Source organism: Streptomyces sp. Je 1-4 4N24 (assembly GCF_026239515.1).
Taxonomy (GTDB): Bacteria; Actinomycetota; Actinomycetes; order Streptomycetales; family Streptomycetaceae; genus Streptomyces; species Streptomyces nigrescens.
Genome location: NZ_CP110836.1, coordinates 8,218,663 through 8,273,928, shown reverse-complemented (window position 1 = coordinate 8,273,928; position 55,266 = coordinate 8,218,663). Strand labels below are relative to the sequence as shown.

Annotated in this window: 54 protein-coding genes and 1 riboswitch (2 of these 55 cut by a window edge); of the genes, 29 read left to right on the top strand and 25 right to left on the bottom strand. The window is 71.5% G+C overall.

The annotated features are described in order from the left end of the window. Together SLV14N_RS35890 and SLV14N_RS35885 are read left to right on the top strand one after the other, a co-directional pair. On the top strand, positions 1-363 hold the final stretch of the coding sequence (locus SLV14N_RS35890; protein ID WP_263272600.1) for a PHP domain-containing protein. The gene continues 669 nt to the left of window position 1, outside the view; only the last 363 of its 1,032 coding nucleotides appear in the window; its start codon lies beyond the left edge, outside the window; the stop codon is at positions 361-363. 61 nt (positions 364-424) lie between these two features. After that, positions 425-1,093 (top strand): formylglycine-generating enzyme family protein, encoded by a 669-nt coding sequence (locus tag SLV14N_RS35885; protein WP_263272599.1) that lies wholly within the window; start codon positions 425-427, stop codon positions 1,091-1,093. Positions 1,094-1,123: 30 nt separating this feature from the next. Here the strand turns inward: SLV14N_RS35885 and SLV14N_RS35880 are convergent, their stop codons facing one another. From SLV14N_RS35880 to tdh, 4 genes are all read right to left on the bottom strand, one after another. Continuing rightward, on the bottom strand, positions 1,124-2,482 hold the full coding sequence (locus SLV14N_RS35880) for a chloride channel protein (protein ID WP_263272598.1): 1,359 nt from the start codon (positions 2,480-2,482) through the stop codon (positions 1,124-1,126). 196 nt (positions 2,483-2,678) lie between these two features. Then, positions 2,679-3,587 carry a LysR family transcriptional regulator gene (locus SLV14N_RS35875; RefSeq protein ID WP_208686830.1) on the bottom strand — a complete coding sequence of 303 codons (909 nt, stop codon included), beginning with the start codon at positions 3,585-3,587 and terminating at the stop codon, positions 2,679-2,681. Positions 3,588-3,622: 35 nt separating this feature from the next. Beyond that, on the bottom strand, positions 3,623-4,816 hold the full coding sequence (locus SLV14N_RS35870) for a glycine C-acetyltransferase (protein ID WP_263272597.1): 1,194 nt from the start codon (positions 4,814-4,816) through the stop codon (positions 3,623-3,625). 66 nt (positions 4,817-4,882) lie between these two features. Beyond that, complete coding sequence (tdh, locus tag SLV14N_RS35865) at positions 4,883-5,911, bottom strand: L-threonine 3-dehydrogenase (RefSeq protein ID WP_093640127.1); 1,029 nt, start codon at positions 5,909-5,911, stop codon at positions 4,883-4,885. A 353-nt stretch (positions 5,912-6,264) separates the two neighbouring features. Here tdh and SLV14N_RS35860 point away from each other — a divergent pair, with 353 nt between their 5' ends. After that, complete coding sequence (locus SLV14N_RS35860; RefSeq protein ID WP_263272596.1) at positions 6,265-7,905, top strand: S1 family peptidase; 1,641 nt, start codon at positions 6,265-6,267, stop codon at positions 7,903-7,905. A gap of 422 nt (positions 7,906-8,327) precedes the next feature. Here the strand turns inward: SLV14N_RS35860 and SLV14N_RS35855 are convergent, their stop codons facing one another. Next, on the bottom strand, positions 8,328-9,107 hold the full coding sequence (locus SLV14N_RS35855) for a VOC family protein (protein ID WP_208686825.1): 780 nt from the start codon (positions 9,105-9,107) through the stop codon (positions 8,328-8,330). 151 nt (positions 9,108-9,258) lie between these two features. Here SLV14N_RS35855 and SLV14N_RS35850 point away from each other — a divergent pair, with 151 nt between their 5' ends. Together SLV14N_RS35850 and SLV14N_RS35845 are read left to right on the top strand one after the other, a co-directional pair. Next, the gene (locus SLV14N_RS35850; RefSeq protein WP_263272595.1) at positions 9,259-11,670 is read left to right on the top strand and encodes a SpoIIE family protein phosphatase; all 2,412 of its coding nucleotides are present in this window, start codon (positions 9,259-9,261) and stop codon (positions 11,668-11,670) included. 124 nt (positions 11,671-11,794) lie between these two features. Next, positions 11,795-11,986, top strand: coding sequence for a hypothetical protein (locus tag SLV14N_RS35845; RefSeq protein WP_078885747.1), 192 nt, complete (start codon positions 11,795-11,797; stop codon positions 11,984-11,986). A 275-nt stretch (positions 11,987-12,261) separates the two neighbouring features. Here SLV14N_RS35845 and SLV14N_RS35840 read toward each other — a convergent pair whose 3' ends face one another. After that, entirely contained in the window at positions 12,262-12,390 is a 129-nt protein-coding gene (locus SLV14N_RS35840; RefSeq protein ID WP_263272594.1) for a hypothetical protein, read from the bottom strand. Between the two features lie 5 nt (positions 12,391-12,395). Between SLV14N_RS35840 and SLV14N_RS35835 the strand changes: the two genes are divergently transcribed. The 3 genes from SLV14N_RS35835 to SLV14N_RS35825 all read left to right on the top strand — a co-directional run bounded on the left by SLV14N_RS35835 (position 12,396) and on the right by SLV14N_RS35825 (position 15,172). After that, positions 12,396-12,980 (top strand): DinB family protein, encoded by a 585-nt coding sequence (locus SLV14N_RS35835; protein ID WP_263272593.1) that lies wholly within the window; start codon positions 12,396-12,398, stop codon positions 12,978-12,980. Between the two features lie 489 nt (positions 12,981-13,469). After that, positions 13,470-13,976: a DinB family protein gene (locus SLV14N_RS35830; RefSeq protein WP_208686819.1), complete on the top strand. Its 507-nt coding sequence runs from the start codon at positions 13,470-13,472 to the stop codon at positions 13,974-13,976. Positions 13,977-14,086: 110 nt separating this feature from the next. Next, positions 14,087-15,172, top strand: a complete 1,086-nt coding sequence (locus SLV14N_RS35825) for a protein kinase family protein (protein ID WP_208686817.1) — start codon at positions 14,087-14,089, stop codon at positions 15,170-15,172. A gap of 12 nt (positions 15,173-15,184) precedes the next feature. Here SLV14N_RS35825 and SLV14N_RS35820 read toward each other — a convergent pair whose 3' ends face one another. The 3 genes from SLV14N_RS35820 to SLV14N_RS35810 form a co-directional block, all read right to left on the bottom strand. Beyond that, positions 15,185-16,069, bottom strand: coding sequence for a GNAT family N-acetyltransferase (locus SLV14N_RS35820; protein ID WP_208686815.1), 885 nt, complete (start codon positions 16,067-16,069; stop codon positions 15,185-15,187). Positions 16,070-16,236: 167 nt separating this feature from the next. Beyond that, entirely contained in the window at positions 16,237-17,688 is a 1,452-nt protein-coding gene (locus SLV14N_RS35815) for an amino acid permease (RefSeq protein WP_208688267.1), read from the bottom strand. Positions 17,689-17,897: 209 nt separating this feature from the next. Beyond that, entirely contained in the window at positions 17,898-18,854 is a 957-nt protein-coding gene (locus SLV14N_RS35810) for a hypothetical protein (RefSeq protein ID WP_208686813.1), read from the bottom strand. Positions 18,855-19,813: 959 nt separating this feature from the next. Between SLV14N_RS35810 and SLV14N_RS35805 the strand changes: the two genes are divergently transcribed. Continuing rightward, positions 19,814-20,341 carry a winged helix-turn-helix domain-containing protein gene (locus SLV14N_RS35805; RefSeq protein WP_259670627.1) on the top strand — a complete coding sequence of 176 codons (528 nt, stop codon included), beginning with the start codon at positions 19,814-19,816 and terminating at the stop codon, positions 20,339-20,341. 91 nt (positions 20,342-20,432) lie between these two features. Here SLV14N_RS35805 and SLV14N_RS35800 read toward each other — a convergent pair whose 3' ends face one another. Further along, the gene (locus SLV14N_RS35800) at positions 20,433-22,142 is read right to left on the bottom strand and encodes a hydrogenase maturation protein (RefSeq protein WP_208686811.1); all 1,710 of its coding nucleotides are present in this window, start codon (positions 22,140-22,142) and stop codon (positions 20,433-20,435) included. Between the two features lie 358 nt (positions 22,143-22,500). On the opposite strand from SLV14N_RS35800, the gene SLV14N_RS35795 reads away from it, so the two are divergent. From SLV14N_RS35795 to SLV14N_RS35765, 7 genes are all read left to right on the top strand, one after another. Continuing rightward, on the top strand, positions 22,501-22,656 hold the full coding sequence (locus SLV14N_RS35795) for a hypothetical protein (RefSeq protein WP_208686809.1): 156 nt from the start codon (positions 22,501-22,503) through the stop codon (positions 22,654-22,656). 131 nt (positions 22,657-22,787) lie between these two features. Then, positions 22,788-24,026, top strand: coding sequence for a hypothetical protein (locus SLV14N_RS35790; protein ID WP_263272592.1), 1,239 nt, complete (start codon positions 22,788-22,790; stop codon positions 24,024-24,026). Positions 24,027-24,077: 51 nt separating this feature from the next. Further along, entirely contained in the window at positions 24,078-24,593 is a 516-nt protein-coding gene (locus SLV14N_RS35785) for a hypothetical protein (protein WP_208686805.1), read from the top strand. A 31-nt stretch (positions 24,594-24,624) separates the two neighbouring features. After that, entirely contained in the window at positions 24,625-25,935 is a 1,311-nt protein-coding gene (locus tag SLV14N_RS35780) for an MFS transporter (RefSeq protein ID WP_208686803.1), read from the top strand. 145 nt (positions 25,936-26,080) lie between these two features. Beyond that, complete coding sequence (locus SLV14N_RS35775; RefSeq protein ID WP_208686801.1) at positions 26,081-26,494, top strand: hypothetical protein; 414 nt, start codon at positions 26,081-26,083, stop codon at positions 26,492-26,494. 92 nt (positions 26,495-26,586) lie between these two features. Continuing rightward, on the top strand, positions 26,587-27,189 hold the full coding sequence (locus SLV14N_RS35770) for a carbonic anhydrase (protein ID WP_208686799.1): 603 nt from the start codon (positions 26,587-26,589) through the stop codon (positions 27,187-27,189). Positions 27,190-27,206: 17 nt separating this feature from the next. After that, positions 27,207-28,661, top strand: a complete 1,455-nt coding sequence (locus tag SLV14N_RS35765; RefSeq protein WP_208686797.1) for a SulP family inorganic anion transporter — start codon at positions 27,207-27,209, stop codon at positions 28,659-28,661. A 154-nt stretch (positions 28,662-28,815) separates the two neighbouring features. Here the strand turns inward: SLV14N_RS35765 and SLV14N_RS35760 are convergent, their stop codons facing one another. Then, positions 28,816-30,285 (bottom strand): APC family permease, encoded by a 1,470-nt coding sequence (locus SLV14N_RS35760; protein ID WP_208686795.1) that lies wholly within the window; start codon positions 30,283-30,285, stop codon positions 28,816-28,818. A gap of 197 nt (positions 30,286-30,482) precedes the next feature. On the opposite strand from SLV14N_RS35760, the gene SLV14N_RS35755 reads away from it, so the two are divergent. Then, a complete protein-coding gene (locus SLV14N_RS35755) occupies positions 30,483-30,944 on the top strand; it encodes a nitroreductase family deazaflavin-dependent oxidoreductase (protein WP_208686793.1) in 462 nt (153 codons plus the stop codon). A gap of 3 nt (positions 30,945-30,947) precedes the next feature. Here the strand turns inward: SLV14N_RS35755 and SLV14N_RS35750 are convergent, their stop codons facing one another. The 3 genes from SLV14N_RS35750 to SLV14N_RS35740 all read right to left on the bottom strand — a co-directional run bounded on the left by SLV14N_RS35750 (position 30,948) and on the right by SLV14N_RS35740 (position 34,362). Then, complete coding sequence (locus SLV14N_RS35750) at positions 30,948-32,924, bottom strand: ABC transporter permease (protein ID WP_208686791.1); 1,977 nt, start codon at positions 32,922-32,924, stop codon at positions 30,948-30,950. 91 nt (positions 32,925-33,015) lie between these two features. Beyond that, positions 33,016-33,819, bottom strand: a complete 804-nt coding sequence (gene modA / locus SLV14N_RS35745) for a molybdate ABC transporter substrate-binding protein (protein ID WP_208686789.1) — start codon at positions 33,817-33,819, stop codon at positions 33,016-33,018. 147 nt (positions 33,820-33,966) lie between these two features. Then, complete coding sequence (locus tag SLV14N_RS35740) at positions 33,967-34,362, bottom strand: molybdopterin-binding protein (RefSeq protein WP_208686787.1); 396 nt, start codon at positions 34,360-34,362, stop codon at positions 33,967-33,969. 295 nt (positions 34,363-34,657) lie between these two features. On the opposite strand from SLV14N_RS35740, the gene SLV14N_RS35735 reads away from it, so the two are divergent. The 6 genes from SLV14N_RS35735 to SLV14N_RS35710 all read left to right on the top strand — a co-directional run bounded on the left by SLV14N_RS35735 (position 34,658) and on the right by SLV14N_RS35710 (position 39,503). Beyond that, positions 34,658-35,077: a molybdopterin-binding protein gene (locus tag SLV14N_RS35735; protein WP_018091709.1), complete on the top strand. Its 420-nt coding sequence runs from the start codon at positions 34,658-34,660 to the stop codon at positions 35,075-35,077. A 581-nt stretch (positions 35,078-35,658) separates the two neighbouring features. After that, positions 35,659-35,844 carry a hypothetical protein gene (locus tag SLV14N_RS35730; RefSeq protein WP_018091704.1) on the top strand — a complete coding sequence of 62 codons (186 nt, stop codon included), beginning with the start codon at positions 35,659-35,661 and terminating at the stop codon, positions 35,842-35,844. A gap of 17 nt (positions 35,845-35,861) precedes the next feature. After that, positions 35,862-36,563 carry a hypothetical protein gene (locus tag SLV14N_RS35725; protein WP_259670624.1) on the top strand — a complete coding sequence of 234 codons (702 nt, stop codon included), beginning with the start codon at positions 35,862-35,864 and terminating at the stop codon, positions 36,561-36,563. Then, a complete protein-coding gene (locus tag SLV14N_RS35720) occupies positions 36,560-37,546 on the top strand; it encodes a hypothetical protein (RefSeq protein ID WP_208686783.1) in 987 nt (328 codons plus the stop codon). Before SLV14N_RS35725 ends, SLV14N_RS35720 begins: the two co-directional genes overlap by 4 nt. Then, positions 37,543-38,466: a hypothetical protein gene (locus SLV14N_RS35715; protein ID WP_208686781.1), complete on the top strand. Its 924-nt coding sequence runs from the start codon at positions 37,543-37,545 to the stop codon at positions 38,464-38,466. Before SLV14N_RS35720 ends, SLV14N_RS35715 begins: the two co-directional genes overlap by 4 nt. Further along, positions 38,463-39,503, top strand: coding sequence for a serine hydrolase (locus tag SLV14N_RS35710; protein WP_208686779.1), 1,041 nt, complete (start codon positions 38,463-38,465; stop codon positions 39,501-39,503). The genes SLV14N_RS35715 and SLV14N_RS35710 overlap by 4 nt, the downstream gene beginning before the upstream one ends. An 18-nt stretch (positions 39,504-39,521) precedes the next feature. On the opposite strand, the gene SLV14N_RS35705 is transcribed toward SLV14N_RS35710, so the two are convergent. From SLV14N_RS35705 to SLV14N_RS35695, 3 genes are all read right to left on the bottom strand, one after another. Beyond that, entirely contained in the window at positions 39,522-41,555 is a 2,034-nt protein-coding gene (locus SLV14N_RS35705) for an NB-ARC domain-containing protein (RefSeq protein WP_263272591.1), read from the bottom strand. Positions 41,556-41,654: 99 nt separating this feature from the next. Further along, entirely contained in the window at positions 41,655-43,481 is a 1,827-nt protein-coding gene (locus SLV14N_RS35700) for an alkyl/aryl-sulfatase (protein ID WP_263272590.1), read from the bottom strand. A gap of 130 nt (positions 43,482-43,611) precedes the next feature. After that, positions 43,612-44,652, bottom strand: coding sequence for a methyltransferase (locus tag SLV14N_RS35695; RefSeq protein WP_263272589.1), 1,041 nt, complete (start codon positions 44,650-44,652; stop codon positions 43,612-43,614). A gap of 337 nt (positions 44,653-44,989) precedes the next feature. Between SLV14N_RS35695 and SLV14N_RS35690 the strand changes: the two genes are divergently transcribed. Continuing rightward, positions 44,990-45,112 (top strand): hypothetical protein, encoded by a 123-nt coding sequence (locus SLV14N_RS35690; protein WP_259670623.1) that lies wholly within the window; start codon positions 44,990-44,992, stop codon positions 45,110-45,112. A 136-nt stretch (positions 45,113-45,248) separates the two neighbouring features. Here the strand turns inward: SLV14N_RS35690 and SLV14N_RS35685 are convergent, their stop codons facing one another. Next, the gene (locus SLV14N_RS35685; RefSeq protein WP_208686772.1) at positions 45,249-45,689 is read right to left on the bottom strand and encodes an SPW repeat protein; all 441 of its coding nucleotides are present in this window, start codon (positions 45,687-45,689) and stop codon (positions 45,249-45,251) included. Between the two features lie 135 nt (positions 45,690-45,824). Then, entirely contained in the window at positions 45,825-46,397 is a 573-nt protein-coding gene (locus SLV14N_RS35680; protein WP_263272588.1) for a histidine phosphatase family protein, read from the bottom strand. A gap of 157 nt (positions 46,398-46,554) precedes the next feature. Continuing rightward, positions 46,555-46,640: riboswitch (cobalamin riboswitch) on the top strand. Positions 46,641-46,704: 64 nt separating this feature from the next. Here SLV14N_RS35680 and SLV14N_RS35675 point away from each other — a divergent pair. Both SLV14N_RS35675 and SLV14N_RS35670 read left to right on the top strand, forming a co-directional pair. Then, positions 46,705-46,923: a CbtB-domain containing protein gene (locus tag SLV14N_RS35675; RefSeq protein WP_127149507.1), complete on the top strand. Its 219-nt coding sequence runs from the start codon at positions 46,705-46,707 to the stop codon at positions 46,921-46,923. Positions 46,924-46,938: 15 nt separating this feature from the next. Beyond that, entirely contained in the window at positions 46,939-47,688 is a 750-nt protein-coding gene (locus tag SLV14N_RS35670) for a CbtA family protein (RefSeq protein ID WP_208686768.1), read from the top strand. A gap of 110 nt (positions 47,689-47,798) precedes the next feature. Here the strand turns inward: SLV14N_RS35670 and ribA are convergent, their stop codons facing one another. Continuing rightward, positions 47,799-48,479, bottom strand: coding sequence for a GTP cyclohydrolase II (gene ribA / locus SLV14N_RS35665; protein WP_208688264.1), 681 nt, complete (start codon positions 48,477-48,479; stop codon positions 47,799-47,801). 123 nt (positions 48,480-48,602) lie between these two features. Here ribA and SLV14N_RS35660 point away from each other — a divergent pair, with 123 nt between their 5' ends. Continuing rightward, positions 48,603-49,358, top strand: a complete 756-nt coding sequence (locus SLV14N_RS35660; protein WP_263272587.1) for a creatininase family protein — start codon at positions 48,603-48,605, stop codon at positions 49,356-49,358. Beyond that, on the top strand, positions 49,351-50,235 hold the full coding sequence (locus SLV14N_RS35655; protein WP_263272586.1) for a RibD family protein: 885 nt from the start codon (positions 49,351-49,353) through the stop codon (positions 50,233-50,235). The genes SLV14N_RS35660 and SLV14N_RS35655 overlap by 8 nt, the downstream gene beginning before the upstream one ends. Before the next feature lie 17 nt (positions 50,236-50,252). On the opposite strand, the gene SLV14N_RS35650 is transcribed toward SLV14N_RS35655, so the two are convergent. The 5 genes from SLV14N_RS35650 to SLV14N_RS35630 form a co-directional block, all read right to left on the bottom strand. Then, positions 50,253-51,392: a lysylphosphatidylglycerol synthase transmembrane domain-containing protein gene (locus tag SLV14N_RS35650; RefSeq protein WP_263272585.1), complete on the bottom strand. Its 1,140-nt coding sequence runs from the start codon at positions 51,390-51,392 to the stop codon at positions 50,253-50,255. After that, a complete protein-coding gene (locus tag SLV14N_RS35645; RefSeq protein ID WP_263272584.1) occupies positions 51,392-52,267 on the bottom strand; it encodes a class I SAM-dependent methyltransferase in 876 nt (291 codons plus the stop codon). Before SLV14N_RS35645 ends, SLV14N_RS35650 begins: the two co-directional genes overlap by 1 nt. After that, positions 52,264-53,382, bottom strand: coding sequence for a glycosyltransferase family 4 protein (locus SLV14N_RS35640; protein WP_263272583.1), 1,119 nt, complete (start codon positions 53,380-53,382; stop codon positions 52,264-52,266). The genes SLV14N_RS35645 and SLV14N_RS35640 overlap by 4 nt, the downstream gene beginning before the upstream one ends. Continuing rightward, positions 53,379-53,777 carry a 6-carboxytetrahydropterin synthase gene (locus SLV14N_RS35635; RefSeq protein ID WP_018091685.1) on the bottom strand — a complete coding sequence of 133 codons (399 nt, stop codon included), beginning with the start codon at positions 53,775-53,777 and terminating at the stop codon, positions 53,379-53,381. Before SLV14N_RS35635 ends, SLV14N_RS35640 begins: the two co-directional genes overlap by 4 nt. Positions 53,778-53,874: 97 nt before the next feature. Further along, on the bottom strand, positions 53,875-54,861 hold the full coding sequence (locus SLV14N_RS35630; protein WP_263272582.1) for a zinc-binding alcohol dehydrogenase: 987 nt from the start codon (positions 54,859-54,861) through the stop codon (positions 53,875-53,877). A gap of 166 nt (positions 54,862-55,027) precedes the next feature. Here SLV14N_RS35630 and SLV14N_RS35625 point away from each other — a divergent pair, with 166 nt between their 5' ends. Further along, positions 55,028-55,266 carry the 5' portion of a CDP-alcohol phosphatidyltransferase family protein gene (locus tag SLV14N_RS35625; RefSeq protein ID WP_208686755.1) on the top strand. 505 nt of this gene lie beyond the right edge of the window, so the window shows 239 of its 744 coding nt (coding positions 1-239); the start codon lies at positions 55,028-55,030; the stop codon falls past the right edge of the window.

Below are 55,266 nucleotides of genomic sequence, written 5' to 3'. Positions count from 1 at the left end.
AATCCGCTGGTGGACGTGCTCGGCCACTGCACCGGGCGGCAGATCACCGGTAAACCGCGCCCGGAGTCGCAGTTCGACGCCGGAGAGGTGTTCGGGGCCTGCGCCGAGCACCACACCGCGGTGGAGATCAACTGCCGGCCCGACCGCTTCGATCCCCCGCGCCGGCTGCTCCGCCAGGCGCTGGAGACCGGGACCCTCTTCTCCATCGACAGCGACGCCCATGCACCGGGCCAACTGGACTGGCAGATCTACGGCTGTGCCCGTGCCGAGGAGTGCGGCGTACCGCCGGAGCGGGTCATCAACACCTGGACGGAGCGGCAGTTGGCCACCTGGACCCGGACGGGCCGGACCCCGCACCGCTGACCGCCCCCGGCGCCGTCCTCCCGCGCTCCGCGAAGAGCGGCGTTGCTACCCTCGCCTCCTCATGGACATGCGCACAGAAGACGAGTGGGTCGCCGTCCCGCCGGGGCGGGTGACGCTGTCGGACCGGCGGACGCAGCGCAGTTGGGCGGTGGAGCTCGCGCCCTACCGGCTCGCGCCGTTCCCGCTCACCCAGGCGCGGTACGCCCAGGTCACCGGCGAGCGGCCGAGCAGCGCGCAGGGCGACCGGCTCCCCGTCGAGGGGGTCTCGTGGTGGGACGCGGTCCGGTTCTGCAACGCCCTGTCCGCACAGGAGGGGTTGGCGCCCGCGTACCGCCTGCACCCCGATGTCGAGCGGATCGAGTGGGTCACCACCGCCGACGGGTACCGGCTGCCGACCGAGGCCGAGTGGGAGCACGCCTGCCGTGCCGGTACGACGGAGGCGCGGTACGGGCGGCTCGACGAGATCGCCTGGTATCGCGGCAACTCGCGCGAGCGGATGCACGAGGTGGGCGGCCGACAGCCCAACGTGTGGGGCCTGCACGACATGCTGGGCAATGTGTGGGAGTGGTGCTGGGACCTCTACGACGCCGAGGTCTACGGCAGCTACCGGGTGCTGCGCGGCGGCGGCTGGTTCGACGAACGCTGGAGCTGCCGGGCCTCGGTGCGGCGCCGCAGCCACCCGACCTTCCGGATCGACGATGTGGGGTTCCGCCTCGCGCGTTCCCTCTGACGGGCCGGTGGCGGGGCTCCCTCCGCGTGGTCAGGCGGCACGGGGAGCGGCTGCCGGCGCGTCCGGTGCGGTGGCCGGGGTGAGGCGCAGCACCACGACGTAGGCGACGACCACGGCGACGATCACGAGCGGCATCACCGTCAGACCGCTCTTCCCCAGCAGCAGCGTGGCGAGCAGCACCGAGGTCATCGGGAGCCGGAGCATGGCCACGCACATCGCGCCGACGCCCATCGCGAAGGCCGCGGTGAGCGACAGACCCGGCAGGTGGGACAGCACGACACCGCCCGCCGCACCGAGGAACAGCGCGGGGAAGATGGGGCCGCCCCGGAAGGCGCTGAGCGAGGCGCAGTACGCCAGGCCCTTGCACAGGATGAGCAGCAGCAGCGCGCCCACGGTGTAGCCGGCGCTGTCCCGGAACAGCGACCCCAGCGCCGACTGGCCCGAATAGAGCATCTCGGAGGAGGGCTTGCCGGTGGCCGCGGCGAACGCCACCGCCAGTGCGCCCACCACGAGGCCCATCAGCACCGTGGCCGGTACCCGGTGCCGGACGACATGTCCCTTGAGGAACCGCGCGAAGCGCCGTACCCCGGTCCCGGCGAACCCGGCGGCCAGTCCGATCACCAGCGCCCAGCCGAACTCCGGACCCGTCGGTTCGGCGGCCCTGGGGATGTCGTGCAGCGCGAGCGAGTACGTACCGAGCCCGGTCCAGTCCCCCAGCCCGGTGAAGATCAGCGCCCCCAGGCCGGACGCGAGCAGACCGGGCACCAGCACGATCCCCAGCATCGGACCGCCCAGCCCCGACACCTCCATCAGCAGGAACGCGCCCAGCAGCGGGGATCCGAGCAGGGCGCTGATCGCCGCGAAGCTGCCGGCCGCGCCCACCGTCGCCACCGCCTGGTCCGGCATGCCCCGGCCCATCAGCCGTACGGCGCCCGCGGCCAGACCGCCGCCGAGGGCGATGAGCGGTGCCTCGGGGCCGAGCACCACACCGAAGCTGAGGGAGGCCAGGGCGGCGAGGAAGACGCCGGGGAGCGCGGAGGGCGGGGGCGCCCCGCTGAGCGCCAGCCCGTCGGCCGGCTCATGGCCCCCGCCGCCGGGCAGATACCGGACGGTCAGCCCGACGAGGAGACCGGCCACCACCAGCATCGGGACCGGCCACCAGATCGGCGTCCCGGCGAAGCCCAGCGCCCGTGGCAGGTCCTGGTAGATCAGCGGTTCCAGCTCGTGGACCAGCGCGAGAAAGCCGAACGCGACGGCGCAGACCGGGAAGCCGATCACCGCCGCCACCAGCAGGAGCTTCAGATATCCGCGGGTGCGCACCAGCGCGTAGGGGTCCTGGGGCACGGTGGTCGGCGCTCCGCCCACCGGGCCGGCCGGGCCGACCGACATGCGCCTCGCCTCCTCGGAACCGGGGATGCCCCGGCGCCCGCCCGGGCCGCCGCCGTGATGAGCCTGCCATGGCCGGACCGGGCCGGCACCTCGGACGCGGCCGGACAGGGAGTGGTGGCGGCGCGGTGTGTCCGGCCCGCCATCGCCGTGGTGCGTGCGGCCGCCGTCGCCGTGGTGCGCGCGCCGGCTGCCGTCCTCAGCCCTGAGAGGCCGCCGCCTCCCGGAGCGCGGCGAGCACCGGGCGGAAGAGCGGGTGCTCCTCGGCGCCACGGCGTACCGCGGCGAAGACCCGGCGGGTGGGGGCCACATCGTCGACGGGGCGGACCACCACCCCGGTGAGGTCCACGTCGCGCAGCGCCGAGCGGGGGACGAGCGCCACGCCCGCCGCGGCCGAGGCGAGCGCGACGACGGCGCGGAAGTCGTCCGAAGAGTGCTCCAGACGCGGCTGGAAGCCGGCGTATTCGCAGGCCAGGACCACCACGTCATGGCAGGGGTTGCCGGGGTAGGGGCCGATCCAGGGATCGCCGGCGAGATCGGCCAGTGCCACCTGGGCGGCCTCGGCGAGGCGGTGGCCGGGCGGCAGGACCGCGTCGAACGGCTCGGCGTAGAGCGGGACCCGGGTCAGCCGTGGGTCGTCGGCGCCCGGTGCGCCGCGGTACTCGACGGCCACCGCCACATCGACCTGCCGGTCGAGGACCATGAGCAGGCTGGCGTCGCCCTCGGCGTCCTGGACGTGGACCCGGATACCGGGGGCGGTGCGGGCGAGTGCGGTGAGGGCGGGCGCGACCACCAGGCCGATGCCGGTCGCGAAGGCCGCGACGGTGACCGTGCCCGCCTCGCCCGAGCCGTAGGCGGCGAGCTCGGACTCGGCGCGCTCCAGCTGTTCCAGGACGGCGTTGGCGTGGGTGAGCAGGATGTCGCCCGCGGCGGTCAGCCGTACGCCGCGGGCGCTGCGGTCCACCAGACGGTGGCCGGTCTCCTGTTCCAGGGCGGCCAGCTGCTGGGAGACCGCCGAGGGCGTGAGATAGAGCGCGGCGGCCGCGGCGGTGACCGTGCGGTGGTCGGCCACCGCACGGAGGATGTGCAGCCGTCGTGCTTCGATCATGCTTCCAGTTTCGCAGCAGCGGCCCGCGGGCGGTGTCAGCCCCCGAGCGCGGCCCTCGCACCGATGAACGCGTCGACCGCGCGGTTGACGTCCTCGGTGGAGTGGGCGGCGGACAGCTGTACCCGGATCCGCGCCTGGCCCTGCGGGACCACCGGGTAGGAGAAGCCGATGACGTACACGCCGCGCTCCAGGAGCAGCTCCGCCATCCGGGCCGCCTCGGCCGCGTCACCGATCATGACAGGGGCGATGGCGTGGTCGCCGGGGAGGATGTCGAAGCCCTCCTCGGTCATCCGCGAGCGGAACAGCGCGGTGTTGGCGTGCAGCCGCTCGCGCAGGTCACCGGCCGACTCCAGCAGGTCGAGCACCTTGAGGGAGGCGGCCGCGATCACCGGGGCGAGCGAGTTGGAGAAGAGGTACGGGCGCGAGCGCTGGCGCAGGAGGGCGACGATCTCGGCGCGGGCCGCGACATAGCCGCCGGAGGCGCCGCCGAGGGCCTTGCCGAGGGTGCCGGTGATGATGTCGACGCGGTCCATCACCCCGTGCAGCTCGGGGGTGCCGCGGCCGCCGGGGCCGACGAAGCCGACCGCGTGCGAGTCGTCGACCATCACCATGGCGCCGTACTGGTCGGCCAGGTCGCAGATCTCACGCAGCGGCGCCACATAGCCGTCCATGGAGAACACACCGTCGGTGACGATGAGCTTGCGGCCTGCGCTCCCCGCCTCCTTCAACTGGCGTTCCAGATCGGCCAGATCGCGGTTGGCGTAGCGGAAGCGGCGGGCCTTGCACAGGCGGATGCCGTCGATGATGGAGGCGTGGTTGAGGGCGTCGGAGATCACCGCGTCGTCCGGGCCGAGCAGGGTCTCGAAGACACCGCCGTTGGCGTCGAAGCAGGAGGAGTAGAGGATGGTGTCCTCCTGGCCCAGGAAGCCGGAGATCCGCTGCTCCAGCTCCTTGTGGACCTCCTGGGTGCCGCAGATGAAGCGGACCGAGGCGAGGCCGTAGCCCCAGCGGTCGAGCGCTTCGTGGGCGGCCGCGATGACCTCGGGGTGGTCGGCGAGGCCGAGGTAGTTGTTGGCGCAGAAGTTGAGGACCTCGCCGGGGTTGCCGCCGGCGGTGACCGCGACGGTGGCGGACTGCGGGGTGCCGATGACGCGCTCGGGCTTGTGCAGACCGGCGGCGCGGATCTCATCGAGGGTGCTGCGCAGTTCGTTGCGTACGGAATCGAGCATGAGGGCTCCTTAAGGTACGTGGGGCGGGTGAGACGGTCGTGCCCGAGAGGCGAACCGAGCCAGAAATCAAACAGTCCAGTCGAGAATGATCTTGCCGCTGCGGCCGCTGGCGGCGTCGTCGAAGGCGGCATCGAAGTCCTGGTACGCATAGCGGCCGGTGATCACGGGCGAGAGGTCGAGGCCGCCTTCGAGCAGCACGGACATCGCGTACCAGGTTTCGAACATCTCCCGGCCGTAGATTCCCTTGATCGTGATCATGGAGGTGACGATCCGGGACCAGTCGACGGGGAACTGCTGGGACGGCAGGCCGAGCATCGCGATCCGGCCACCGTGCGTCATGTTGGTGATCATGTCGCACATCGCCTCGGGCCGGCCGGACATCTCCAGCCCGATGTCAAAGCCCTCGCGCAGGCCGAGCTCGCGCTGGCCGTCGGCGATGGTCGCCTCGGCGACATTGAGGGCGAGGCTGACGCCGACCTTGCGGGCCAGGGCGAGGCGCTCCTCGCTGACGTCCGTGATCATGACATTGCGGGCCCCGGCGTGCCGGGCGACGGCCGCCGCCATGATGCCGATCGGCCCCGCGCCGGTGATCAGCACATCCTCGCCGACCAGCGGGAACGACAGCGCGGTGTGCACGGCGTTGCCGAACGGGTCGAAGACGGCGGCGATATCGAGGTCCACGGGGACGCGGTGCACCCAGACATTGGTGGCGGGCAGCGCGACGTACTCGGCGAAGGCACCGTCCCGGCCGACGCCGAGACCGACGGTGGCGCGGCACAGATGGCGACGGCCGGCCAGACAGTTGCGGCACTTGCCGCAGACCAGATGGCCCTCGCCGCTGACCAGGTCGCCGGCCTTGATCTCGGCCACATCGCGGCCGGTTTCCACCACCTCGCCGACGAATTCATGGCCGATCGTCAGCGGGGCGGTCACGGCGTTCTGCGCCCAGCCGTCCCACGCCCGGATGTGCAGATCCGTGCCGCAGATGCCGGTGCGCAGCACCTTGATCAGCACATCCCCCGGGCCGATGGCCGGCTCCGGTACGTCCATGAGCCAGAGACCCGGCTCCGTCTTCTGCTTGACCAGTGCCTTCACCGCAGCGGCTCCCGTACGTCAGTGACCTGCCGGGGGCCCGCCTCGGCCGCCCGATCTTCGTCAGGAAATCTTCCGTACCTCGGCCGCGCGGTCCATCGAGGATTTCTTAAGCGCGGCCACAGCTGCCCTTTACGCCTGCTCCGCGCAGGGGCGACCACGGGCCCGGGAGTGTAAGCGTTCGCCACCGCAAGCGTCGGAATTCATCACAGCTTGAGTGGCCGTGAGACCGGAGTGCACGGCGCTACGTAGGACTGGGTGAGCACCACACACGGGTGCTGACGCGACGCACCGCGGTCGCCCGTGTGCCCCGTTCCTGTGCGTCCCTGGAGGTCAGTGAATTGAGCCACCGACATGTGAACAAGCGCCTGCGGACCGGCGCCATCGCCACCGCAGGTGTGGCAGCCGTCGCGGCCGCAGCGATCCTGCTCCCCAACGCCAACGCGAGCACGGACCAGCCGGCGGCCCCGAAGACACTCAGCGCCCACTCGGCCACTCAGCTGGCGACATCCCTGAAGGCGGACCTCGGGGACCAGAGCGCGGGCTGGTACCTGGACAGCTCGAACGGCCACCTGGTCATGAACGTCCTGTCGGAGGACGACGCCGCGAGCGTCAAGGCCAAGGGCGCCGTCGCCAAGGTCGTGCAGAACAGCATGACCGCGCTGAAGTCCGGTGCGCAGACCCTGCGCGACAACGCCTCGGTGCCCGGCACGGCCTGGTCGATCGACCCGAAGACCAACAAGATCGTGGTGGTCGCCGACAGAACCGTCACCGGCGCAAAGATGGCCACCCTCACCAAGACCACGAACGGTATGGGCGAGGGCATGGTGACCGTCAAGCGGTCCCAGGGTGAGTTCAAGCGGTACGACGGCGGGGACGCGGGAAGCGCGGCGGGAGGCGCGGCCGGCAGCGCCGCGGGGGGTGCCGGGGACGCCGCGGGCGGTGCCGGAGATGCCGCAGGTGGCGCGGGAGACGCCGCAGGTGGCGCCGGAGATGCCGCGGGCGGCGCCGGAGATGCCGCGGGCGGCGCGGGAGACGCCGCGGGTGGTGCCGGGGACGCCGCAGGTGGCGCAGGTGGCGCCGGGGACGCCGCGGGCGGCGCGGGAGACGCCGCAGGTGGCGCCGGGGACGCCGCGGGTGGCGCGGGCGATGGCGGTGCCGGTGGCGGCGAGCAGGCCGCCGGGCCGATCGGCGGCAGTGCCATCTTCGGCGGCAACGCCCGCTGCTCACTGGGCTTCAACGTCACGGTCAAGGGCGCACCGGCCTTCCTGACGGCCGGTCACTGCGGCAACGACTCCAAGACCTGGACGGCGGACCAGGGCGGCAGCCAGCCGCTGGGCACGGTGTCCGACTCCCAGTTCCCGAAGACCGACTTCGCACTGGTCACCTACGACGACGCCAACGCACAGCCGCAGAGCGCGGTCGACCTGCAGAACGGCAGCACCCAGGAGATCACCAAGGCCGCGGAGGCCGCCGTCGGTATGAAGGTGCAGCGCTCGGGCAGCACCACCGGCCTCAGCGACGGCACCGTCACCGGTCTCGACGCGACGGTGAACTACGGCAACGGCGACATCGTCAACGGCCTCATACAGACGGATGTCTGCGCGGAGCCCGGCGACAGCGGCGGCGCGATGTTCTCCGAGGACTCGGCGGTCGGGCTGACCTCCGGCGGCAGCGGCGACTGCACCGCGGGCGGCGAGACCTTCTTCCAGCCGGTCACCGACGCGCTCAAGGCCACGGGTGCGGAGATCGGCGCCGGGGGCGGCGGTGCCGGCGGCGACGCCGGCGGTGACGACGCCGCGGCCGGCGGCAATGGCGCGGGCGGCGGCGACGCCGGCGCGGGAAACGCCGGTGCCGGCAACGCAGGAGCGGGGAACGCCGGTGCCGGCAACGCGGGGGCCGGGAACGCCGGTGCCGGCAACGCCGGCGCGGGAGCGGGCGACCCGGGAGCGGGTGCCCAGGACCCCGGCGCGGCCGGCGGTGACGCGCTGAACTGACGCGAGGAATCAAATGCGCGACCGGCCCCGCCCCTTCAACGGCGAAGGAGAGCGGGGCCGGTGAGCGTACGGGGCCCTGAGTGTGGCGGAACCATAGCGACCGCCCGCGGAGCGGTGTCAGACCCGACCTCCAGGCCGGCTCACCGCCCCTGGCCCCGGAATCCGTCGAGGCGGTGCGCCGCACGCTGGAGCGGCTGGCGCAGGGCTTCGCCCTCAGTGTCCACGGCAGCGACGGACGGGTCCGCTTCCGCAGGTTCGGCCTGGTCAACTGGCTGACGCAGGCCGGGGCGGCCGGCGGCTCCCCGTACGCGGGCGGTATGGAGGGCAATGACCACACGCTGCTGCAGGGGCTGGCGAGGTCCCGTTGGACAAACCGCTCTCCGTGCAGGGGCCGCGGCCGGGGCCGGAACCGGCCGCCGGCGTCAGGGCGAGGTGATGGTGAACAGGCCGCCGTCGGGGTCGCGGATGACGGCCTGGCTGCCCTCGCCGTCCGCGGTCGGGGTCACGGGGGTGACGGTTCCGCCGGCGGCAACCGCGGTGGCCGTCACCTTCTCGATCTCGCGGACCGGGAAGTGGACGTGCCAGCGGGGGCGCACCCGCGGGTCCGGGGCGGACTCGACGGCGCCGCCGCGCAGGGTGGCGACGATGTGCGTACCGTCGCGGACGATCACCTGGTCGTGTTCGTAGGTCACATCGCAGCCGCCCGGCTCCTCGGAGGCCCAGCCGAAGACCTCGGCGTAGAAGATGGCGGCGGCGAAGGCGTCACGGGTGCGCAGTTCGAGGCAGGCGGGGGCATTGCCCTGTCCGACCGACCAGGCCAGGGTCTGGCCCTCCCAGAAGCCGAAGGTGGCACCGTCGGGGTCGGCGGCGAGGGCGGCGCGTCCGGGGCCGAGCTTGAGCGGGCCGACGGCGACGGTCGCCCCGCGCTCACGGATCCGGTCCGCGGTCTCGTCGGCGTTCTCCACCGCGAAATAAGAGGTCCAGGCCACCGCGACCTGGAAGCTCTGGGCGAGGGCCCCGATGCTGGCGACCGGCTGCCCGTCGGCCATCGCGATACAGAACTCCTCTCCGAGGCTCGCCGGGCGGAACCGCCAGCCCAGGACCGCGGAGTAGAACTCCTGCGCGGCCTCCAGATCGCGGGCCATCAGGCTGACCCAGCAGGGAGCGCCGCGTACCGCGGTGACGGGGCCATGGGCCGACATGACATCTGCCTCCTGTTGCTCAGCGCCCCTTCCCACTCTGCCAGCGACGGGGCGGGGCCGCACCAAGGGCGCGTCCCCCGGCGGCAGCGCAGTTGTGCCGGTCTTGATCAGGCTCGATGCTGTAGATACTGAACCGGGCTGGGCTGATGCCATGAACGCATGGAACGCGGCGGAGAGCGCCGACTTCCGTGGTCCCCTCGACGTCACCAGGGCGGCCACAGCGGTTCTGGACGCCCAGGACATGATCATCGGCTGGAGCCCGGCGGCCCGGCGGCTCCTCGGATATCTGCCGGAGGAGATCATCGGGCAGCCCCTGGAGACGCTGGTTCCGCCCGCCGTCAAGGGGTCCGGACAGGCACCGGAGGAGGCGCTGAGCGGCGACCGGGAGCTCACGGTGCGGCACCGGAACGGCCGGCTGGTGCGGATGGTGGCCATGATCTGCCCGCTCGCCAAGGTGTCCGCGGGCTCCGGCCCACAGCCGGCCCGTGTCCTGGTGGCGGCCGAACTGGAGGCCCACCGGATGTGGGAGTCCCGCCAGGCGATGCTGCACGGTCTGGCCACCCAGTCCCCGGTGGGCCTGGGCATCTATGACACCGATCTGCGGCTGACCTGGGCGAACAATGCGTATATCCGGGAGGTCGGGCTGCCGCTGCGGGAGTTCCTCGGTGCCCGCGCCGATGAGCTGTATCCGGACGGCGAGTTCATGACCGAGGGGTATCCGCGCACCCTCGACGCGGTGATGCACCATGTCATCGACACCGGCGAACCGTTCCTCGATCTGCACTTCATCGGTCAGCAGCCCTCCGACCCGGGCCCCGATCACGTCTGGTCCTGCTCCTATTACCGGCTGCAGGACGCCCACGGCCAGGTGCTCGGGGTGTGCGAGGACGCCTTCGACATCACCGGCCGCTACCAGGCCCAGCGCCGGCTGAACCTCCTGGTGGAGGCCGGCGCCCGGATCGGCACCACACTCGATATGACCGTCACCGCCGGGGAGATCACCGAGGTGGCGGTGCCGGGGTTCGCCACCACGGTCACCGTCGACCTGATGCAGTCCGTGCTGAACGGCGACGAGCCGGAACCGGCCGGCGGTGCACTGCCCACTCTGGTGCGCGTCGCCACCCGCTCCGCCCAGGCCGGTCCGGACGGGCCCCCGCACAGCCCGCACCGCGTCGAGTACCCGCCCGGCTCCCTCCAGTACCGCAGCATGTCCTCCGGCGGGATGGTGCGCGAGGAGAACACCATCGTCGTGCCGCTGCGGGCCGGCGGCACCCCGTTGGGACTGGTCACCTTCCGCCGCGGCGCCCCCATGAGGCCCTTCGACAAGGGGGAGATCGAACTCGCCGACGAGCTGGTCACCCGGACGGCGGTGTGCCTGGACAACGCCCGCCGCTTCGCCCGGGAGCACACCGCCGCGCTGACCCTCCAGCGCAATCTGCTGCCCCAGCATCTGGCGTCGCCGTCCGCCGTCGATCTGGCCTACCGCTACCTGCCCAGCGATGACGGGGCAGGGGTCGGCGGTGACTGGTTCGACGTCATCGGGCTCTCGGGTACCCGGGTCGGTCTGGTCGTCGGGGACGTGGTGGGCCATGGCCTCCAGGCGGCGGCGACCATGGGGCGGCTGCGGACGACGGTCCGCGCCCTGGCCCGGCTGGACCTGGCCCCCGACGAACTGCTGGGCCGGCTGGACGACCTGGTGGAACAGACCGCCGAGGAACAGGCGGCCACGGTCGGCACGGACATCGGCACGGACGATGTGGCCACCGGTGTGACCTGCCTCTATGCGGTCTACGACCCGGTGTCACGGCGGTGCACCATGGCGCGGGCCGGGCATCTGCCGCCGGCCGTCGTCGACCCGGAGGGCGGTGTGTCCTTCCCCGACCTTCCGGCGGGCCCGCCACTGGGCCTGGGGGGCCTGCCGTTCGAATCGCTGGAGATCGAGCTGCCGGTCGGCAGTCTGGTGGCCCTGTTCACGAACGGGCTGGTCGAGGCCCGGAACCACGACGTGGACGAGGGGCTGGACACCCTTGGCCGGGTGCTGGGCGAGCACCGCCGTCCGCTGGACGAGCTGTGTGACCATGCGCTGGCCGAGCTGCTGCCGGACGGCCCGGCCACCGATGACTCGGCGCTGCTGCTGGTGCGCACCCGTGAGCTGGATGCCGGGCAGGTGGCGGCCTGGGAGCTGCCCGCGGAACCGGCCGCCGTGGGCAAGGCCCGTGAGCTGGCCACCGGACAGCTGCGGGAGTGGGGCCTCACGGAGCTGTCCTACGCGACCGAACTCGTGGTCAGCGAGCTGGTCACCAATGCCGTACGGCACGCCTCCGGGCCGCTGCACCTGCGGCTGCTGCGCGACCGGACCCTGCTGACCGAGGTGTCGGACACCGGCCATACCTCGCCCCACCTGCGGCACAGCGCCAGCGACGACGAGGGCGGACGGGGGCTGTTCATCGTCGCGCAGCTGGTGCGGCGCTGGGGGACGCGCTACACGCCGTACGGGAAGACGATCTGGACGGAGCAGGCGTTTCCGCCGCGCTATTCCGGGGTTCCGAGGCCGGCCCGCTGACCGGCCGGAGGGCGCGGTGGCCGGGGCCGGCCCGGCGCACATCGTGCGGGTGTTCGGAGGCGGTCCCATGATGGAACCAAGCGAGGTCCCGGCGACTCGGCGGGCGCGGACAGAGGAGGACCCTGTGACGAGCAATGGCAGGGAGCAGGCGGCCGAGCGGCGGCCGACTCAGCTGTACACCGGTAGCGAGCGGCCCTACGACCCGGAGGATCTGGTGAAGGCGTCCGGGCGCGAACCCACCCCCGAGAGCCTGGAATGGGCCAGGCGCCTGATCGCTGAGGAAGGCCCCGGCGCCATCGAGCGGTATCTGCCGTGAGTGCGGCCGACTGAGCGGCGGACGGCGGCGCGGAGGGCGGCCTGCTCCGCGGACGGTGTGCCCTGGTGCACCGTCCGCGGACGGGCGGCCCGCGCGCGTGTAGTGCGCGCCGTGGGCGTCCGCGCCGTAAGAGGCCGCCCGGCGCGCGGAGTTGAGCATCGGTCCGGTGCCGTCGCCCACGAGGGCCCGGTGCCAGGGGCCGGAGGCCGCCGTGCCGGCGGGGCCCTGGCATGGGCACGGCCGTCCGCCTACCACTACCGCGGATAAGGGGTGTCTCACGTGGCACGTTTCGCGAGCTTCTTGTAGCAGGTCAGGGCGGCGGCCATGGCCAGGCCTCGGCTCTGCCAGTCGTTGCGGACCATGTAGGGGATCTTGAGACCACGAGCAGCCCATGGCAGGCTCATGCCGCATGATCGATGAGTTCGCGAAAGACAACCTGCACGGGAGACTGCGGCGGGACCGCAAGGCGCTGCTCTGGAAACTCGACGGCTTGTCCGAATACGACGCCCGCCGACCTTTGACAGCGACCGGGACCAACCTCCTCGGCCTGGTCAAACACGTGGCCACCGTCGAGGCCAGGTACTTCGGCGAGGTCTTCGACCGCCCTGCCCCGGAACCGCTGCCCCGGTGGCAGGACTCCAACGGCGGCGATCTGTGGGCGACCGAGGACGAGACCCGCGATCAGATCATCGGGTTCTACCGGCGCACGTGGGAACACTCGGACGCGACGATCAACGAGCTTCCCCTCGACGCCCCCGGCCACGTGCCGTGGTGGCCGGAGCCTTATGCCGACACGAACCTGTTCGCCATCATGGTCCATGTCCTCGGCGAGTCCATCCGGCATGCCGGGCACGCCGATATCCTGCGCGAGGGCGTCGACGGCCGGACCGGGTTGCGCGCCGAACACGAGGCGCAGATCGACGAGGAAGCCCGCGCAGCCTACTGCGCGAAGATCGAGCAGGCCGCCAGGTCGGCCGCACCAATCAAGGCTTAGAGGTTGTCTCACGTGACTTGATGTTCGTGCGGCATGATGCCGGTCGTGGGTGCTGATCTCATGCACGACAGCCTCGCCCTGAAGCCGCTCATCCGCGGCATACCCGCCGTCCGGCCCCGCCGGGGACCACAGCTTGGCTCTTCGCGCACCACCGCCGCACCGTCCGATACGAACGAAAGGGCTCGCACTTCCTCGCCTCCTCGGCCTGGCCGCCGCCCTGACCTGCTACAAGAAGCTCGCGAAACTTGCCACGTGAGACACCCTCTAAACCCCTTGCGGCGGCCCGGAGCACTGGGGAAGATCACCTCGACCGCCGCCTTCCCGGCATGCTCCGGAGCGCTCAGGGAGAGCGTCTCCCGCCATGGGCCACGCGCCCTCCTCCGGGACCGTGCGCCCGTGGACGGCTCCCACCACCATGACGCCTCTCAGCGCCTCGACACCGCACCGGCCGAGACCTGCCCGGGTACTCGCCGCGGAAAGGAATCCTCCGTGACCACCGAACGCATCTCCCCGCCCGTCCGCGCCGGCGAGCGGGAGGCCCTGCGCTCCTCTCTCGACTTCCACCGGGCCACGCTCGCCATGAAGACCGACGGCCTCTCCGACGAGGACCTCAGGCGCCGGTCGAGCCCGCCCTCCACGCTCTCCCTGCTCGGCCTGGTGCGGCACATGGCCGAGGTGGAACGCACCTGGTTCCGCCGGGTGATCAACGGCGAGGACATCCCGCTCGTCTGGTCGGCCGAGGGCGACTTCCAGGCGGCGTACGACGCGAGCACGTCCACCCGCGCGGAGGCGTTCGACGCCTGGCAGACGGAGGTGGCACACGCCCGCCGCATCGAGCAGGAGGCCGCCTCGCTGGACGTCACGGGCTACCAGCCCCGCTGGGGCGAACATGTCTCACTGCGCGTGGTGATGCTGCATCTGATCCACGAGTACGCCCGCCACAACGGCCATGCGGACTTCCTGCGCGAGGCCATCGACGGCACGGTCGGTGCTTGAGCGGACCGGGGGCCAGGGCGGTGGGTGCCGGCCCCACGCAGGAGCGGCGCGCGGGGCCGGTCCCCTTCGTACGATCACCGAAGCCCTGGTGCGGGCGCGAGGAACTGCTGATGGATGACCGGGAACCGCTGTGTGCCGCGCGCCTGGCGGGTTACGGGACCGTGGCCACACAACTCTCCTTGCTGAGCGACCATCGGCTCCGGGAGGTCGTGGCATCCGCCGTCCCGCTCGGGTCCGGTATCGGCGGCAGATCGGCGGAGCTGGACGTCGAGGGGGCGCGCGTCTTCGTCAAGCGGGTCCCCCTGACGGATACCGAGCTGCGGCCGGAGCATGTGCGGTCGACGGCGAACGTCTTCGGGCTGCCGCTGTTCTACCAGTACGGGGCGGGCTCGGCCGGATTCGGTGCCTGGCGGGAACTGGCGGTGCACACCATGACCACCCACTGGGTGCTCGGGAACGCGTACGCGGGTTTCCCGCTGATGTATCACTGGCGGGTGCTGCCCGACTCCCCTCCCGAAGGATTCACCGACGAGTTCGGCGGGTTGGAGGGGGCCGTCGCGCACTGGGAGGGATCACCGGCGGTGCGCGACCGGCTGGAGGCGATCGGACGGTCCTCGTCCAGCCTGGTGCTCTTCCTGGAGCATGTGCCGCACACCCTCGCCGGATGGCTGGCCGACCACCGCAACGCCGACGTGACGGAGAGCGGCGACGGCTCGCCCTACCCCTGGGTGGCGGAGGCTCTGGCGCGCGGGACCGCCTTCCTGCGCTCTCGCGGACTCGTCCACTTCGACGCCCACTTCGCCAACATCCTGACCGATGGCCGCCGGCTCTACTTCGCCGACTTCGGACTCGCCCTGAGCTCTCGCTTCGACCTTTCGGCCGACGAGGCCGAGTTCCACTCGGGCCACCTCGCGTACGACCACTGCCATACCGCGAGTCATCTGCTCCGTCACCACCTGCTCGACGGCGTGCGCGGCGGCACGGAACGCGACGTCTTCCTGCGCGACTGGATCGCCGGACGACGGCCCGGCGACCTCCCGCCCAAGATCGCCGCCCTCATCGACCGCCACGCCCGCATGGCCGTCGTCCTGGACGACTTCCACCGCCGTTTCCTCACCGAGAGCAAGCGGACACCCTTCCCGACGGCAGAGATCGAACGGGAGGTGGGGTACGAGAGCAGGGCCGTCACCGCGTAACGGCCCGCTCCCTCAGCCGAGTTCGAGACTGGTGACGCCGAAGGTGCGCTCGTGCTCCGCCGGTGGCACCGGGCCGGTGTACATCCGCACGGTCTGCGACTGCGGGGTCAGGCCGCGGGAGGTGACCAGGGTGTGGGCGGCGTGCCGGGGGCCGGGGACGTCGAGGAAGATCTCGTCGGCCGGGTCGGCGGACGCCGCGAGGGCGTCGAAGAGCGCTTCGGCGGCCGCGGTGGTGTCGGCGAAGAGCGGGCCGATGCGGTGACCGGTGCGGGCCGGGCGGAGCACGCCGTAGCCCGCGATCGCACCGTCGTGCAGATACGCGAGGGCGGTGTGGCCGGGGGCCGTCAGCCAGCGGGTGACGAAGGCACGGCGGTCGGCGGGGAAGCAGCGCCGGTCGTAGTCGGCGAGGGCGTCGAGATGCGCACCGGTGACGGGGACGACGCCCGCCGCCGGGGTCCCGGGGCCGGTGGGGCGTCCGGCGTAGCGGATGGTCTCGTAGGCGGGCGCGAACCCGGCGCGCCGGTAGGTGTCCTGCTGGGCGGGGACCGCGTCGAGACCCACGGTCCGCGCACCGGCGTGCGGGAAGGCGGCACGCCAGGTGGCGAGACCCAGGCCCCGCCCGCGGTGGTCGGGGTGGACGAGGTAGTAGCCCAGGAACGCATAGGCGTCCGAGTAGTTGACGACCGAGACCGCGGAGACGGTCTGTCCCGCGCGGCGGCCGATGAAGAAACCGGCGGGGTCGGTGGGGTGGAAGCAGGCGGTGTCGCCGCGTCCGGGGTTCCACTCCTCGTCGGCGGCCCACTGGGCCACCTGGTGCCAGTCGTCCAACGAGGCGGTACTGACGGCGAGTTCGCCGGTGACGGGCTGTGGATCCGGAGCGTTGCCAAGGGTGGGCATGCCGGGTGTTCGTCCCTTCTGGTGGGGTCAGGAGGCGAGTGAACGGGAACGGTGCGGAGCCGGTGACGGGCCGTGGGCGGGACGGGGCCGCCGGAGGACGTGCTCCGGCGGCCCCGCCCACGCCTGGCCGTCGGACCGGCTCTGGAGCAAGTCCTTGGGGACCGGCTCTAGATCAGGTCCATGGCGGCGACCTCGTCGGGACGGCCGTAGCTGACCGGTCCCTGGAAGCGCTGCCGGGCGGTGGCGAACCACCACACGGTGGCGATGATCAGCACCACCGCCAGCGCGATCGGCGCATAGTTGAACGAGGCGGGGGTGATCGGGGACGCCTGGGGCAGCATGAACAGCACATTGCTGATCAGGATCCAGGTCACCGCGATCGCCGCGACGGGCTTGCCGTAGCGCCCGAGGTTCCACGGACCGGCCTGGAAGTCGTCGAGCCGCAGCCGCAGGAAGATGGGCACGGCGTAGGCGAGGAACAGCCCGACGACATTGACGCTCACCACCGCGGTGAAGGCGGTGTGCGACCACCAGCCGGGCAGCACCAGTACCAGGGGGCAGGCCGCGGCGAGCCAGACGGCCTTGACGGGGGTACGGGTGCGCGCGGAGACGGAATGCCACCAACGGGAGCCGGGCATCGCGCCGTCGCGGGAGAAGGCAAAGATCTGCCGGGTATTGCTGGTCATGTTGGCGAGCCCGCAGAACAGCATGGCGCCGATAACGATCAACAGCAGGAAGCTGGCGGTGTTTTGGCCGAGTGCGTCGACGAGAATCTGCACCGGCGGCGCTTCGGCACTCGCCGCATGCCCGTAGTCACGGATCGCATACACCAGTGCGAGCATGAGGATCAGCCCGGTGATCGCCGAGCAGCTGATCGCCCGCATGATGCCCCGGGGCGCGTTGACCGTGGCCTTCACCGTTTCTTCGGACATGTGGAAACTGCCGTCAAAACCGGTGAAGGTCCAGCTGGTGACGAGCAGACCCAGCATTCCGCCGTAAATCGCTTGTGTGAAGCCGGTGTTGTTGGCGAAGTGCAGCGCGAACGACGGCGGCTGGTGGTGGTCGGGTATCAGGGTCAGCGCGCCGACGATCACCACCATGCCGATCAGCAGCCACCACACGGAAATGCGGTTCACCACCGCAACCAGGCGCACGGTATACGTGTTGGCCAGCGCCTGGACGAGAAGGATGGCCGCGGTGATGCCGACGGTCTGCTGCGGCGTCGACTCGTAGGACGGCCACTGCATGGCGATGAACGCCTGGATGAAGGTGGCGGCCGCGAAGTTGGTGGCGGCGGTGCCGCCGACCTGGCCGACGAAGTTCAGCCAGCCCGTGTACCAGGACCAGGCGCCCTGATGCCGCTTGGCCAGCTTGCCGGCCGAGAAGTAGAGCGCGCCGCTGGTCGGGTAGGCGGAGGCGATCTCACCCATGGCGGCGCCGACGAACAGCACCATGATCGATACACCGATCCAGCCGAAGACCAGGATCCGTGGACCGCCGGCGTTCATCCCGAACCCGAAGGAGGAGAAGATGCCGGAAATGATATTGATGATGGTGAAGGAAATGGCAAAGTTGTCGAACGCGCGGAATCTGCGGGTGAGTTTCCGCGGATAGCCCATGGCATGGAGCGTGGCATCGTCGTCGAGGGTGACGGGATCTGCCGTGTGGGGGTTTTTCGAGCGAGCTGGAGACGTACGCTCGGACACAACCGAAACCTTTCTGGGGGGACCTGGGGTGAATGGACCGGGCTGAGTTGTTCGAACGGATGGTGTGGTACGGGTTTCCTTTTGCGGCGAGAAATTCACGCCGCCACCGGCCTGCCGGTGATTCAGCCGCCATGCGGAACGGGGAGCCCGCAGGAGCGCCTGGCTTTCGTCAACTGCTCTTCGGGGTCGCCGAATGCACTCCAGGGCATACGCGAGGCATAGGGACCCATCGCAGTGAAGACTTCCCGCGCCTCGAATTCACGTTTCGCCATGAAGAGCGCATGTGCCAGATACGCCAGATCCAGCACCGGGGTGAAGCGGTAACCGGCAACCTGCGGGAACCAGTTGTGGTAGATGCCCATCGCGGTGGTGATCCACTGGGGTTGCTCCCACGTGTGGTCCGCGAGCAGCGCGGACGGGTTGTAGTCCTCGACCAGCGCCACCAGCGGCAGCAGCCGCAGCGGTGAGGCGGCGGGGGCCCGCTGGCCCAGGAACGCGGCCACGTCCCAGCTCGCGCTGGACGAACCGCCGTAGCGGGTGAAGAAGAACGACAAGAAGCGGTGGTGCGCCTCACGGTGCCAGGGGTCGAGCCGGAGGATGTGCGCGAAGAGGTACCACGGGCCGGCCGGCGCGGTCAGCAGCCCCTGTGGTGCGGGGTCCTGAGGGCGGTCGAGGCGTGTCAGCGCCAGCTGGGCCACCCACGGGGTGGGGTCGTCGGGGAGCAGTTTCGCGGCCCGTTCGCACGCCGACTGCGCTATCCGCGCCAGGGCGCCCTGCCGCCGGTCACCGGCGTCGGCCATGCGCAGGGCCCGGAGCATCGCCACCCGGGCCCAGAGCAGTGCCGCCTCCGGCCCCGGCTCCTCGGCCAGCCAGCGCTCGGCCAGGTCCGAATCCGCCGCCACGGACGCCAGCACCAGGGACCGGTGGGCCCGCACCTCGAAATCGTCCCGGGTTTCCTGCAGAACCTCGTGCGCGCTCAAGTACCGCCCGGCCCTGACGTCCATACACGCGCGCGCCAGCGCCCGGTCATCGGCCGCTGGACTCCACACGTACTGCCCCTCGAAAGAGCCGGCCGTCATGGTCCCCTCCCGGTCACGAAGGCGTCTTCCCCCCACACGGCATTCCAGCTGCGCCGAATTCAGCTGGACCCCTGCCACCGGTCAAGTGACAGCGGCCACACCCTACTCATCATCAACTCATTGCGAAAACAAGCCGCCTGGAATATCTGGTTCCGCACCTTTTAGCCTCGATGAGATTGAAAAGGAAACAACTTCTTGACCGCCCTTCAGAGGCCCTCCACTTTGCCACTTCGTTCGCCACAGGGCATTTATTTGGCATATTCAGGCGTTCACAACCCCTCCACAAGTGCACATCGTTGCTGATTACCCCTCCGTATCCATCGTTTCCATGGCTGCGCCCTCACGGGGATACGGGCGGGCAGCGGTGCGCCACACCCCCGGAGAGCGAGACCCTCCCCCCGGCCCACAACTCGTCAGGGAGGCGCCCGGTTCACCGACACTTTCCAGCCACACCGGCCGAAAGGAACCCACCGCCGAGCGAGGGGCACACCAGCCCGGACAGCCGCGCCCACCGCCGGGCAGCGAGGGCGCCGAAGCGACAACATTCAATGAATTCCCGGTGCACTTGTTGAAGGAATCAGCGGCACCCCGGACGCAACCCGCCTGGCCGCCCGCCGCATTGGAGCCGCGCATCACAAATTCGGCTCAAGAGCAACCGAATTAGCGGATGCTACTTTCCGGAAGCGCGCGATCACATGTAGCGTTCGTCTGGACCGGAGGCCGTGACTTCACACCACGTCATGGCTGGGTACGGGCATGGGCGCGAGCGTTCTTGCGGCTGGAACGGAGTGATCGCCCCGCTGGGCGGACCTGCACCACAAGTGCCTGGTCGCCCCCCGGCCGCACACCGGACTGCGCCGCGATCGCTGCACAGCACCTCAGCACCCTTGAACGTCGAGCACCGCCATGTCTGTCCGTACACGCCTGCTTTGCAAGAGGAATGGGCCCAGATCATGTTTATGAACTCCTCGACGACCCCGCTTGCGCTGCGACCGGACGCCGACTCCGGCCGGCCGCCCACAGCCGGGCCCGGCGAAGGGCCACCCCTGGCGGTCGACCGGCTCCCTGACGGCACGTGGCAATTGACCCTGCACGCCCTGGAACCCATATCGGTGCACCGGCTGCCGTCGGACGAGGTCCACATCATCCTGGCGCCACCGCGCGAGGAACCGGCCGGTGAACCAACAGCCGGCCGGTCACGGCCGGAGCCGATCCGGATCGACACCGCGGCCCGGACCGTCTTCATCAGAGGCCGCCAACTCGACCTGCCCCGGCTGGAATTCGATCTGCTGGCGCACCTTGTGCTGCATCCACGGCGCGCCTTCACCCGGGAACAGCTGATGGCCGCCGTCTGGCCCAGCTGCCAGTCCAGCAACCGCACCGTCGATGTCCATATCGCCCGTCTGCGCCGACGCCTGGGACCCGGCCTGCGCGACTCCATCAGCACGGTGTTCGGTATCGGATACAAGTACCAGCCCACCGCGTAGGCCGGTCACCGCAGCTGACGCTCAGCAGCGGGCCGGTGGCCGACGTATGCCGGTCACCGGCCCGCTGCTGAGCGGTCAGGGTGCGGAAGCCTCAGCCCTCCCCGAGGGAGGAGCCGAGGTGCGCGGGGGCCGCCGACGCGGGTTCCTTGCGGACGAAGGCCCGGCGCAGGGAGTGATAGGGCTGGTCCGGGTCGAAGAAGATGCGGTGCATCTGCGCCAGTTCGTGCTCCCGGTAGGCGGCGAGCGGGCGGTGCGCCTCGTCGCGTTCCCGGTCGGCCTTCTTCGTGGCGATACGTGTCTGCGTCGTGGGCGCCGAGGCCAGCCGGGCGGCGAGCCGGCCGGTCTGCGCGGCGAAGTCCTGTGCGGCGCAGTCGATGATCCGGTCCACCAGGCCGAGCCGCGCTCCGGCGGCGGCGGTGACCGGCAGGGCGCGCGCGGTGAGCTGCCCGGCCACCTCGGAGCCCGTCCGGCCCGGCAGGGTGTAGGTCCAGTATTCCGAACCGTAGAGCCCCATCAGCCGGTAGTGGGGGTTGAGTACCACGGCCGCGCGGCACCACACCTCGTCGGCGGCGAGGGCCAGCATCGCCCCGCCGGCCGCGGCATTGCCGCCGAGCGCGGCCACCACCAGCCGGTCGGTGGTGGTCAGGACGGCGTGCACCAGATCGTCCATGGCCTGGATATTGGCCCAGGACTCCTCGGCGGGGTCGGCGGCGGCCTCGATGACATGCAGATGGATGCCGTTGGAGAAGAAGTCCCGGCGGCCGCCGAGGACCAGCACGGAGGTCGGCCGGGCACAGGCGTGGCGGTAGGCGGCGAGCAGGCGCCGGCACTGGTCGGTGCTCATCGCGCCGCCGGGGAAGGAGAACTCCAGGAAGCCGGCCGGGCCCTCCTCGCGGTAGCGGATGTCGGTCCAGGTCCGGGGGCCGTCGCCGGGGTCGAGCGGGGCCGGGACCTCGGGGAGCGGCGGGAGGCGGTCGCCCAGCGCCAGTGTGGCGGGCAGCTTGAGGGTGCCGGGCTCCCCCGGCGCGCGGGGCGGCCGCAGCTCCGGGATCCATACCGCTCCGTCTGCCGTCGCCCGGCAGATCGCGCCACATCGGGTGGCGAGCAGCTCGCCCGGCCGGCCCGTCAGGGTGTCCTCCGGGTGACCCCCGTGCAAATGCCAGGTTTCGCCGAGCAGTTCGTCCCGTACACCGGGCTGGGAGTCGGCGGCGCGCAGCTTGCGTACGACGGTGTCGGTGGGGTCGGAGCGCCAGTCGATCCGGCGCAGGTCCTGGCGGAACGGCGGCCGGGGACGGCCGGGTTTCGCGGCGTCGGACAGTTCGGCCTGTGGCTGCGGACGGTGTGTGCCGGACGCCACGCGGGCGACGGCCGCCAGGACCGCCTCCAGCGCGGCATCGGCGATCTCGTTGCGGTACAGGTCGCTCTTGCCCACGTCGGGGACGGGGCAGCTCGCCGCGGCCCAGATGTCGCCGCCGTCCATCTCGTCGTTGGCCTGCAGGACCGTGACGCCCCACCGGTCCGCGCCCAGATGCACCGCCCAGTCCACCGAGGACGGGCCCCGGTCGCCGACGGGCCCGGGGTGCACGATCAGACAGGTGTGGGTGGACCACACCTCCCGGGGAATGGCCGTCTTGAGCATCGGCGCCACGATCAGGTCGGGAGCATGGTGGCGTACGACCTCGGGAAGCGGTGTGTCTCGCGTCACCAGCTCCACGCTCACCTGGTGTCCGTGGTCGCCGAGTTCGGCGTACACACGCTGCGTCAGACTGTTGAACGCGCCGGCGATGAGCAGAATGCGCACAGCAGACTCCCCTGGAGCTGGGACCGATGGGCGGATGGCTGGATCGTCCCGCACCAACGGCCGCCGGGCTCCGGACCCGCGCGACGGGTCACCCGATCGACGGCCGCCGTGCGGCGCAATACGGAGCCGGCGGCGCCGGAAGAGCTGCCGCCATCTGACGTCGCGTCATGTAGTTCCGCTGCTGATCACCTCGACGGGATCCCGCCAAAGTTGGCGCACCGGCCACCCAACCGCGCTTTTGGACATTGCCCTTAATTGACATCCACTTGGTCATACTTTTACTTTCAGTGCAGTGGCATCTGCGCAGGTCAGCGCCGTGTGCCCCGTCCGTCTTCCGCACTCTCTCTCGGAGGTTCCCATGGAGCAGCTCATCAAGAAGATGGCCCAGGACACCGTCTGGCAGAACTGGCTCGCCGCCAACTCTGCGCAGCAGGCGGCGAAGAACGGCTGCATCAGCGCCGCCCCGAAGGCCGGCTGCATCAGCGCCACGCCCAAGGCCGGCTGCATCTCCTGACCGTCGCGACCGGTTGAAGGCCCGGGAGCGGGCCGCGGCGGTGAGCACTCCGGCCGCCCGCCGCCCGCTCCCGGGCATCGCGCCCCTCATTCCCCGTGTGGCACCGCATTCCCAGCAACGACGAGGATTCCATGGATGGTCAGCCGACCGCCGAGGTCATCGAGCAGATCCGCGACATACCGATCTACCGTGAGTCGCTGGCGAAGGGCTACTTCCCCATACTCGACAAGCCGGAGATCGCGCGCGGCTTTCCCGACAACTGGATGACCCCCCGGCTGGCCGCGGCGCTGGAGTCCGGAGAGGCGGAGTTCGTCCTCTCCACGGGCACCAACCACGCCCGGATGCAGATCATCCGGCCCCCGTACTTCCTGCTGCGCTCCTACTACCAGCTCTGGAGCGAACACCCCGATATCGCCGACACCTGGGAATCGGGCTGCCGGCGGGTGTCGCTGACCACGGTGCTGGCGACGGAGCATGTGGCGCGGGTCAACGCCGCCCGGCGCGGTACTCCGCCGGAGCCGGTGCCCACCCTCGACGACCGCCGGCTCGACGAGCGGACCTGCTACCTCAATCTGCGGCTGGACCCGGCGCTGTGGGAGCGCGCCGAGGTGGAGCGGATGCTGGAGGAGATCCGGACCGCCCGGCAGGCGCACCCGCGCGGCTGGTACCACCTCGACTGCTCCGGCTACCACCTGGCGCATCTGGTGCGAAAGGTCGGCGAATGGGGGCTGTGGGACGACTTCCCGCCCCCCGCGAGCATCATCCACGCCTACGAATACACCCCGGTGAACGTCCGGCGCTTTCTGCGTCAGCACTTCGACTGCCCCGTCATCGACCTGTTCGGCAGCACCGAGCTCGGCTACCTCTACTACAGCGACCGCCACGGCACCTACTGGCCGTACCTCGACAAGATGAGCGTCGAGCTCCAGCCGGTCGCCGACGGCAGCACGATCTACCAGCTCATCGTGTCGAGCGTGCGCAATCCCCATATGCCGCTGATCCGCTACCGCTCGGGCGACTGCGTACGGACTCTGGACGGAACGCCCGACCCGGGACAGATCATCCAATTCTGCGGCCGGGAAAAGGAGTTGCTCAGCACTCCGCACGGGCCCGTCGCCCAGGGCGACCTCGACCGGTGCATCAGCGAGGCCTCCCCGGACGTCTTCCTGTACCAGTTGCGGCTGACCGGTGAGGGCGAGGCACAGCTGGTGTACACGACCTTCCACGGTGCGCCGGTCGAACTCGCGCAGGCCGCGGCACTGGAACAGGGCATCGGTGAGCTGACTGGGCGGCGCTGCCGGATCGAACACCGTACGCACATCCCCATCGGGAAGTCGGGAAAGTACGCCTGGCTCACGACCGGCAGCTGACCCACCGGACGTCCGCGCCCCGGACGTCCGCGCCACTCGGACAGGAGAAGCATGACCAGCCAGCCGCGGATATCCGCCGACGACCTCAAGGAACTGCTCGGCGAGGCGCTGCACGCCGAAGTGGTGACACACTTCGACGACAAGAGCGCCGCACCGCGGGAGTTCGTGGAGCGCCAGGTCACCGAGTGTCTGCGCTACCTCTATCTCGTCTCCCGGCACCACGACCGGCTCGGCGGCCTCTTCCTGCCGGTCGAGCAGGACATCGACGAGATCTGGCACTACCTCATCCTGCAGACCCGCGAATACCGGGCGCTGTGCGAGCAACGGCTGCCGGGTCGGTTCTTCATCGAACACCGCAGCATCGCCTACGAGGACTATCAGCAGGAGCCGGGGCGCGAGCAGGCACTCGAAGAGGCCCTGCGCTGGATCCCGTTGTACTGCCAGGAGTTCGGCCCGTTCGACGAGGGAGCGCTGCCGCACTGGACGATCGTGCGCTTCCTCCACGAGCAGATGGGACTGTCGCTCGCGGACATCGCGGCGCTGGAACCGATGGCGGCGACCCCCTAGCGGTCCGCATCCGCTGGAACCGAAAGGAATCATGAGGGACCGGAACGACGTAACGGCCGGCCGCGAGGTACCCGAACAGCGCCGGATTCTGGCTGTCCTGGTGTTCGCCCAGATCCTCAGCGGCGCGGGCCTCGCCGCCGGAATCACCGTCGGCGCGCTGCTCGCCGAGGAGATGCTCGGCTCGACCGGTCTGGCCGGCGTGCCCAGCGCGCTGTTCACCGCCGGGGCCGCGCTGGGCGCGCTGGGCATCGGCCAGATCTGCCGACGGTACGGCCGCCGCCCCGGGCTGGCGCTCGGGTACGCCGTCGGCGCACTCGGCAGCCTCGGGGTCGTCGTGTCGGCCGCCGTCGGCAGTGCGGTGCTGCTGTTCCTGGCCCTGCTGGTATACGGGGCGGGCACCGCCACGGGCCTGATGGCGCGTTACGCCGGGGCGGATCTGGCCTCCCCCGAGCGGCGCGGCCGGGCCGTGAGCATGGTGCTCTTCGCCACCACGCTCGGCGCGGTGGTCGGCCCCAATCTGGTGACCCTCACGGGAGAGGTCGCACACTCCTGGGGCATCCCCCGTCTCGCCGGGCCGTTCCTGCTGGCCGTCGCCGCGTTCGGGGCGGCGGCGGTGGCCCTGGCCGCGCTGCTGCGGCCCGATCCGCTGCGGCTGGCCGAGAAGCTGGCGGCGGCTCAGGGGGCGGTGGCGGCCGGGAGTCCCGCGGATGATGCCGCGGACCGGCCGGAACCCCGGCTGAACCGGCGCGAAGTGGTCATCGGCACCTCGGTCATGGTCCTCACTCAGCTGGTGATGATCGCGATCATGACGATGACGCCCGTCCACATGCAGGCGCACGGGCATGGAACCCAGGCGGCCGGGCTGGTCATCGCCCTGCATGTCGGAGCGATGTTCCTGCCCTCCCCGCTCACCGGGCTGCTGGTCGACCGCCTCGGCCGGCGGTGGATCGCCGGCGCCTCCGGTCTGACGCTTGCGGTCGCCGGGCTCCTGGCCGCCCTGGCTCCACCGCACTCCGTTCCCGCGCTCGCCACGGCACTTGTGCTGCTCGGCATCGGCTGGAACTTCGGACTGGTCAGCGGCACCGCCATCGTCACTGACGCACTGCCACCCGCCCGACGCGCCTCGGCCCAGGGGCTGGTGGACGTCGGCATCGCCCTCGCGGGTGCCGCCGGGGGGATGTCCTCGGGGCTGGTCGTCGTGGTGGGCGGCTACCCGACGCTGGCTCTGGCCGGCGGGGTTCTCGCGCTGGCGGTCGTACCCGTGGTCGCGTGGTCGGTCCGCCGCCCCGCACACATCGACACCGCCCCGGCAAGTTCCCACGCGGAGCCGGAACCAAAATGAACACCCGTTCGTCACACGGATGTGCCCGAACCGAGACGGGGGACATCTTGAAACTTGGCGTCATTTCTCGTTATCACGCCGGAAACCTGGATGCTGCACTGTGAAGGCAGAGTGGAACCGTGTGAACGAGCCACGGGGGGCAACGATGCGGAAGGACACCTGCACACCGGGCATACCGGTGCAGCGCCGGTTCCGCACGCCCCTGTTCTCGCTCATGGTGATCCTGGCGTTCCTGGTGGGCGGTATGACGTCAGCCCCCAACCGGCCCCAGGCCACGTTCGCCGCGGAGTCCGTGCGCAGCACACCGGCCGTCAAGCCCACCTACAGCAGCGCCGAGGAAAAGACCAAGGGCAAGGTCGAGCGCGGTCAGCCCCGGCGCACCGTGCGGACCTCCGTCGGCAATCCGCACCACATCGGGCGTCCGCTTTCGCCGGTCAGCGGTGCCGGGGTGACGTCCGACGCCGCCCCGGCTCCGGGTGACCCGACACCTGGCAGCACCACCAAGGCCGCATCAAGACCGGACAGCATCCCCGTACTCCACTGCGTCTTCCGCTGCTGAGCGCGGCGTGGTGGCCTGCCCCACCAGCCGCACTTCGTACATTCCCGCCACCACCCCCACAGTGGCAACCCTCACCAGCAGGAGACCTCCTCATGGAGACCTTCATCCAGCATGCCCGGGGCCTGATGGCCCGGATCGCCGATCGGCGCGAAGAACAAGAAACCTACGGCCGGCTCGCGGACGGCCAGTCGCCCCTCGCCCTGTTCATCACCTGCTCCGACTCCCGGGTCGTACCGTCCCTGATCACCGGCGCGCGACCCGGTGAACTCTTCGAGCTGCGGACGGCCGGCAACGCCGTGCCCGTGTACCAGGAAGACATGGCGGCCTGTGCGGAGGCCGCGACGATCGAGTACGCGATGCGCGTACTGGGCGTGGCCGACATCGTGGTCTGCGGCCACTCGCACTGCGGCGCGGTCGGCGCCAAGGCCCGCGGCGAGGACCTGACCGGCGCACCGGCCGTACGGGACTGGCTGACGCAGCAGCTTTCCGACCAACTCCCCAAGGACGAGGAGCCGACGGTCGCCGCCGCGGTGCAACAGCATGTGCGTGAACAACTCGACCGGCTGCGCGGCTACCCCTGTGTACAGGAGCGGCTGGCCGCCGGAGAGGTGAATCTGCACGGCTGGTTCTACGAGGTGCACACCGGCCTGGTCGCGGCGCATCACCCGGCCTCCGATATGTTCCTCCCCCTGTGAAGGCGGGTTTGCCTCTCATGAAGCGATTCCCCTCCTTCCGGGCGGACTTCACCGCCTCTCTCGTGGTCTTCCTCGTGGCCGTCCCGCTGTGCGTCGGGGTGGCGGTCGCCTCCGGTGTCCCGGCCGAACTGGGCCTGGTCACCGGTGTGGTCGGCGGACTGCTCACCGGTCTGCTCCCCGGCAGCAGCCTCCAGGTCAGCGGCCCCGCCGCCGGTCTGACGGTGCTGGTCTTCGAGGCCGTCAAGGAGTACGGCCTCGGCGCGCTCGGCGCGCTGGTGCTGGCCGCCGGTGTGCTCCAACTGGCCATGGGCGCCCTTAAGTTGGGGCGCTGGTTCCGGGCGATTTCGGTGGCCGTCGTCCAGGGCATGCTGGCCGGCATCGGCCTGGTCCTGATCGCCGGGCAGCTCTACGCCCTCACGGACGCCAAGGCGCCGGGCAGCGGACTCGCCAACATCGGCGGCCTGCCCGACCTGGTCGCCTCGACCGTACGGTCGGGGAGCGCGCTGGCCGCGTTCGCCATTGGTGCCGGCACCATCGCCGTCCTGGTGCTGTGGCCACGCTGGCGGCGCGCCGCCCGGATCCTCCCCGCGCCGCTGGCCGCGGTGGCGCTCGCCACCACCGCGGTGTGGGCGCTGGACATGCCCGTCGCACGGGTCGAGGTCAGCGGGCTGCTGGACGCAATCCAGCCACCCGGCCTCGATGACCTCGGCCGGCTCGGCAGCATCGGTGTGATCGGTACGGTCCTGGCCTTCGCGCTGATCGCGTCCGCCGAGTCCCTCTTCAGCGCCGCCGCGGTCGACCGGCTGCACGACGGGCCGCGTACGGACTACGACAAGGAGCTGATGGCCCAGGGTGCGGGCAATGCCGTCTGCGGTGTCCTGGGTGCCCTGCCGATGACCGCCGTCATCGTCCGCAGCGCCGCCAATGTGCAGGCGGGCGCGAAGACCAAGGCCTCGCGGGTGCTGCACGGTTTCTGGCTGCTGGTGTTCGCCGCGGCCTTCCCCGCGGCGCTGGGTGTGGTCCCGGTGGCCGCGCTGGCGGGCGTCCTGGTGCACGCCGGCTGCAAGCTCATCCCGCTGCGTGACCTGCGGCCGCTGTGGCGCGAACACCGCGGGGAGGCCGTTGTCCTCCTGGTCACCGCGATCGCGATCGTGACGGTCAGTATGTTCGAGGGCGTGCTCATCGGTCTGCTGATGGCCGTCGCGAAGACGGCCTGGGAGACCTCGCACATCCACCTCGACATCCAGGTCCCGGAGGACACGGCGGAGCCGGTGCAGGTGCGGGCCATCGGAAATGCCACGTTCCTGCGGCTGCCCAAGCTCCTCGACCAGCTCGAAACGCTGCCCGCCGACCGGGACGTGGAGCTCGACCTGAGCGGGCTGCGCCATCTCGACCACGCCTGTGGTGCCGCGCTGACGAACTGGGCCGAGCAGCATCGCCGGAGCACCCGCGAGGTGGAGCTGGTGTCCTGACGACAGGCCTGCCCGCGCCGCCGGTTGGCGTGCGGGCAGCAGCCGTCCACTCCTTGCTCACCGGCCACCGGTCCGGCTGTTCCCGTGCTCGCCGATGAGGCGTCCCGGGGCAGCCGCCGGTGGCCGGCGCTTTGGGGCCCGCCGGGCCGGGGACTCAGCCGCTTTCCACGTCCACCGTCGTCAGCCCTGCATACGCCCGGGGCGCGCGGCGCCGGATGCGCAGTGCCACGCCCACTCCGAGGGCGAAGACGAGCGGCAAGGGTGCCAGCAGGGCGAGGTTCACGCCCGTCGACGCCTCGGTCAGCAGGCCGAAGTTGCGGCAGACCAGCACGATGAGGACGACCAGACCGGCGCAGGCGGTCAGCGGTGCGGCCACCACCCGCCAGGCGGGCAGCCCGCGGCGGTCGCGCCGGAAGAAGCCGTATACCGCGAGGGCCGCGAGCGTCTGCAGCAGCATGATGCCGAGGATGCCGGTGCCGTTGCTCCACAGGAAGGTGACGGCGTACGGGTCCTGACCAAAGACGAGCGTCGCGAGCACCACGGCGAGGGCGATCGCCGACTGGAGCACGACGGCGGCGGCCGGGGACCGGTGGCGTGCGGTGACGGTGCCGAGGCGGCGGGGCAGCAGACGTTCCCGGCCCAGGGCGTAGAAGTAGCGGGTGGCGCCGTTGTGGAAGGCGAGGGTGGCGGCGAAGGCGCTGGTGACGATGAGGAGTTGCATGGTGTCGGCGGCCCAGGCCCCGGCGAACCGTGCGGTGGCGGCGAAGACCATATCGGTACCCGCGGCGCCGTTCGCGACCGTTCGCGCCCGGTCCGCCCCGTAGGCGTTGAGGACCGTCCAGACCGTGAAGGTGTAGAAGAGCGCGAGAAATCCGACGGCGAGGTAGGTCGCGCGCGGCACCGAGCGCTCCGGCCGCCGCGCCTCCTCCGCGTAGACCGCGGTGGCCTCGAAGCCGATGAACGCACCGACGGAGAGCACGAACATGCCGTCGGCGCCCGCGGTGCCGAGGTGCGCCGGGGAGAGCGCGCCGAACCCGGGGCCGTCGGGCCCGCCCCCGTGCGCGTACACCGCGATCTCGAACACCAGCAGGATCAGCACTTCGAGGGCGAGCGCAACGGCGAGCACCTTGGCGCTGAGGGTCACTTTCAGACACCCGAGGACACCGATCGCGACGAGGCCGGCCGTCGCCCAGACCCACCAGGGGCCCTGGACGCCGGTCAGATCCCGGAACCCGGACTCGCTGAACCAGCCGAAGACCGCCAGCAGGGCGACTTCGATGGCGTTGTACGACAGCACGGCCACATAGGCCGCGCCGACCCCCGTCGCCCGGCCGAGCCCGCGCCCGATGTAGGCATAGAACGCACCGGCGTTGCGGACGTGCCGGCTCATCGCGGTGAAACCCGCGGCGAAGACGATCATCAGCAGCCCGGAGAGGAGATAGCCGAGGGGTGCCGCCCGGCCGGCCATACCGATGGCCACCGGCGCCGCACCGGCCATCACGGTCAGCGGTGCCGCCGCGGCCACCACGAAGAAGACCAGGTCACCGGTGCCTATGGCGTTGCGTCCGAGGGTCTTGGCGGTGCGTGGCGAGGGGGCGGCGGAGGTGGCCGGCGGGGTGCTCATGCGCGAGAACCGTAGGCGCGGCACGGCATGTACGGAAAGACCGCGCGCGAGGCACACCAGGGGCTCACCGGACACGACGGCGGAGCCCGGAAGATTGCGTCCGCCGCGGTTGTTGAGCCAAGGTCAGGCCGTGGTGGGCGGCGCCGACGCCCGCCCGCGCGCGATGCCACGCTCGTCTACAGAGAGGGACGGACAGCATGCCACTTCAGGGTGAGTACGAGCCGAGCCCGGCGCAGTGGGTACGCGATCAGGTCGAGCTGTACGAGACCTCCGGCGGTAAGGATGGCACGACGATGCGCGGTATGCCGGTCGTCATCCTCACCACCCGGGGCGCCAAGAGCGGCAAGATCCGCAAGAGCCCGCTGATGCGGGTGGAGCATGACGGGACGTATGCGGTGGTGGCTTCCCTGGGCGGTGCGCCCCGGCATCCGGTGTGGTACCACAATCTCGTGGCCGATCCCCGGGTGGAGCTGCAGGACGGCCCGGTGCGCCGGGACATGACGGCCCGTGAGGTCACCGGGACGGAGAAGGCCCTGTGGTGGGGGCGTGCCGTCGAGGCGTTCCCCGATTACGACGAGTACCAGAAGAAGACGGACCGCCAGATCCCGGTGTTCGTACTGGAACCGTCGGCCACGGCGCACCGGCCTGCCGCCGGTTGACGCTCAGAGGGTCACCAGCGAGACCTCGGTGGCCTTGACGCTGGTCCATACGGCCACGCCGTCGGCCAGCCCGAGTTCCAGTGCCGCCGAAGGGGTGATCTCGGCCACCAGGTCAGGAGCCTCGGACGAGGTGATGAGAACCCGCAGCCGGCTGCCCGCGGAGGTGAGTTCGCGGACGGTGCCCGGCCAGACGTTGCGGGGGCTGCCCGTGGGCCTGTCGAGGTGTACGGACACGGCCTCGGGGGCGATGATCGCCAGCGCCCTGGCACCCTCGGGGAGCGGGTCGGCGACGACCAGACGGCCGCCGTCGGTGAGGGCGAGGGCATCGCCGGCTGCGGTGCCCGGCCAGGCGTTTCGGCCCAGCATCCGGGCGACCCAGGGCGAGCGTGGGTGCCGGGTGACCTCGGCGGGCGGGGCGTCCTGGAGGGCGCGCCCGTCGTCGAGGACGAGGACACGGTCGGCGAGCGAGACCGCTTCGACGGGGTCATGGGTGACGATCAGACAGACCCCGCCGAATTCCGCGAGATGGCCGCGCAGGGTGTGCCGGACCTGGGCGCGGGTGGTCTGGTCGAGTGCGGCGAGCGGTTCGTCGAGCAGCAGCAGACGGGGCCGGGCGGCCAACGCCCGTGCCAGGGCGACGCGTTGGGCCTGACCGCCGGAGAGCTGGCCGGGCTTGCGGTGCGCGAGGTGGCCGACGCCGAGCCGGTCGAGCCACTGCTGGGCCGTGCGGCGGGCGTCGGCACGCGGGGTGCCGTGGGCGCGCAACCCGTACGCGGTGTTGTTCAGGGCGTTCAGATGCGGGAAGAGCGCACCGTCCTGGGGGACCCAGGCGACGCCGCGGCGGTGCGGGGGCAGCGCGGTGACGTCCGTGTCGCCGAGGCGGAGCGCGGCGCGGGCGCGCGGGGTGAGGCCGAGCAGGGCGCGCAGCAGGGTGGTCTTTCCGGCGCCGTTGGGTCCGACGACGGCGATGGTGGTGCCCGGAGCGGCGTCCAGCGTCAGCCGGTTGAAGCCGGTGACCTCGGCGTGCAGCGGCCAGCGCTCCCGGTGCGGCGCGGACGGCGGGACAGGATCCTCGGTGCCCGCGGCGGGCGGTGCCGGTGGGCCGGTGTCGGCGGCGGCGCGTACGGTACGGGCCGCGCGGCCGGCGGTGGTGGCGCCGGTCCAGCGGCCGCGCAGACAGATCAGCACGGCCATGGCGATGACGAGCAGCAGCAGCGAGACCGAGGTGGCGGCTTCCGGGGAGTCCTGGAGCAGCAGATAGACCTGGAGCGGAAGGGTCTGGGTGGTGCCGGGCAGATTCCCGGCGAAGGTGATCGTCGCACCGAATTCACCGAGCGCACGGGCCCAGGTCAGCGCGGCACCGGCGGCGAGGCCGGGAGCGACCATGGGGAGGGTGACGGTGCGGAAGACCCGTACGGGAGAGGCCCCGAGGGAGGCCGCGGTCTCCTCGTAACTCGGGCGGAGTCCGGCGAGCGTGCCCTCCAGACTGATGACGAGGAACGGCATCGCGACGAAGGTGGCCGCGACCACCGCGCCGGAGGTGTGGAACGGCAGGACGATGCCGAAGGTGTCCTCCAGCCAGGGGCCGAGCAGTCCACGGCGGCCGAAGCCGAGGAGCAGCGCGACCCCGCCGACGGTCGGCGGCAGCACCATCGGCAGCAGCACCAGCGAGCGCACCAGCGCCTTGCCGCGGAAGTCGACCCGCGCCAGCAGCCAGGCCAGCGGTACACCCAGCAGCAGCGCGAGCCCCAGCGCCGAGAAGGACACCAGCAGCGACAGCCGGAGCGCTTCGAGGACTCCCGGACTGGTCAAGTGGGCGTTGACGTCGCTCCAGTTGGTGCGGGCGAGGATGCCGAGGAGCGGCAGCAGCAGAAAGGCGACGGCGACCAGCGCGGGCACGGCCAGCACGAGGGGGGCGCGGCTGCCGGGCGCGCGAAACCTGCCTGCCGGGGGCGGGGCGAGGGTGCGGTGGCGTCTCATCGGGGTTCCTCGGCTCGTGGCGGGCCGGGCGGTGCGCGCACGGGGCTGTCCACTCCCCCGAGCCGGACAGTCCCGCGCGCGCCGTACCGGATTACGGCTTCTGGAAGCCTGCCCGCTGCAGGATCTGCTGGGCCTCGGGCGTGCTCAGCCACTTGACGAACGCGGCCGCGGCCTCGGCGTGCTGGGACATCTTCAGGGGCGCGGCCGGGTAGGAGGCGACGGCGTTCTGCGCGTCGGGGATGTCGACGGCGTCGACCTTCTTCGGCGCGGTGGCGGCGTCCGTCTTGTAAACGAGACCGGCGTCGGCCTCGCCGAGCTCGACCTTGCCGAGCACCGCGCGCACATTGGGCTCCTCGGAGACCGGCCTGACGTTCAGCTTCTGCGCGTCCAGGACCTGCTTACCGTAGCGGCCGACCGGCACCTGGGAGGCGGCCAGAACGACCTTCAGCTTGCTGTCGGCGAGGTCCTTGAGGCTGCCGATCTTCTTGGGGTTGCCCTCACCGGTCACGATGACCAGGCGGTTCTTGGCGATGACGGTGGGAGTGCCGACATCCACCCTGATCCCGTCCATGGTCCTGGTATCGGCGGTGACCACGGCGTCGGCGGGGGCGCCCTCCCTGACCTGGGCGGCCAGCTCCTGGGACCCGGCGAACGAGAAGTTCACCTTGGTGCCCGGGTGGTCCTTCTCGTACACCGCACCGGCCTTCTTGAAGACATCGGTCAGCGAGGACGCGGCGAGCACGGTGAGGTCCGCCTTGGGGACGGCGCCGCCGGACTTCCCGGCGCCCTTGTCCTTCTTGCCGTCGTCGTTGCCGCCGCAGGCGGCGAGCGGGACGAGCAGGGCGGCCGTGACGAGCGCGGCGGCGGCACGGCGCGCGGTGAAGAGCTGGGACATGAGGCGGGACTCCTTGGAACCCGGGACGACGGGTGTCGTCCGAGCGGATGGGAAAAGCCGCGCCGTGGACGGGCGACGCCGCTGAGATGAGGCAGCCGGCCGGTGGGGACGGTGGGGCGGATCGGCTGTGGTGCTACCGCGGTGGGGTCAGGTGCGGTCGATGTGCACGCTGGTGGACTTCACGCGGGCGGTGGCCTGCATGCCGACCTCCAGGCCCAGTTCCTCCACCGCTTCCCGGGTCAGCAGGGAGACCAGACGGTGCGGACCGGCCTGGATCTCGACCTGGGCGGCGACATCGCCGAGCGTGACGGCGGTGACGATGCCCGGGAAGGCATTGCGCGCGGAGGTGTACGAGGCGTCTTCCTCACCTGTGCCGTTCTGCGCCACCTCGATGGAGAAGGCGGCCAGATCACGACCGTCGATGAGGCGGCGGCCGCCGTCGTCGCGATGGGTCGCGACCTTGCCGGCGTCCGCCCAGCGGCGCGCGGTGTCCGGGCTGACGCCCAGCAGCCGCGCCGCCTGACCGATCGTATAGGACTTCATGTGCGACAAGATAGGCAACATTGGCTCGCATCTGCAATTCATAAAGCGAAGCTCTATAGCAAATGCCAGGCACCTTGGAGGAAGGAACGAAGCCCGGCGCATCCGCCCCCGGGCCCCCGACCGCGGGGCCACTCCGCCCCGCACCGTTCTGCCCGGCACATCCGGACACCCCTCCGGCACCCGCACGGCATGCCCGGACGACCGCGCGGACCGTGACTAGAGTGCGGACCAGAGCAGGAGATACACCCCCATTCCCCGCCACTTTCGCGTTCCACTCCCCCGGTGAGGCATGTCCATGAGCCTGAGCATCCGTAACCAGATTCCCGGCACCGTCGCCTCCGTCACCCCCGGCGAGGTCATGGCGACCGTCAAGGTCCGGCTGGACGGCGGCCAGGAGATCACCGCCGCGATCACCCGGGAGGCGGTACGGGAGCTGGGCATCGCGGAGGGTTCCGCGGTGCGCACGCTGATCAAGTCCACCGAGGTCGCGCTCGCCACCGGCGCGGTCGAGGGCCTCAGCATCCGCAACCGGATCCCCGGCACCGTCACCGAGGTCGCCACCGGGGGCGCGATGGCCGGCGTCAAGGTGGCCGTCGCGGGCGGTGAACTGACCGCGGCGATCACCAGGGACGCGGTCGAGGACCTGGGGCTGGCCGCCGGCTCCGAGGTCACCGCACTGATCAAGTCGACCGAGATCGCACTCGCCGCCTCCTGAGCCCGGGGCTTCTCGAATCCCCCGGACCGATGGGGGCTCAGGATCTCCCCCCATCGCCGGGGGACAGATCGTGGGACACCGAGGGCAGCGCGCAGGTCCCGAATACCCTCCGCCGCGGCCACCGCTCCCCGGATGCCACCCTGCTGCGCTATCTCACCTTGTTGACGAGAGGTGAAAGGAGCACCAAGGGCGGCATCTCCGGCACAGCCGCCGGCCGACCGTGGCCCGGCCGCGGACCTCAGCAGCGGTTCTTCCCGCTTCCGCCCCGCAGGACTCGCCCGCGGCCCGTTCCGCGGGCTCCTCCGTGAGGGCCGTCCGTGCCGCGTGCGTGCATCCGAACAGAGCAGTGCGATCCGCCATCAGCGGGTCTTCGTCACTCTTGGCGCAATCGCCCAGTACCCCCGCCTGCCCGGTCCGGCGCGTCACCATCTGCTTTATCCATCAAGGGAGTTGAGGGTCACGGGACCCACTGAACACCCATCACACCCACCCGAAAGATTACGATTTGCACCTTTTCTCCCCTTGCGCCCGAATTATCCCGATGTGAATCTGGTATCCCATTCGTCGAAGGAGTTGATCGCATGGTTACGGATCGCACAGCGCCGGTCGAGACGGCCGCCCTGGCCGCCGAGGTCGAGGGACTGCTTGAACCCGCCGAGGCCGACGGTGTTTTCCGCGATACCCGCGAGTGTGGAGGTGCGCTGCTGCTGGCCGCGCTGCTTCTGATCTCGCCCCCCACCCCCCGGCCCAAGACTGACGTCCGCTGAGGCTGAAGGGGAAAGCGTTGGCTGAACAGACGCAGGGAGCAGTCCCGCTGAGCGCTGTGATTGCCGATGCCGCAACCGGGGTCGCCCTCGCCCTGCGGGGTGAGGGCGACCCTTATGCGTTGTCCGGCATCTTGCGGCAGAGCGATGCACTGACTCCGGCCGCCATCCGGGTGCTCGGCGCCGATGCACTCGCGCCGTACGCAATGGACCACATCGGGTCGCCCGTCGGCGCGGACGACGAAGCGGTGGTCCGGCAGGCGCTCGCGGCCTATCCGCCGGGAGCGGACGCCTCGGAGGTCTCGGTGTGGAGCTACCGGGGCCTGGTCGAGGCCTCGCATGCGTTCCTCCCCGGAAGCGCACCGCACTGGCCGCCGCCGCCCGAGGCCGCGGCCGGATGGGTCGACCACGACCCCTGGCCCAAGCTTTCTCATCGGGTGTCTCAGCTCGCCGCGCTCGCGCTGCCCGGGCTGGCGCCCGGTCTTGCCGAGCAGCTGGCCACCCGCACCGACGATCTGGCCCGCGGCTTCGTCCGGGCGGTCCGCCGCCGGGACTGGCTGCAGGCGGCCGGCCTGGGCCGCTGGCTCGCCCGGCTGCCGGAGGCACCGCAGACCCTGGGGCTCGACAGCGGGCTGGCGTTCGTCCGCCAAATGGGTGGCGGTGATCCCCGGGTGACGCTGCATGTCGTGGCCGCACAGCGCTTCTACGGACGGGGGTGGTGACCGGGGGCCGGGGCGACCCCGGGCTGTTGGACCGGATGGTCCGCGACAGCCTGGGGTGGCTGGACGAGGCGCGCCCCTTCTTCCGCCTGCCCCCGAACGTGACCACGGACGCCGATCCCAATCTGACCCTCAAACCACTCGGTGAGCTGGCCGAACTGACCCAGCTGATCGGAGTGCTGCACCCGCGGGACGACATCCGGCAGACGGCCCGCGGCCTCTTCGCGTTCGCCTGGAACGAGACCCGCGACGGTGAGCTGTTCGCCGAGCTGATCCGCGGAGAGCCGTTCGCCACCTATCCGGTGGAGCTCTACGGGGTCTTCGCCCAGGCCGGGCTGCGCCATGCCGAGGCCGATGCGCTGGCGCAGACCACGACGCGGCTGCGCGGCTGGCGGGTGGCCCGTGAGGACCACACCCGTACGCTCGGCGTGCTCAACGCGGAGCGGCGGATCGGCCTGCGCCGGCACGCCGACTTCGGCTCCGTGCTCGCCCTGACCGGTCTCGGCCGGCTGCCGGAGCCCTGGGCGCTGGACCGCAAGGCGGCGTACGGCATCACCCACGACGTCTTCCACCTCACCGACTGGGGGCGCAACCGGCAGCGGCTGTCCCCCGAACTCGCCGACTACCTGCGGCTGTGGGTCCCCTCCTGGCTGGAGAACTGGCTGGAGGAACAACTGTGGGACCTGGTGGGCGAGTTGCTGGCCGTGACGGCCTGTCTGCCCGCGGCTCCCTACGATGCGGTGGCCTGGCAGCGGCTGGCCGGCGCCCAGGCGGCCGACGGCAGTGTGCCCGAGCTGGGTGCCGCACCGTCCACGGGCGACCGGGCCGAGGCGTTCACGGCCTGCTACCACTCCACCCTGGTGACCGCGTTCGCCGCCACCCTCGCCCGTATCGCCTCCGACGAGGCCGAGGCCGGTCCCCCGGCCGGGAACGCGGCGACGGCGGGCGAGCGGACCACTCCCTGCGAAAGCGAGACTGCCCCGTGACCGTGACGGCCGCATCCCCCGCCCTGCTGCACGGTGTCGGCGACCGGGCCCTGAGCTGGCTCGACGACCACCGTGAGCACTTCCGGCTGACCCCCGACGACTTCGCCAGCAACGGCGCGGTCGTCGAACGGCTCAAGCCCATCGGGGAGCTGGCGCTCAATATGCATGTGCTCTTCCGGGAGGGCGTGGCCGGCTCCCGGCAGAAGGAGCGGGCCGGGAAGCTGCTGGACTTCGCCTGGCGGGATCTGCTGGACGGCGGCAACGTACTGGCCCGGCTGCAGCACGACGAGCCGATCTCCCCGGTGCCCCTGGAGGTCTACGCGACCTTCCACGAACTGGGTCACCGTCATCCGGGGCTGGAGTCCGCGCTGGAGGTGTGCCGGCGCACCACCACCTGGACGGCGCTGGAGATGATGCCCAACCGGCGGCTCGGTGTGCTCAACGCGGAGCGCAAGCTCGGCCTGCCGCCCAGCAGCGACTTCGACCAGGCGGTGGCGCGCACCTGGCTGGGGCAGCTGCCGGAGCCGTGGACGGTGCAGCTGCACATCGCCTACGACCTCACCCATACCGTCTTCCACCTCACCAACTGGGGCGAGGCCCCCGAGCGCATCCCGCCGGCCATCGCCGACTATCTGACGCGCTATCTGCCCGCCTGGATGGAGGACTGGGCGGACCTCGAACACTGGGATCTGCTCGGCGAGCTCCTCGTCGTCGACGCCTGCCTGCCGCTGCCCACCCTGGACGCGGAGCTGTGGGAGCGGTACGCCGCCGCGCAGTCGGCCACCGGCGCGATGCCCATCCAGCGCCGGATGCCGCAGGGCGACGCCGCACGGGTCTTCGATCTGGTCCACCACCCCACCCTGGTCGCCGCGTTCGCCTCCGCGATGGCAACTTCCCGGGCCCTGTCCGCCGTCGGATGAGCCCCGACCGCCCCGGACCCGCGCTCGCCGACCGTCTCGCGGACGCGGTCACCCTGATCGACGCCCCGGACATCGTGCTGGCCGTCACCCGGCGCGGCCGGCGGACCGTGATGACCGGCGGTTCGGCCATGGCACCGCCCACCCCCCGGCACGCCCTGCGCTACGAGCTGGGGTCGCTGTCCAAGACCTTCACCGTGCTGCTGCTCGCCGAACTGGCCCGCACCGGTGTGCTGTCCCTGGACGATCCGCTCGCCGCCCATCTGCCGGACCTGCCGCTGCCGCATCCGTCCTCACGCCGGATCGCCCTGCGGCATCTGGCCACCCACACCTCCGGGCTGCCGCGGATCCCCGCCGATCTGATCGCCGGTGCACTGGTGCACCCGTACTCCAACGGCTATGCCCGCTACGACACGGAGCGTCTGCTGCACACCTTTGCCCGGACCCGGCCGCGGAACGAGCCGGGCACCCGCTGGCGTTACTCCAACTTCGGGCTGGCGCTGCTCGGCCCGGCCGTGTCCCGTGCCGCGGGCGCCGGCTACCCCGCCCTGCTCACCGACCGGGTGCTGAGCCCTCTCAAGCTCACCGACACCACCCTGGGCCCGGGTACCACCGGCACCGATGCCATCGGCCACCGGACCAACGGGGTGACACCGGTGCGCAGCGCCGACATGGGAGCCTTCATCGCCGCCGGGTCGGTCCGCGCCACCCCCGGTGATCTGCTCACCTATCTCGAAGCGCACCTCTCCCCCGAGGAGACACCGCTGGCCGGGCCGCTGCGCGATGTCCAGGTGCCGCAGCTGCGCCGCGGCTGGCGCAAGCGCGACACCCATACCCTGACGTGGTATCAGCACCCCGCCGCGCGCGGGCCGCTGCTCTTCCATGTCGGGGCGACCTTCGGCCAGCAGGCGTTCCTCGGCTACCACCCGGCGTCGCACACCGGCCTGGTCGCGCTCGCCACCCGCCGCGGCCGCACCTGCCACATGATCAACACCGCCTACGAGCTGCTGTACACGCTGGCCGGCGACCCCTCGCCCTGACCCGGACCACACCGCCGGTCACAGATCGCCCGCCAGGATCCGGGCGAGCGAGGTCCCGGGGCGTTCCTCGCTGGCCCGGTGGAAGAGCTCCGTATACGCCTCGTCGCCGATCGCCGCGCGGGCCCGCTGCTCGCACTCCTCGCGTACGGCGCGCAGTTCCGGGGTACCGCGCTGCGGATGTCCGACCGTGCGCCAGATGGCCTGGCCGCTGCCGTAGACGCGGGCGGCCGCGGCACCGTCACCCTGGGCCGCGACCGCGGCCGCGAGCAGATCCAGGCCGAGCGCGATCCCGAATTTGTCGCCGATGCCCTGCTTGGCCGCGAGCATCGCGCGGGCGTGGTCCGCCGACTCCTCGGGGCGGCCCTGGAACAGCGAGATCAGGGAGAGCTGGTAGTCGGTGTAGGAACGGGTCCAGTATTCGCCGCGCTCCACACAGCCGCGGCGCAGTGCGGTCGCCTCGGCGCGGGCCCGGGCCAGCTCCCCCAGGCCGGTGAGCGCGAAGATCTGCACGAGATGGCAGCGCAGCCGCCCGGGGGAGTCGAAGGGGTCGTACGGCGGCGGGCCCAGGACCTGTTCCACGACGGTGTGCGCGGACATCGGGCGGCCGGCGATCAGATGGGTGAGGCCGATGAGGTAGCCGGCCGCCAGTACCGCCTCCGCGTCGTCGGACGTCCGCGCGGCGCGGGCGCACTCCAGGCCCAGGGCGTCGGCCAGCGCCAGATCACCCTGGAGCAGTACGGCGACGCCGAGCGCCCACAGCGCCCGGGTGCGGGCCGGGCTCGGGGCCGGCTGCGCGGCGAGGGCGCGGGCCACGTAGTTGCGGGCCTCGTGCAGATGGCCGCAGCAGCTCCAGAAGAGGCCGATCGAGGCGCTGAGTTCCTGGGCGCGTTCCGGGTCGGTGACCAGGAGGTGGTCCAGTGCGGTGCACAGGTCGACATGGGCGTCGGCGACCCGGCGGTACCAGCTGACCTGTTCGGGGCCCAGCCAGCCCAGCTCGGCGCGGCGGCCGAAGTCGGCGAAGTGCGCGGCGTGCCGGTCGGCGAGCGCGGTCATCTCGCCCAGTTCGGCCAGCCACATCCGGCCGTACTCGCGCAGGGTGTCGAGCATGCGGAAGCGCGTGCCCTCGCGGGTGAGCACCGATTTGGCGGCCAGGGAGGCCAGTGTGCTGCGTACCTCCGGTCCGGTGAGCGGTCCCCCGGCGCACACGGCACTGGCGGACTCCTCGTCGAAGGTGCCCCGGAAGACGGACAGCCGGGCCCACAGCAGCCGTTCCAGCGGTGCGCACAGCTCATGGCTCCAGCCGATGGCGCAGCGCAGGGTCCGGTGCCGCGGCAGCCGTACCGGTCCGTCGGCCGGGTCGAGGGTGTCGAAACGGGAGGTGAGCCGCTCGGCGATCCGCTCGACGGAGCTGTGCGCCAGCTGGGCGCCTGCCAGCTCCAGGGCCAGCGGGATGCCTTCCAGGCGTCGGCAGATGACGGCGGCGGCCTCCGCGTCCAGCGGGGTGGTGAGCCGCAGTCCGGGGGCCGCGGCGCCGGCTCGTTGGGTGAACAGGGTCAGGGCGTCGTTGCCGCCGGTGAACGGCAGCGGACCGATCTCGGTGGTCCATTCGCCGACGAGGTCGAGCGGCTGTCTGCTGGTGACCAGCACGGTCACGGAGGGGGCGGCGGTCAGCAGATCTCCGAGGAGGTCACGGCAGGCGTCGACGAGATGTTCGCAGGAGTCCAGCACCAGCAGCAGCCGTTTGTCGGCGAGCCATTCGCACAGCGCGGCCACCGGTGTCCGCGCCGTGTGGTCGGCCAGGCCGACGGCATCGCAGACGCTGGCCACCAGCAGTCCGTCGCCCTGCAAGGGCCACAGATCGGCCCAGCAGACCCCGTCGGGAAACCGGGCCGCCGCCGCGCGCGCGGCCCGCATCGCGATCCGCGTCTTGCCCACGCCACCGGGGCCGGTCAAAGTGATCAGCCGGTGCTCCGTCAACTCGTTGTCGATCCGCCGCAGTTCGGCCTGCCGGCCGACGAAGCTGGTCGACTCCTCGGGAATGTTGCTCGCCACCGGCCCAGTTTGCCCCAGCCGAGGCGTCCGGCGGTCCGGTGGTGGCAGCGGGCCGGGGCGCGAGGTTGACGGCCGCCGGCCGGGCCGGGGCGTTCTCCGTCAGGGCGTGACGACGGGGAAGGTGGGATGCGGCGTGCTGAGCAGGCCCAGGAGCTCGTGCAGCGCCCCCGTCTCACCGTTCTGGGCGGCGTCTCCCGGTCCCTGGCCGGTGAGCAGGCCGAGCAGCTGGGCCTTGGTGAGGGTGAGGGTGAGATCCGGGGTGCGGTCCTCGGACGGGGTGGGGACACCGGGTGCGCTCACGTAGGTGAGGGCCCCGTGGGAGAGCGTCAGCTGCCAGGTGCGGTCCTCCTCGGGGAGGTAGAGGTCGAGGGTGAGCGCGGTGGACCAGGCCCGGGGGCCGTCGATGCGGATGGCGAGGGAGTCGATGAGCTGGTCGACGGTCAGTGCCATCGCGATGTCGGGGTGGACGGAGCCCTGTACCGCCTCGGCGAGGCTGCCGCGCAGTTCCATGGCGCCGGTGAGGTAGACGTTGCGCCAGGTGCCGTTCTCGCAGCCGTAGCCCAGCCGTTCGTAGACGAGGGCCAGTGCGCGGCGGGCGCGGAGGTTCTGCGGGGCGGCGAAGACGGCATGGTTGAGGAGGGTGGCGGCGAACCGCAGATCGCCGTCTGCGGCGTACCGCTTGCCCGCGTCCACCGTGGCCTCGACGCCGCCCAGGGTGTCCACATAGCGTCGGGCCTGTTCGGCCGGCGGGTGCTCCCACAGATGGGCGGGGTTGCCGTCGAACCAGCCCAGGTAGCGCTGGTAGATCCCCTTGACGTTGTGGCTGAGCGAGCCGTAGTAGCCGTGGTGGGCCCAGACCCGCTCCAGGCCCGGCGGCAACCGCAGCTCCTCGGCGATCTCGGCGCCGGTGAGCCCCTCGTTGAGCAGCCGCAGCGTCTGGTCGTGCAGGTAGGCGTACAGATCACGCTGGTGGGCCAGCAGGGCCCGGACGCGGTCCTTGCCCCAGGTCGGCCAGTGGTGGGAGGCGAAGGCGACCTCGGCCTCGTCGCCGAAGAGGGCGAGCGCCTCGCCCAGGTGGCGGGACCAGGCACGGGCGTCACGGACGGCACCGCCGCGCAGCGTCAGGATGTTGTGCATGGTGTGGGTGGCGTTCTCGGCCAGGCAGAGGGCCTGGTGCGCCGGGAAGCAGAAGTTCATCTCCGCGGGTGCCTCGGTGCCCGGGGTGAGCTGGAAGACGATGCGTACACCGTCGACGATCTCCTCCTGGCCGGTGCGGGTGATGTCCACGGTCGGCGGGATGAGGGTCACGGTGCCGGTGGAGTGGGCGGCGCCCAGGCCGCAGCCGATCTGGCCGTCCGGCCCCTTGGGCAGCTCCGACCCGTACATGTAGACGGCGCGCCGGGTCATCGCCGTACGGGCGTAGATGCCCTCGCTGACCGCGTGCTCCAGGAAGCCGGCCGGTGCGAGCACCGGCACGGGGTGGTGGCCCGGCGGCAGCACGCCGCGTCCGCCGCCGAAGTGCGCACCGTGCGAGTGGGTGTAGATCAGGCCGGTGACCGGCCGGTCGCCGCGGTATTTGCGGTAGAGCTCCAGGGCCGCGGCGGCGGTCTCGATGGACAGCAGCGGGTCGATGACGATGACGCCGTGGTCGCCCTCGACCAGCGTCATATGGGAGAGGTCCAGACCACGGGCCTGGTAGATACCGTCGGTGACCTCGTACAGACCCTGCCGGCTCACCAGCCGGCCCTGCCGCCACAGGCTCTCGTTGGCGGTCTCGGGGCAGTTTCCGGCCAGGAAGTCATAGGCCTCCGCGTCCCAGATCACCCGGCCGTCGTCCGCGGTGACCTGGGGCGGGTCGAGCGCGGCGATGAAGCCACGGTCGGCGTCGGCGAAGTCTTCGTGGTCATCCACGGGTACAGCGGTCACGGGGCGCTACCTCTCCGGGGCGGCGGGCCACAGTCGGAAGACCCATGTCACCGATTTAACCCAATGTGCCGGGTTGTCGCATGCGTGCGGGCGCCCGCCGGGGCCCGCACGCGGGCGCCCCGCTGCCGCCTCACACCGGCGCGGCCTCGATGACGCTGAAGCGGCTGGGCTCCGGGAGCCGGGTGACCGTACGGACCTCGAAGCCCGCGCCACGGCACAGCTGCGCGAAGTCGTCCCGGGTGCGCTCCCGGCCGCCGACGTTGACCAGCATGTTGAGGTCGCTGAGGTAGACGACCCCGGATACCGAGGCATCGGCCACGGGCGGCAGCACCGGCTCGACGATCAGCAGCCGGCCACCGTCGGGGATGACCCGCCGGCAGTGGCGGAGGATGTCCGTGCACCGATCGTCGTTCCAGTCATGGATCACGCTCTTGAGGAGATACACGTCGGCGCCTACGGGGGCGGCGGCGAAGAAGTCCCCCGCCACGAGGGAACAGCGGTCCGCCAGCCCCTCGTGCGCCAGCTTCGCACCGGCCTGGGCGAGGCCCTCCGCGCTGTCGAAGAGGATGCCGCCGAGGGAGGGATGGGCCTGCAGGATCGCGGCGAGCAGGGTGCCGTCACCGCCCCCGATGTCGGCCACGGTCGCGAAGCGGCCGAAGTCGAAGGCCGACGGCAGCACGGCGGCGGTGTCCCGGGTGCCGTCGCTCATCGCGGCGTTGAAGTCGGCGGAGAGTTCCGGCTGTTCGGCGAGGTGGCCGAAGAAATCCTTGCCGAAGACCGCGTCGAAGGAGGTCTCGCCGGTGCGCACACTGTCGTCCAGCCGTTCCCAGGCCCGGAGCATGGTGGGGTCGCTGAACATCCGGACGAAGGAGTGCAGCGACCGGTGGCCGTCGCTGCGCAGCAGGGCGCCGGCCGGGGTGACGGTGAAGGTGCCGCCGGCCCGCTCGTCGAGCAGTCCGAGACCCGCCAGCGCCCGTAACAACCGGCCCATGGCCTGCGGGTGGGCCGCGCACTCCGTCGCCAGTTCGTCCGCGGTCCGCGCGCCGTCGGCGATCAGGTCGACGACCCCCAGCCGGACGGCGGCGCCCACCGTATAGGTCGCCATCGCTCCGCAGGCGATCTGGACCAGGGCCCCCCGGGCCTCGTCCGACGGCTGGTTCTCGTGCGACATGAAGTGACACCTCTCTGGTCAACTGCGTTATGGGCAGGGCGAGACAGGGCACAACAACGCAGGCGGCACTGCACCCTTGACGCTCTAGTTAGGTAACCCTAACTTCGCGCGATCATCGGAGCAATGCCCCTGCTCCCCTTCGCCCTGCCTCCACGGCGCGGCCGTCCGCACGACCGGGAGAGGAGGGACGCCCCTGTCCCCGCACCACGACCGCGCCTTCGGCGAGCTCACCGAGCTGTTCCGGCACGGTGCCGCCCCGCACCCCCGCCCCCGTCCGCCCTTACGCCACCCGGCCCGGCCTCGTCCGCACCACCGCTTCGCCTGGCTGGCACCGGCCGTGGCGGCCTGCACCCTGGCCGCCGGTATCGCGCTGGCCCACGGCCTGCTCCTCGCGAGCGGGCTGGTGCTGGCCGGGCTGCTGGGACAGCTCTCCACCAACGGCCGCGGCCGACGCGACTAGATCTTGCCGGACCCCGATCCGCCGGACAGGCCCTGTCACCGCGCACCGCACCGCCCGCCCGCACACAGCCGCCGGTCATCTGCCCCCATGGGAGGCAAATGGCCGGCGGCTTTTCACGCCCCCGTGGGGAGCGCGGTCAGGTGCCGCGGCGGCTCTTCGACGCTGCGGCGACACACATGGCGCCGAGCAGGAAGGTCAGGACACCGATGATGATGTTGTTCCAGATCACGCCGGCGTCCGGAGCGCTGCCGACGATCCACGGCGAGATGATCATCCACACGCCGATCGCGCACATCGCGCCGCTCAGGCCGTACATCCGCTCGGGGGCCACGGTGAACCCGACCGCCATCAGGGCGATCGCGATCCCGAGAATGAGGTTGTGCGCCACGAGCGCCGGCTGTGCGGCGGCGAAGTGGACAACCCACGGTGAGACGGCGCAGTACAGGCCGACCAGGAGCACAGGTCCGTCGACGAGTACGACATCACGCCCGCCGAGCACCCGCTCATACCGTGCCTGCATCTCAGTTGCGTCGGGGTGACCTGCGAGATCTCCCCTGGGGTGTGAGACGTCGGCCATGCGACTCGCCTCCTTCGTTCGCAAGCCTGGCCGTTCGCGTGGCATCGGGCCGCGCATCTTTATTCTGCGCTTATGTCGCCTTTATGTGTAGATGAAGGGGCAGGTGAATTTTAAAGCTTTGCCGTCGCGGGGCTGTCACCTGCGGCCCAGTTCCCGCCCCAGCCCCAGATTCCAGCGCCCGCCCCGACCGCTCAGCTCGGTCACGGTCAGCGGCGGCACATCCAGCCGCCAGAACGCATCCGGGGGAACCTGCAGGGCGCACACCGCCGCGGCGCGCACGACATCCGGTTCGACGACGGCCAGCACCCGGCCCGCTTCCAGGGCCACCCCCGCCAGCCAGCCCGCGACCCGGTCGCACAACTGCCGCAGCGACTCCCCGTCGTGCCCGGTGAAATCAGGGTCCGCGAGCCAGGCGGCCACCGCGTCAGGCTCGGCGTCCGCGACTTCGGTAAGGGTCCGCCCGCGCCAGCCGCCCATCGCACAGCCCGCCAGCTCCCCCGCGGGCAGCACCGACAGCCCGAGTTCCTCGGCCGTGCGGCGGCACCGGACGGAGGGCGAGGCAAAGGTCCGGTCGGCGGCCGGCAGCTCTCCGGCAACGGCTCGGACACGGCGCAGCCCGGCCTCGCTCAGGGGGCCGTCGTCATCGAAGCGCACCTCCCGCTGGGCCTCGCCCGCGGCCGGTGAGACCAACATCACCCGAGTTGTCATGTCCTCTTCTCTCGCTTCACGGGGACGGCAACCCCTTGCCCGCACAAGGGAGTTGTCCGGACGGCGCGCCCTGTCCTGCGCCTCTCCGCCCCCACCGTGGCCTTGGCCGGGGGGTCGGTTCGCGGTACCTTCCCGATGATATTGACGACGACATGACGGAAGCCGGTGGGATCCCGGCGCGGTCGCGCCACTGTATGTCCGGTTTTTACCAGCCCCTCAGGGCCGGGGCCGGGCGAGCCAGACCCGGCATGTCGTTACGCACTCCAACGAACAGGGACGCGAGTTCCCCCGCACAGGAGGTCCTGCCATGGCCCAGACCATCGCACCCCCGGCCGCCGGCGCCGTCACCCCGGCTCCGATCCCCCTCAAGGCAATCGCTCCGTGGGCGCTGTTCACCGGCGTCCTGATGCTGGTCCTGCTGTACTTCATCGGCGCGGAGCAGGGTGCCACCTCGCTGCTCTCCGGTACGGACGTCCACGAGTGGGTCCACGACGGGCGCCACCTGCTCGGCTTCCCCTGCCACTGATCGGACCCCGCACCCATGAACTCCGTCACCGTCAGAAACCTCTTGGTGCGCGGGATGCTCGCCGGTCTGGCCGCCGGTCTCCTGGCCCTCGTCGTCGCCTATCTGCTGGGCGAACCGCAGGTGGACGCCGCCATCGCGTTCGAGGACGCACACAGCCACGAACACGGGATGGAGGTCGTCAGCCGCGGTGTGCAGTCCACGGCGGGGCTGGCGACCGGCGTACTGGTCTACGGCGTGGCACTCGGCGGGATCGCCGCACTGGTCTTCTGCTTCGCCCTGGGGCGGATCGGCCGGTTCGGCGCCCGCACCACGGCAGCGCTGCTCTCCGGCGCTGCGCTGGTGGCCGTCTACCTCGTACCGTTCCTCAAGTACCCGGCCAATCCCCCTGCCGTGGGTGACCCCGACACGATCGGCACCCGCACCGCTCTGTTCTTCCTGATGATGCTGCTCGGCATCCTGCTGGCCGTCGCCGCCACGATGTTCGGCCGGCGGCTGGCTCCGAAGCTGGGCAACTGGAACGCCACGGTCGCGGCCGGCGCCGCGTTCGTGGTCGCCATCGGCCTCGCCTATGCGTTCCTGCCGGCCTACGACAACGTGCCCGAGGGCTTCCCCGGCACACTGCTCTGGCAGTTCCGGCTGTCGGCGCTCGCCATCCAACTGGTGCTGTGGTCCGCCTTCGGGCTGATCTTCGGTCACCTCGCGGAGCGCGTCGTACCGGCGCGGCAGGAGGCCACCGCGGCCGAGGCGGCACCCGCCGTCTCCTGACCCGCCGACCGGCCGAACCCCACGAGGGAGGTGCTCGCGACTCCGTGTCGCGAGCCCTCCCTCGTGGCATGGGGTGCCGTGCGGGTGCCCCGTCCGGCCGCGTGCGGACGTCAGGACAGCCCGGGTATGCCGTCCAGATGCGGCAGATCGTGGTCCAGGCGCTCCCGTTTGGCGCGGAGGTAGCGGATGTTCTCCACACCGGGCGGCATCAGCAGCGGGACCTGTTCGGCGACGGCGATACCGTGCCGCAGCAGGGCCTCGCGCTTGCGCGGGTTGTTGGACAGCAGCCGCACGGACCGGACGCCGAGATCCTGCAGCATCTCCGCCGCGACGCCGTAGTCACGGGCGTCGACCGGCAGCCCGAGCGCGATATTCGCCTCGACCGTGTCCAGCCCGCCCTCCTGCAGCTTCATCGCGCGGAGCTTGGCCAGCAATCCGATACCGCGGCCCTCATGGCCCTGGAGATAGACGAGAATGCCGCGCCCGGCCGCCACGATCGCGCGCAGCGCCGCGGACAATTGGTCGCCGCATTCACAGTGGGTGGAGGCGAAGGCATCACCGGTCAGGCATTCCGAATGCACCCGGGTCAGCACCTGCTCCCCCACGACATCGCCGTGGACCAGGGCCACTTGCTCGATCCCGCTACGGAGGTCCAGATAGCCGACGGCGAGAAATTCACCATAGGTCGTGGGCAGCCTGGCCGTCACCACCCGTTCCACGCCCGGTTTTTGGCCGAGGGCGTCATCGATTGCGACACGGAGGTCAGGGCCGGCAGAGGCGTCGGGGTCCATCATGGCGCGATCGTACCCGCGCGGGTAAATGATCGGCAGAACTCACTCATAATGACAACAAGTATGCTGCGACGCCGTGACAACCACGACTCCGCGAGTCGGCGACGAAAGGCCGCAGCATCCATGACCGCTTCGGGACACCCGACTTCGGCCCCCGGCCCGCTGCCGGCCGACACCACGGAGGAGATACGGGCACGGCGGCCGACGATGGCCGTACTGCCCATCGGCAGCTTCGAACAGCACGGCGCCTTCCTGCCGTTGACCACCGACACCGTCATCGCGTGCACCATCGCCCGCGAGGTGGCCGCCGGCCGTCCCGTCCAGGTGCTGCCGCCGCTGACGGTGTCCTGTTCGCATGAGCACGCCGCCTGGCCGGGAACCGTCAGCATTTCGGCACACACCCTGTATGCGGTCGTCACGGACATCGCCGATTCGCTCCGCCGGTCCGGTATCGACACCCTGATTCTCATCAACGGACATGGCGGAAATTACGTCCTGCGCAATGTGGTTCAGGAATCCGCCGGGCGCGGTGTGCGCATGGCACTGTTCCCCGGATCGGCCGACTGGGACGCGGCGCGCACCCGGGCCGGGGTGGCGACACTGTCCCACACCGATATGCATGCGGGAGAGGTCGAGACGTCCATTCTGCTGTATGCCCATCCCGAATTGGTCAAGGAAGGCTATGAATCGGCGGATTGCGTCGCCGATGACCGGAAGCAGCTGTTGACGCTCGGCATGTCGGCCTATACCGAATCCGGTGTCATCGGGCGGCCGTCACTGGCGTCCGCCCGGAAGGGGCAGGAATTGCTGGCCGGGCTGGCCGAGGCATTCGGCGAATATGCCGCGCTGTTCGGTGACCGGGCGGAAGCCGATGACTGAGCTGCTCGACGCGGCAGCCGCCTGGGACCGGCTGCGGCGCATCCGTACGACGGACGAGGCCCTCGCCGCCGGGATGGTGGCGGACGGGAACGGCGGACTGCGCTGGCAACAGCCCGCCACCGCTGAGGCGTTGGAGCTCGCCGGACGCTATCTGCCGCTCTGCCTGGCCGGCCCACGGGTCGCGATCGCGCAGCTCGGGCAGAGCCTGGACGGCTTCATCGCGACCCGTACCGGCGATGCCGACTATGTCACCGGTGAGGAGGACCGCTGCCATCTGCACCGGCTGCGCGCCCTGTCCGATGCGGTGGTCGTCGGGGCCGGCACCGCCGTGGCGGACGATCCGCGGCTGACCGTCCGCGCCTGTGCGGGCGACAACCCGGTGCGGGTGGTGCTCGATCCGCGGGGCCGGGTGCCGCGGGGCAGCGGGGTGTTCACGGACGGCGCCGCACCGACGCTGTGGGTGGTGGGACCGGAGGTCACCCCCACCGCCCCGGGCACCGGGACCGAGGTTCTGGTGCTGCCGGACGCGGCCGCGTTCGCCCCGGAGCGTCTGCTGGCGACGCTCGCGCGGCGCGGGCTGGGCCGGGTGCTGATCGAGGGAGGCGGGGTCACCGTGTCGCGGTTTCTGCAGGAGCGGGCGCTGCACCGGCTGTATGTCACCGTCGCACCGGTCCTGCTCGGCGACGGCATCCCCGGCCTGCGGTTTCCCGGAACATCCGTCATGCGGGAGGCGCTGCGCCCGCCGCTGCGGCGCACCCTGCTCGGCGAGGACACGCTGTTCGAGCTCGAACTGCGGCCGGACGGTGGGCCGTTCGGCGGAACGGCGGACCAGGAGGGCCTCTCCGGCGGGTCAGGGCCGGAGAGGCCCCGGCCCTGACCCGCCGAACAGCACAACTAGGACGTGTCTCCCCGGGCCGGGGTGGCCTGTGACGCCTGGGGTCGCGCTCCCCCGGCCACCGCAGACGGGACCTCCACGGCACGTTGCCGGATCATCCCGGTAGCCGCAGCGAGGGGAGGCCCCTCCGCTCCGCTCCGCCTCGGCTCTTTGGAGGGAATCCGGATGCCGAGCGGCACGGCACCGGACGCCGCGGGCCGGGCCGCGGAGAGCGGGGAGACCCGTGCCAGCAGCACCACGGCGCCCGGGAGGCTGGCGACGAAGGCGAGTACGCCGTAGATCACGGCGGTGGTGAGTCCCTGTGCCGCGCCCAGTCCGGCGGCGCCGAAGGCCCAGGCGGCGACGCCTTCCCGGGGGCCCCAGCCGCCCACGTTCAACGGCAGCGCCATCGCGAGCAGCGCCAGCACCGCCAGCGGCACCAGTTCGGCGGTCGGTGCGGTGGCCCCCGCGACCCGGGCGGCCAGCACGAACATCCCGAGGTAGCCCGCCAGGACCGCCGCGGACGAGAGCGCCACACCGGGCCAGACACCGCGGGCCAGCAGGCCCTGGCGTGCCTCGGCCACTACGGTGCGCAGGGCGCGTTCGCCGCGGGAGGCGCCCCGGCGCCGGCGCAGCCGCACGGCGACCGCCAGAACCAGCAGACCCGCCGCTGCCACGGACAGGGCCACGACGGGCGAGGCGAGGAAGCGGGCGACCGGTGCCAGGACCGGCGACGGCCGGACGAGCAGTACGACCGCCCCGGTGACGAGCAGCACGACCTGGCCGGCGGTCCGTTCCAGGGCCACCGCGCGGACTCCCCGGCCCAGGTCGCCGGAGCTGCGGCCGTGATGGACGGCGCGGTGCACATCGCCCAGGACGCCACCGGGCAGCGCCGCGTTGAGGAACAGCGCCCGGTAGTAGTCGGCGACGGCCCGGCCGAGGGGCAGCCGCAGACCGACGCCGCGGGCGACCAGGCACCAGCGCCAGGCACTGCACACCGTGGTCAGCACGCCGATGCCGAGCGCGGCCAGCAGGGTGGCCGCGTCGATCCGGCGCAGTCCGGCCAGGAAGGCCTGCGATCCCAGATGCCACACCAGCGCCACCAGGATGCCCAGTCCCGCGAGCAGCCTGAGCCATGCCACCCAGCCGGACCGCTTCATCACTCGCTCCCGGACGGGTGCGGGGGCAGCGCCAGCAGATCGGTGTGGTGCACCGCGACGGTCAGCTCCCCCGCCGCGCACTCCTCCAGCCGCCGGCGCAGATACGCGACGGCCTCGGGTGCCAGCTCCGGCCGCTGGGCGTGCGCGGCACCGACCCAGCCGCGCAGCCATTCGGCGGTCAGCGCGGATTCGGCACAGCCGAGCCGCCACGGGCTGGACTGCACCAGCACCCTCGCACCGCGCCGTTCGAACGCCGCCACCGCCGCCGCGACCGCGTCCGGACCGAGCAGTGCCCGGCCCTGGTCCGTGCGGCGCTGATGGTCGTTGAAGGCATCGGTGATCTCGGCGTCGAACGGGTCGGACGGGCTCAGCTCGACCCGCCCTGCGACGGAGAGGGCCAGCAGCGCCGGGGTGCCCGCGCCCACACAGGCCTCGGCGAGGTCTTCCACCTCGTCGCGGGTGAGCAGATCCAGCAGCGCGGAGGCGGTGACCAGTGAGGTGCCGGCGAAGTCGTCGGCGGTGAGCGCGGCCAGATCGCCGCGCGCGGTGGTGGCGGCAACGGGCGTGCCGTCGGCGGCCGTTACCGGCATCCGCGCACCGGCGAGATCGAGCAGCGCGGGATCCAGGTCGTGCAGGATCCACTGCTGCGGGCCGGGCAGCCGGACGGCGAGCCAGCGCCCCATCGAGCCGATGCCACAGCCGAGATCGCGGATCACCAGACCGTGGGGGCTGCCGGGCGGGCCCGCCGGGGCGGTCCGCGCCGCCAGCCACGCCCGCAGCGGGCGCAGCAGCTCGGGTGCCCGGGCCGCGGCGTCGGCACGCTCCCGCAAATCCAGCCACCGCGGGGCGAATCGGGGCCGGTCGGGCGCGCTCATCGCGTGCTCCGGAGCTTGTGCCGAAGCTGTTCCAGCACTCCGGCCAGACTGTGCGACGTCATCTCCCACCCCTCCAGCATGGCACGCCGTCCGCGCGCCGAACTCCTGACCCGGTCACGCAGTTGTGGATCGCCGAGCCAGCCGCGCAGCGCATCGGTGAGCGCCGCGGGCCGGCCGGGCGGTACGAGCAGACCGGGCACACTCCCGTCGGGGGCCTGCCCGACCGCTTCCGGTACGCCGTCCACCGACGTCGCCAGCACGGGAATCCCGCGCGCCAGCGCCTCGGTGACGACCATGCCGTAGGTCTCGGCGTACGAGGTGAGCACCAGCAGGTCGGCGGCGGCATAGCTCGCCTCCAGGTCCGCGCCCGCCCGTGGCCCGGTGAAGGTGATCCGGTCGCCGAGGCCGAACGTGTCCACCGCGCCGCGGAGTCGGTCGACGTATCCGGGGTCGCGATCGAGCGCGCCGACACATGCGCAGCTCCACGGCAGCTCGGTGACGGTCGCCAGCGCGTCGATCAGCCGGTGCTGTCCCTTGCGCGGGGTGACCGCGGCGACGCACAGCAGTCCGGTGGCGCCGTCGGTGCCGGGCGCGAGGGGCGCCGGGTCGGCGCCGGGAAGGACGGCGTGGACGCGCGCGGCCGCCAGTCCGTGGTGCGTGACGAGCCGGCGGGCGGCCCATTCGCTGGTGGCCACGACGGCCTCCACGGCGTGCAGCGTGCGGTGTTCGCGGGCGTCCAGCTCCGCGGCCAGGGCGGGGTCGAGTCCGGTCTCGTCACCCAGCGGGAGGTGCACCAGGACAGCGAGCCGCAGCCGTGCCGCCTCGGGGGCGAGGATCTCGGGGACGCCGCAGGCGACCAGGCCGTCGAGGAGGACCACGGCGCCGTCCGGCAACGCCGCCAGCCGCTGCGCCAGCGCCGCGCAGGCCGTGGCGTCCGGCCGCGGCCAGCTGCCGGGCAGTGCGTACGGGCGGACCTGCCAGCCCGCGGCCGGGAGGTCGCGGCACACCCGGCGGTCGTAGGTGTTGCCACCGCTGGGTGCCGCCGGATCGTCGACGTCACCGGGAAGGACGAAGTGCACCACCCGCTCCGCGGCGGTGGCGCCGGTACGGGTCACAGAGTGCGCTCGTACGTCGCCCAGGCGATGTGTGACTCATGCAGGGTGACCGATATCCCGGCCAGCTCGCGGGCGCCCTCGCCGAGGTTGCCCGCCTCGATACGGTCGGCGAGCCGGTCGGCGATGACCTTGGCCAGGGCCTCCGTCGAGGTGTTGATACCGGCGAAGGCGGGCTCGTCGTCGAGATTGCGGTAGTTCAGCTCCCCGACCACGCCGCCGAGTTCCTGGGTGGCCAGGCCGATGTCGACAACGATGTTGTCGGCGTCGAGCTCCGCACGGCGGAAGGTCGCGTCCACGATGAAGGTCGCGCCGTGCAGACGCTGCGCGGGGCCGAAGACCGCGCCACGGAAGCTGTGGGCGACCATCAGGTGATCGCGGACGGTGATGCTGAACAAGGCCGTTCCTCCGGTGTGATGTCGGTCTCAGTGGCGGTGTCGCCGGGGCGGAATTCAGGGCGGTTTCGAGAGGGCATCGAGGGGGCTTCGAGGGGGTTCAGCCGTCCGCCGGTGCGTACCGGATGCGGTGGCACAGCGCCGGGAGGTCGCCGGAGGCGAGCCGGGGCAGCACCCCCGGCAGCTCCTCGAAGGCCGACTCGCCGGTGATCAGTGCGTCGAAGGCGGGGTCGGCGAGGAGGTCCAGGGCGACGGCGAGCCGGTCGGCGAAGGTACGGCGGGCGCGACGGGCCGGGGAGACCGCGCCCACCTGACTGCTGCGGACGACCAGCCGGCGGGAGTGGAAGGCCTCCCCCAACGGCAGGCTGACCTGCCGGTCTCCGTACCAGCTCAGCTCGATGACGGTGCCTTCCGGGGCGAGCAGTTCGAGCGAGCGCGCCAGCCCTTCCTCGGTGGCGCTGGCGTGGACGACGAGATCGCAGTCGCCCAGGGCGTGCTGCGGCAGCGCGAAGTCCACGCCCAGTGCCTTGGCGGTCGCCTCCCGCGCGGGGTCGGCGTCCACCAGCTGCACCCGGACCGCGGGGTAGCGGGCGAGGACCGCGGCGACACTGCAGCCCACCATGCCCGCGCCGATCACCGCGATCCGGTCGCCGACCAGCGGCGCGGCGTCCCACAGCGCGTTCACCGCGGTCTCCACCGTGCCCGCCAGTACGGCACGCGGGGCGGGGACGGAGTCGGGTACCAAAGTGACGGCGCTCGCCGGGACGACATAGTGCGTCTGGTGCGGATAGAGGCAGAAGACCGTGCGGCCCACCAGCGCGGACGGCCCTTCCTCGACGAAACCGACATTGAGGTAGCCGTATTTGAGGGGTGCGGGAAAGTCGCCTTCCTGGAAGGGCGCCCGCATCACGGAATGCTGGCTTTCGGGGACGCCGCCACGGAAGACGAGGGTCTCCGTTCCGCGGCTGACTCCGGACCAGAGTGTGCGCACCAGAACCTCATCGGCACGGGGTTCCGGCAGCGGTACCGTCCGGATTTCACCCTGACCTGGAGTGTTTAGCCAAAACGCACAAGCGACGCGCGGCATCGGAATCCTCCTGGACGCTCTGGCGATGATTCGTCGATGCTGGGGATCATGAGAACGCCGTCACCATACGCGGCGCCTCTCGACTCCGCCACACATCCCGGGAGGCATGGTGGCCGTACAAGAGCGTTACGACACAAGGCCGTTCGGACCGGACATTACGGCGGGCATGGGGGTGCAGCTGCTCGTACTGGAAGCGCTCCGCCGGGTGGCCGGTCTGGGCACCACGGGGTGGCTGACGGGCTGCGCGTTCGCCGTGGCCACCTGGGTCGTGCTCACCCTCGCGCTGCGCCGGTCGTGGACCCCGTCGTTCGGCATCGCCAACCGCGTCACCCTGGCCCGCACGATCCTCGTCGGCGGGGTGACGGCGCTGGTCGCGGACTCCTTCGAGCGGCGGGCCCCGGTCGT

What these genes read in the sequence shown, in the direction of transcription:
- SLV14N_RS35795 (WP_208686809.1), top strand. Translation starts at nt 22,501, where the DNA reads ATGGAGCAGCTCATCAAGAAGATGGCCCAGGACACCGTCTGGCAGAAC.
- SLV14N_RS35645 (WP_263272584.1), bottom strand. Translation starts at nt 52,267, where the DNA reads ATGAGCGCGCCCGACCGGCCCCGATTCGCCCCGCGGTGGCTGGATTTG.
- SLV14N_RS35655 (WP_263272586.1), top strand. Translation starts at nt 49,351, where the DNA reads ATGACTGAGCTGCTCGACGCGGCAGCCGCCTGGGACCGGCTGCGGCGC.
- SLV14N_RS35730 (WP_018091704.1), top strand. Translation starts at nt 35,659, where the DNA reads ATGGTTACGGATCGCACAGCGCCGGTCGAGACGGCCGCCCTGGCCGCC.
- SLV14N_RS35660 (WP_263272587.1), top strand. Translation starts at nt 48,603, where the DNA reads ATGACCGCTTCGGGACACCCGACTTCGGCCCCCGGCCCGCTGCCGGCC.
- SLV14N_RS35820 (WP_208686815.1), bottom strand. Translation starts at nt 16,069, where the DNA reads ATGCCCACCCTTGGCAACGCTCCGGATCCACAGCCCGTCACCGGCGAA.
- ribA (WP_208688264.1), bottom strand. Translation starts at nt 48,479, where the DNA reads ATGGACCCCGACGCCTCTGCCGGCCCTGACCTCCGTGTCGCAATCGAT.
- SLV14N_RS35780 (WP_208686803.1), top strand. Translation starts at nt 24,625, where the DNA reads ATGAGGGACCGGAACGACGTAACGGCCGGCCGCGAGGTACCCGAACAG.
- SLV14N_RS35770 (WP_208686799.1), top strand. Translation starts at nt 26,587, where the DNA reads ATGGAGACCTTCATCCAGCATGCCCGGGGCCTGATGGCCCGGATCGCC.
- SLV14N_RS35675 (WP_127149507.1), top strand. Translation starts at nt 46,705, where the DNA reads ATGGCCCAGACCATCGCACCCCCGGCCGCCGGCGCCGTCACCCCGGCT.
- SLV14N_RS35650 (WP_263272585.1), bottom strand. Translation starts at nt 51,392, where the DNA reads ATGAAGCGGTCCGGCTGGGTGGCATGGCTCAGGCTGCTCGCGGGACTG.
- SLV14N_RS35850 (WP_263272595.1), top strand. Translation starts at nt 9,259, where the DNA reads ATGAACGCATGGAACGCGGCGGAGAGCGCCGACTTCCGTGGTCCCCTC.
- SLV14N_RS35735 (WP_018091709.1), top strand. Translation starts at nt 34,658, where the DNA reads ATGAGCCTGAGCATCCGTAACCAGATTCCCGGCACCGTCGCCTCCGTC.
- SLV14N_RS35885 (WP_263272599.1), top strand. Translation starts at nt 425, where the DNA reads ATGGACATGCGCACAGAAGACGAGTGGGTCGCCGTCCCGCCGGGGCGG.
- SLV14N_RS35810 (WP_208686813.1), bottom strand. Translation starts at nt 18,854, where the DNA reads ATGACGGCCGGCTCTTTCGAGGGGCAGTACGTGTGGAGTCCAGCGGCC.
- SLV14N_RS35875 (WP_208686830.1), bottom strand. Translation starts at nt 3,587, where the DNA reads ATGATCGAAGCACGACGGCTGCACATCCTCCGTGCGGTGGCCGACCAC.
- SLV14N_RS35760 (WP_208686795.1), bottom strand. Translation starts at nt 30,285, where the DNA reads ATGAGCACCCCGCCGGCCACCTCCGCCGCCCCCTCGCCACGCACCGCC.
- SLV14N_RS35750 (WP_208686791.1), bottom strand. Translation starts at nt 32,924, where the DNA reads ATGAGACGCCACCGCACCCTCGCCCCGCCCCCGGCAGGCAGGTTTCGC.
- SLV14N_RS35840 (WP_263272594.1), bottom strand. Translation starts at nt 12,390, where the DNA reads ATGAGCCTGCCATGGGCTGCTCGTGGTCTCAAGATCCCCTACATGGTC.
- SLV14N_RS35740 (WP_208686787.1), bottom strand. Translation starts at nt 34,362, where the DNA reads ATGAAGTCCTATACGATCGGTCAGGCGGCGCGGCTGCTGGGCGTCAGC.
- modA (WP_208686789.1), bottom strand. Translation starts at nt 33,819, where the DNA reads ATGTCCCAGCTCTTCACCGCGCGCCGTGCCGCCGCCGCGCTCGTCACG.
- SLV14N_RS35825 (WP_208686817.1), top strand. Translation starts at nt 14,087, where the DNA reads ATGGATGACCGGGAACCGCTGTGTGCCGCGCGCCTGGCGGGTTACGGG.
- SLV14N_RS35855 (WP_208686825.1), bottom strand. Translation starts at nt 9,107, where the DNA reads ATGTCGGCCCATGGCCCCGTCACCGCGGTACGCGGCGCTCCCTGCTGG.
- SLV14N_RS35680 (WP_263272588.1), bottom strand. Translation starts at nt 46,397, where the DNA reads ATGACAACTCGGGTGATGTTGGTCTCACCGGCCGCGGGCGAGGCCCAG.
- SLV14N_RS35880 (WP_263272598.1), bottom strand. Translation starts at nt 2,482, where the DNA reads ATGTCGGTCGGCCCGGCCGGCCCGGTGGGCGGAGCGCCGACCACCGTG.
- SLV14N_RS35670 (WP_208686768.1), top strand. Translation starts at nt 46,939, where the DNA reads ATGAACTCCGTCACCGTCAGAAACCTCTTGGTGCGCGGGATGCTCGCC.
- SLV14N_RS35695 (WP_263272589.1), bottom strand. Translation starts at nt 44,652, where the DNA reads ATGTCGCACGAGAACCAGCCGTCGGACGAGGCCCGGGGGGCCCTGGTC.
- SLV14N_RS35685 (WP_208686772.1), bottom strand. Translation starts at nt 45,689, where the DNA reads ATGGCCGACGTCTCACACCCCAGGGGAGATCTCGCAGGTCACCCCGAC.
- SLV14N_RS35835 (WP_263272593.1), top strand. Translation starts at nt 12,396, where the DNA reads ATGATCGATGAGTTCGCGAAAGACAACCTGCACGGGAGACTGCGGCGG.
- SLV14N_RS35870 (WP_263272597.1), bottom strand. Translation starts at nt 4,816, where the DNA reads ATGCTCGATTCCGTACGCAACGAACTGCGCAGCACCCTCGATGAGATC.
- SLV14N_RS35630 (WP_263272582.1), bottom strand. Translation starts at nt 54,861, where the DNA reads ATGCCGCGCGTCGCTTGTGCGTTTTGGCTAAACACTCCAGGTCAGGGT.
- SLV14N_RS35790 (WP_263272592.1), top strand. Translation starts at nt 22,788, where the DNA reads ATGGATGGTCAGCCGACCGCCGAGGTCATCGAGCAGATCCGCGACATA.
- SLV14N_RS35785 (WP_208686805.1), top strand. Translation starts at nt 24,078, where the DNA reads ATGACCAGCCAGCCGCGGATATCCGCCGACGACCTCAAGGAACTGCTC.
- SLV14N_RS35815 (WP_208688267.1), bottom strand. Translation starts at nt 17,688, where the DNA reads ATGGGCTATCCGCGGAAACTCACCCGCAGATTCCGCGCGTTCGACAAC.
- SLV14N_RS35710 (WP_208686779.1), top strand. Translation starts at nt 38,463, where the DNA reads ATGAGCCCCGACCGCCCCGGACCCGCGCTCGCCGACCGTCTCGCGGAC.
- SLV14N_RS35805 (WP_259670627.1), top strand. Translation starts at nt 19,814, where the DNA reads ATGAACTCCTCGACGACCCCGCTTGCGCTGCGACCGGACGCCGACTCC.
- SLV14N_RS35765 (WP_208686797.1), top strand. Translation starts at nt 27,207, where the DNA reads ATGAAGCGATTCCCCTCCTTCCGGGCGGACTTCACCGCCTCTCTCGTG.
- SLV14N_RS35775 (WP_208686801.1), top strand. Translation starts at nt 26,081, where the DNA reads ATGCGGAAGGACACCTGCACACCGGGCATACCGGTGCAGCGCCGGTTC.
- SLV14N_RS35755 (WP_208686793.1), top strand. Translation starts at nt 30,483, where the DNA reads ATGCCACTTCAGGGTGAGTACGAGCCGAGCCCGGCGCAGTGGGTACGC.